Annotated in this window: 54 protein-coding genes and 3 pseudogenes; 31 read left to right on the top strand and 26 right to left on the bottom strand. The window is 58.7% G+C overall.

Features of this window, described 5'->3' with window-relative positions; genetic code table 11:
- The first annotated feature begins 138 nt into the window (after positions 1-138).
- The gene (locus tag AAF659_RS14695) at positions 139-393 is read left to right on the top strand and encodes a hypothetical protein (protein ID WP_349752534.1); all 255 of its coding nucleotides are present in this window, start codon (positions 139-141) and stop codon (positions 391-393) included.
- A gap of 43 nt (positions 394-436) precedes the next feature.
- Here the strand turns inward: AAF659_RS14695 and AAF659_RS14690 are convergent, their stop codons facing one another.
- The 5 genes from AAF659_RS14690 to AAF659_RS14670 form a co-directional block, all read right to left on the bottom strand.
- Positions 437-1837, bottom strand: coding sequence for a murein transglycosylase domain-containing protein (locus AAF659_RS14690; RefSeq protein ID WP_349752533.1), 1401 nt, complete (start codon positions 1835-1837; stop codon positions 437-439).
- Positions 1838-1909: 72 nt separating this feature from the next.
- Positions 1910-2350 carry an LPP20 family lipoprotein gene (locus tag AAF659_RS14685; protein ID WP_349752532.1) on the bottom strand — a complete coding sequence of 147 codons (441 nt, stop codon included), beginning with the start codon at positions 2348-2350 and terminating at the stop codon, positions 1910-1912.
- A 251-nt stretch (positions 2351-2601) separates the two neighbouring features.
- The gene (locus AAF659_RS14680) at positions 2602-3576 is read right to left on the bottom strand and encodes a hypothetical protein (protein ID WP_349752531.1); all 975 of its coding nucleotides are present in this window, start codon (positions 3574-3576) and stop codon (positions 2602-2604) included.
- A gap of 119 nt (positions 3577-3695) precedes the next feature.
- Positions 3696-4586, bottom strand: coding sequence for an LPP20 family lipoprotein (locus AAF659_RS14675; RefSeq protein ID WP_349752530.1), 891 nt, complete (start codon positions 4584-4586; stop codon positions 3696-3698).
- Between the two features lie 139 nt (positions 4587-4725).
- Positions 4726-5376 carry an ETEC_3214 domain-containing protein gene (locus AAF659_RS14670; protein ID WP_349752529.1) on the bottom strand — a complete coding sequence of 217 codons (651 nt, stop codon included), beginning with the start codon at positions 5374-5376 and terminating at the stop codon, positions 4726-4728.
- A 384-nt stretch (positions 5377-5760) separates the two neighbouring features.
- Between AAF659_RS14670 and AAF659_RS14665 the strand changes: the two genes are divergently transcribed.
- Positions 5761-5985: a hypothetical protein gene (locus AAF659_RS14665; RefSeq protein WP_349752528.1), complete on the top strand. Its 225-nt coding sequence runs from the start codon at positions 5761-5763 to the stop codon at positions 5983-5985.
- A gap of 14 nt (positions 5986-5999) precedes the next feature.
- Here the strand turns inward: AAF659_RS14665 and AAF659_RS14660 are convergent, their stop codons facing one another.
- Together AAF659_RS14660 and AAF659_RS14655 are read right to left on the bottom strand one after the other, a co-directional pair.
- Complete coding sequence (locus AAF659_RS14660; protein WP_349752527.1) at positions 6000-6494, bottom strand: hypothetical protein; 495 nt, start codon at positions 6492-6494, stop codon at positions 6000-6002.
- A 106-nt stretch (positions 6495-6600) separates the two neighbouring features.
- Entirely contained in the window at positions 6601-7596 is a 996-nt protein-coding gene (locus AAF659_RS14655) for a phage regulatory CII family protein (RefSeq protein WP_349752526.1), read from the bottom strand.
- Between the two features lie 231 nt (positions 7597-7827).
- On the opposite strand from AAF659_RS14655, the pseudogene AAF659_RS14650 reads away from it, so the two are divergent.
- A pseudogene (locus AAF659_RS14650) lies at positions 7828-8858 on the top strand (IS3 family transposase); the annotation flags it as partial.
- Between the two features lie 117 nt (positions 8859-8975).
- Here AAF659_RS14650 and AAF659_RS14645 read toward each other — a convergent pair.
- Positions 8976-10247, bottom strand: a pseudogene (locus AAF659_RS14645) (IS5 family transposase); the annotation flags it as partial.
- Between the two features lie 114 nt (positions 10248-10361).
- Between AAF659_RS14645 and AAF659_RS14640 the strand changes: the two are divergent.
- The 3 genes and pseudogenes from AAF659_RS14640 to AAF659_RS14630 form a co-directional block, all read left to right on the top strand.
- Positions 10362-10490: pseudogene (locus AAF659_RS14640) on the top strand (IS3 family transposase); the annotation flags it as partial.
- A 204-nt stretch (positions 10491-10694) separates the two neighbouring features.
- Positions 10695-12395: a hypothetical protein gene (locus AAF659_RS14635; protein ID WP_349752525.1), complete on the top strand. Its 1701-nt coding sequence runs from the start codon at positions 10695-10697 to the stop codon at positions 12393-12395.
- A 79-nt stretch (positions 12396-12474) separates the two neighbouring features.
- Positions 12475-13119, top strand: coding sequence for a uracil-DNA glycosylase family protein (locus AAF659_RS14630; protein ID WP_349752524.1), 645 nt, complete (start codon positions 12475-12477; stop codon positions 13117-13119).
- On the opposite strand, the gene AAF659_RS14625 is transcribed toward AAF659_RS14630, so the two are convergent.
- A complete protein-coding gene (locus AAF659_RS14625; protein WP_349752523.1) occupies positions 13108-13770 on the bottom strand; it encodes a hypothetical protein in 663 nt (220 codons plus the stop codon). The genes AAF659_RS14630 and AAF659_RS14625 overlap by 12 nt on opposite strands.
- A gap of 137 nt (positions 13771-13907) precedes the next feature.
- On the opposite strand from AAF659_RS14625, the gene AAF659_RS14620 reads away from it, so the two are divergent.
- From AAF659_RS14620 to proX, 3 genes are all read left to right on the top strand, one after another.
- On the top strand, positions 13908-15134 hold the full coding sequence (locus AAF659_RS14620; RefSeq protein ID WP_349752522.1) for a quaternary amine ABC transporter ATP-binding protein: 1227 nt from the start codon (positions 13908-13910) through the stop codon (positions 15132-15134).
- 10 nt (positions 15135-15144) lie between these two features.
- Positions 15145-16047: an ABC transporter permease gene (locus tag AAF659_RS14615; RefSeq protein ID WP_349752521.1), complete on the top strand. Its 903-nt coding sequence runs from the start codon at positions 15145-15147 to the stop codon at positions 16045-16047.
- Positions 16048-16142: 95 nt separating this feature from the next.
- Positions 16143-17171, top strand: coding sequence for a glycine betaine/L-proline ABC transporter substrate-binding protein ProX (gene proX, locus AAF659_RS14610; RefSeq protein ID WP_349752520.1), 1029 nt, complete (start codon positions 16143-16145; stop codon positions 17169-17171).
- Between the two features lie 4 nt (positions 17172-17175).
- On the opposite strand, the gene AAF659_RS14605 is transcribed toward proX, so the two are convergent.
- Positions 17176-17367, bottom strand: a complete 192-nt coding sequence (locus AAF659_RS14605) for a hypothetical protein (RefSeq protein WP_349752519.1) — start codon at positions 17365-17367, stop codon at positions 17176-17178.
- Between AAF659_RS14605 and AAF659_RS14600 the strand changes: the two genes are divergently transcribed.
- The 4 genes from AAF659_RS14600 (at position 17360) to AAF659_RS14585 (ending at position 20443) form a co-directional block, all read left to right on the top strand.
- Entirely contained in the window at positions 17360-17767 is a 408-nt protein-coding gene (locus tag AAF659_RS14600) for a hypothetical protein (protein ID WP_349752518.1), read from the top strand. The genes AAF659_RS14605 and AAF659_RS14600 overlap by 8 nt on opposite strands.
- A 123-nt stretch (positions 17768-17890) precedes the next feature.
- Complete coding sequence (locus AAF659_RS14595) at positions 17891-18721, top strand: DUF2846 domain-containing protein (RefSeq protein WP_349752517.1); 831 nt, start codon at positions 17891-17893, stop codon at positions 18719-18721.
- 26 nt (positions 18722-18747) lie between these two features.
- On the top strand, positions 18748-19356 hold the full coding sequence (locus tag AAF659_RS14590) for a gamma-glutamylcyclotransferase (RefSeq protein WP_349752516.1): 609 nt from the start codon (positions 18748-18750) through the stop codon (positions 19354-19356).
- Positions 19357-19417: 61 nt separating this feature from the next.
- Positions 19418-20443, top strand: coding sequence for a GGDEF domain-containing protein (locus AAF659_RS14585; RefSeq protein WP_349752515.1), 1026 nt, complete (start codon positions 19418-19420; stop codon positions 20441-20443).
- 5 nt (positions 20444-20448) lie between these two features.
- Here the strand turns inward: AAF659_RS14585 and AAF659_RS14580 are convergent, their stop codons facing one another.
- The 5 genes from AAF659_RS14580 to AAF659_RS14560 all read right to left on the bottom strand — a co-directional run bounded on the left by AAF659_RS14580 (position 20449) and on the right by AAF659_RS14560 (position 26633).
- A complete protein-coding gene (locus AAF659_RS14580) occupies positions 20449-22002 on the bottom strand; it encodes an MBL fold metallo-hydrolase (RefSeq protein ID WP_349752514.1) in 1554 nt (517 codons plus the stop codon).
- Between the two features lie 8 nt (positions 22003-22010).
- Positions 22011-22973, bottom strand: a complete 963-nt coding sequence (locus AAF659_RS14575) for an NAD(P)-dependent alcohol dehydrogenase (RefSeq protein ID WP_349752513.1) — start codon at positions 22971-22973, stop codon at positions 22011-22013.
- A gap of 126 nt (positions 22974-23099) precedes the next feature.
- Positions 23100-24704 carry an MFS transporter gene (locus AAF659_RS14570; RefSeq protein ID WP_349752512.1) on the bottom strand — a complete coding sequence of 535 codons (1605 nt, stop codon included), beginning with the start codon at positions 24702-24704 and terminating at the stop codon, positions 23100-23102.
- 65 nt (positions 24705-24769) lie between these two features.
- Complete coding sequence (locus AAF659_RS14565; protein ID WP_349752511.1) at positions 24770-26113, bottom strand: MFS transporter; 1344 nt, start codon at positions 26111-26113, stop codon at positions 24770-24772.
- A 148-nt stretch (positions 26114-26261) separates the two neighbouring features.
- Entirely contained in the window at positions 26262-26633 is a 372-nt protein-coding gene (locus AAF659_RS14560) for a SirB2 family protein (RefSeq protein ID WP_349752510.1), read from the bottom strand.
- A gap of 96 nt (positions 26634-26729) precedes the next feature.
- Here AAF659_RS14560 and AAF659_RS14555 point away from each other — a divergent pair, with 96 nt between their 5' ends.
- Genes AAF659_RS14555 through AAF659_RS14545 form a run of 3 tightly spaced genes read left to right on the top strand, consistent with a single transcriptional unit; the run spans position 26730 to position 28739 of the window.
- The gene (locus tag AAF659_RS14555; RefSeq protein WP_349752509.1) at positions 26730-27089 is read left to right on the top strand and encodes a YbaN family protein; all 360 of its coding nucleotides are present in this window, start codon (positions 26730-26732) and stop codon (positions 27087-27089) included.
- Positions 27082-28260: an NnrS family protein gene (locus AAF659_RS14550; protein WP_349752508.1), complete on the top strand. Its 1179-nt coding sequence runs from the start codon at positions 27082-27084 to the stop codon at positions 28258-28260. The genes AAF659_RS14555 and AAF659_RS14550 overlap by 8 nt, the downstream gene beginning before the upstream one ends.
- Positions 28260-28739 (top strand): RrF2 family transcriptional regulator, encoded by a 480-nt coding sequence (locus tag AAF659_RS14545; RefSeq protein WP_349752507.1) that lies wholly within the window; start codon positions 28260-28262, stop codon positions 28737-28739. Before AAF659_RS14550 ends, AAF659_RS14545 begins: the two co-directional genes overlap by 1 nt.
- An 18-nt stretch (positions 28740-28757) precedes the next feature.
- Here the strand turns inward: AAF659_RS14545 and AAF659_RS14540 are convergent, their stop codons facing one another.
- Complete coding sequence (locus tag AAF659_RS14540; RefSeq protein ID WP_349752506.1) at positions 28758-29492, bottom strand: Crp/Fnr family transcriptional regulator; 735 nt, start codon at positions 29490-29492, stop codon at positions 28758-28760.
- A 37-nt stretch (positions 29493-29529) separates the two neighbouring features.
- Positions 29530-30282 carry a Crp/Fnr family transcriptional regulator gene (locus AAF659_RS14535; RefSeq protein WP_349752505.1) on the bottom strand — a complete coding sequence of 251 codons (753 nt, stop codon included), beginning with the start codon at positions 30280-30282 and terminating at the stop codon, positions 29530-29532.
- A 301-nt stretch (positions 30283-30583) separates the two neighbouring features.
- Here AAF659_RS14535 and AAF659_RS14530 point away from each other — a divergent pair, with 301 nt between their 5' ends.
- The 5 genes from AAF659_RS14530 to AAF659_RS14510 are packed head-to-tail and all read left to right on the top strand — an operon-like array spanning position 30584 to position 35662.
- Positions 30584-31036 carry a c-type cytochrome gene (locus tag AAF659_RS14530; protein WP_349752504.1) on the top strand — a complete coding sequence of 151 codons (453 nt, stop codon included), beginning with the start codon at positions 30584-30586 and terminating at the stop codon, positions 31034-31036.
- Positions 31037-31081: 45 nt separating this feature from the next.
- Positions 31082-32437, top strand: coding sequence for a cbb3-type cytochrome c oxidase subunit I (locus AAF659_RS14525; protein WP_349752503.1), 1356 nt, complete (start codon positions 31082-31084; stop codon positions 32435-32437).
- On the top strand, positions 32434-33222 hold the full coding sequence (locus AAF659_RS14520) for a CbbQ/NirQ/NorQ/GpvN family protein (protein WP_349752502.1): 789 nt from the start codon (positions 32434-32436) through the stop codon (positions 33220-33222). Before AAF659_RS14525 ends, AAF659_RS14520 begins: the two co-directional genes overlap by 4 nt.
- Positions 33223-33233: 11 nt before the next feature.
- Positions 33234-35171 carry a nitric oxide reductase activation protein NorD gene (locus AAF659_RS14515; RefSeq protein ID WP_349752501.1) on the top strand — a complete coding sequence of 646 codons (1938 nt, stop codon included), beginning with the start codon at positions 33234-33236 and terminating at the stop codon, positions 35169-35171.
- Between the two features lie 2 nt (positions 35172-35173).
- Positions 35174-35662 (top strand): nitrous oxide reductase accessory protein NosL, encoded by a 489-nt coding sequence (locus AAF659_RS14510; RefSeq protein ID WP_349752500.1) that lies wholly within the window; start codon positions 35174-35176, stop codon positions 35660-35662.
- On the opposite strand, the gene metE is transcribed toward AAF659_RS14510, so the two are convergent.
- Entirely contained in the window at positions 35659-37944 is a 2286-nt protein-coding gene (gene metE, locus AAF659_RS14505) for a 5-methyltetrahydropteroyltriglutamate--homocysteine S-methyltransferase (protein ID WP_349752499.1), read from the bottom strand. The genes AAF659_RS14510 and metE overlap by 4 nt on opposite strands.
- Before the next feature lie 185 nt (positions 37945-38129).
- On the opposite strand from metE, the gene AAF659_RS14500 reads away from it, so the two are divergent.
- Both AAF659_RS14500 and AAF659_RS14495 read left to right on the top strand, forming a co-directional pair.
- Positions 38130-38546, top strand: a complete 417-nt coding sequence (locus tag AAF659_RS14500) for a cytochrome P450 (protein WP_349752537.1) — start codon at positions 38130-38132, stop codon at positions 38544-38546.
- Positions 38456-39226 (top strand): substrate-binding periplasmic protein, encoded by a 771-nt coding sequence (locus AAF659_RS14495; protein ID WP_349752498.1) that lies wholly within the window; start codon positions 38456-38458, stop codon positions 39224-39226. Before AAF659_RS14500 ends, AAF659_RS14495 begins: the two co-directional genes overlap by 91 nt.
- Here AAF659_RS14495 and trhP read toward each other — a convergent pair.
- Positions 39215-40516, bottom strand: coding sequence for a prephenate-dependent tRNA uridine(34) hydroxylase TrhP (trhP, locus tag AAF659_RS14490; RefSeq protein WP_349752536.1), 1302 nt, complete (start codon positions 40514-40516; stop codon positions 39215-39217). The two genes, AAF659_RS14495 and trhP, sit on opposite strands and share 12 nt — an antisense overlap.
- Positions 40517-40610: 94 nt before the next feature.
- Between trhP and AAF659_RS14485 the strand changes: the two genes are divergently transcribed.
- On the top strand, positions 40611-41015 hold the full coding sequence (locus AAF659_RS14485) for an HIT family protein (protein WP_349752497.1): 405 nt from the start codon (positions 40611-40613) through the stop codon (positions 41013-41015).
- Between the two features lie 3 nt (positions 41016-41018).
- On the opposite strand, the gene AAF659_RS14480 is transcribed toward AAF659_RS14485, so the two are convergent.
- Both AAF659_RS14480 and AAF659_RS14475 read right to left on the bottom strand, forming a co-directional pair.
- Complete coding sequence (locus tag AAF659_RS14480; protein WP_349752496.1) at positions 41019-41390, bottom strand: gamma-glutamylcyclotransferase family protein; 372 nt, start codon at positions 41388-41390, stop codon at positions 41019-41021.
- Positions 41391-41469: 79 nt separating this feature from the next.
- Positions 41470-43395 carry a sigma 54-interacting transcriptional regulator gene (locus AAF659_RS14475; protein ID WP_349752495.1) on the bottom strand — a complete coding sequence of 642 codons (1926 nt, stop codon included), beginning with the start codon at positions 43393-43395 and terminating at the stop codon, positions 41470-41472.
- Between the two features lie 299 nt (positions 43396-43694).
- Between AAF659_RS14475 and cynS the strand changes: the two genes are divergently transcribed.
- From cynS to AAF659_RS14455, 4 genes are all read left to right on the top strand, one after another.
- A complete protein-coding gene (cynS, locus tag AAF659_RS14470) occupies positions 43695-44135 on the top strand; it encodes a cyanase (RefSeq protein WP_502949223.1) in 441 nt (146 codons plus the stop codon).
- A gap of 85 nt (positions 44136-44220) precedes the next feature.
- Entirely contained in the window at positions 44221-45462 is a 1242-nt protein-coding gene (locus AAF659_RS14465; protein ID WP_349752493.1) for an alginate export family protein, read from the top strand.
- Positions 45463-45496: 34 nt separating this feature from the next.
- Positions 45497-46309, top strand: coding sequence for a formate/nitrite transporter family protein (locus AAF659_RS14460; protein ID WP_349752492.1), 813 nt, complete (start codon positions 45497-45499; stop codon positions 46307-46309).
- Between the two features lie 124 nt (positions 46310-46433).
- A complete protein-coding gene (locus AAF659_RS14455; protein ID WP_349752491.1) occupies positions 46434-46853 on the top strand; it encodes a DUF4399 domain-containing protein in 420 nt (139 codons plus the stop codon).
- Positions 46854-46895: 42 nt separating this feature from the next.
- On the opposite strand, the gene AAF659_RS14450 is transcribed toward AAF659_RS14455, so the two are convergent.
- Entirely contained in the window at positions 46896-47039 is a 144-nt protein-coding gene (locus AAF659_RS14450) for a DUF3096 domain-containing protein (protein ID WP_349752490.1), read from the bottom strand.
- Positions 47040-47138: 99 nt separating this feature from the next.
- On the opposite strand from AAF659_RS14450, the gene AAF659_RS14445 reads away from it, so the two are divergent.
- The 3 genes from AAF659_RS14445 to AAF659_RS14435 all read left to right on the top strand — a co-directional run bounded on the left by AAF659_RS14445 (position 47139) and on the right by AAF659_RS14435 (position 50629).
- On the top strand, positions 47139-48146 hold the full coding sequence (locus AAF659_RS14445; protein WP_502949222.1) for a lipid A deacylase LpxR family protein: 1008 nt from the start codon (positions 47139-47141) through the stop codon (positions 48144-48146).
- 30 nt (positions 48147-48176) lie between these two features.
- Complete coding sequence (locus tag AAF659_RS14440; RefSeq protein ID WP_349752489.1) at positions 48177-49820, top strand: FMN-binding glutamate synthase family protein; 1644 nt, start codon at positions 48177-48179, stop codon at positions 49818-49820.
- A 149-nt stretch (positions 49821-49969) separates the two neighbouring features.
- On the top strand, positions 49970-50629 hold the full coding sequence (locus tag AAF659_RS14435) for a type 1 glutamine amidotransferase domain-containing protein (protein ID WP_349752488.1): 660 nt from the start codon (positions 49970-49972) through the stop codon (positions 50627-50629).
- A gap of 51 nt (positions 50630-50680) precedes the next feature.
- Here AAF659_RS14435 and AAF659_RS14430 read toward each other — a convergent pair whose 3' ends face one another.
- Genes AAF659_RS14430 through AAF659_RS14415 form a run of 4 tightly spaced genes read right to left on the bottom strand, consistent with a single transcriptional unit; the run spans position 50681 to position 53378 of the window.
- Complete coding sequence (locus tag AAF659_RS14430) at positions 50681-51472, bottom strand: hypothetical protein (RefSeq protein ID WP_349752487.1); 792 nt, start codon at positions 51470-51472, stop codon at positions 50681-50683.
- Positions 51454-52359 carry a hypothetical protein gene (locus AAF659_RS14425; protein WP_349752486.1) on the bottom strand — a complete coding sequence of 302 codons (906 nt, stop codon included), beginning with the start codon at positions 52357-52359 and terminating at the stop codon, positions 51454-51456. The genes AAF659_RS14430 and AAF659_RS14425 overlap by 19 nt, the downstream gene beginning before the upstream one ends.
- Positions 52360-52383: 24 nt before the next feature.
- The gene (locus AAF659_RS14420) at positions 52384-52917 is read right to left on the bottom strand and encodes a hypothetical protein (RefSeq protein ID WP_349752485.1); all 534 of its coding nucleotides are present in this window, start codon (positions 52915-52917) and stop codon (positions 52384-52386) included.
- Positions 52918-52976: 59 nt separating this feature from the next.
- A complete protein-coding gene (locus tag AAF659_RS14415; protein ID WP_349752484.1) occupies positions 52977-53378 on the bottom strand; it encodes a hypothetical protein in 402 nt (133 codons plus the stop codon).
- Positions 53379-53706 lie beyond the last annotated feature (328 nt).

Here is a 53706-nt window from a genome sequence, read left to right as displayed (position 1 = left end):
CCGCGCCGCTGGTCCGGTGATATTCGAAAACTCAGCTTGCCGGAATCAGTGACTCTGAATCCGGAAACGGCGGTCAATTGTTAAAAAGCTGATGACTTAAAAGCGACATCTACGTTGACAGACACCGACGGGAGTAAAGTGGCACTGAAGACATCGCTCACCGAGCAGATGGGTGCTGAATCGGGCACGCTCGTAAACATCCTCAATGTCACCGGGAGTGGTGACACCTTTAAAGTAGCTGAAGGGACAATCGCCGATCCGGTGGTGGAGTCAGGAGCCGTGGTGGTCATCGACAAAGCAGATGCCGAAACTGTAGAAATCGGTAGCAGGGTCAAGGTTGACTACTCCTGCTCCATTGCAGGCTGCAGTTTCGACAGCTACTGGCCGTTGTAACCGACTGGCCAGTTACTGGGACACCCCTGGCTCATCACCACCCTCAGTTATCAGCTCCAGCGAAACGGCTTTTATATTTGGCCAACCTGTCGGTCACCTTGCGCAGATAGTGCACGGTCTCGTCATAGGGCAGGTGATTCATCAGGCGGTCATAGACCTCATCCGGGGCCATCGCGTTGGCCTCTTGGATAGCCGGCTTAAGTCTCATCCCGCCACCGCGAGTAAGCGCCTTCGCAACATTACCGGGTCCTGTGTTATAGGCGGATATCGCGCAGTAAAGGCGGCTCAGGGGATCCTCGACCGACTCGAAGTACCGGTAATAAAGAATGTTGAAATACGCAGCCCCAATCTCAATATTATTACCGCTGTTATAAAGATAGGAGGGGGACAGGACTCGTGCTTTTCCAAAGACCTTTTCTGTCGCATCCATGCCGGCACTCTTGGGCACAATCTGCATGAGCCCATAGGCGGGGATATGGGACTTCGCCATTGGGTTGAATGCTGACTCAGTCTCAATCAATGCCAGTATCAGTTCGGCTGAAAGGTCAAATTCAGCGTTTTTATCGTTGATGGCGTTAATGAACCCATGGACTCTACTCGGTAGTGTTTCCACCATCTTGCTGTTGATTACTCTGGTATGCCAGATGGCACCATCTTCAGTTACCGGCGTAGCTTCAGGACTCTCTGATTCCGCCACAGCACCCTTGCTGTCAGGCGCTACGCTCTTTGAAGGGGCCAATTCATCAGGCGTCTCCAAGGGGAACTCCCAGGACGCAACATCCTGGCCATGCTCCGCCTCCTCTACTCGCTTGGCCTTCTCCATGAAGTGCTCCCGCAACTTTTTGCGGACTCCCGGATTGCCGCTCTCACTTCCCAAAAGAAAGGTCTCAATCACAGGCTTTTTATCAACCTGGCCTGTCTCGAACGTAGATAGATTTTCTTTTCCGAATGCCTCAACCTTCTGAGCGACCTCATCCTGCTCAAAGGCCTGCTTTGTCGTCAGTTGCAAAAGTTCCGAGAGTTTCGCTTCGAAACCATTTCTATCCAGTCCCTTTGCCGAATCAGCCGGCCAGGAAATGCGGACCTTCTCGGCGTCGAAGTCGATAAGCGTGCGCAGCCGATAATCATCTTCGTACTTTACCCACTGCTTTTGAGATGAGACGAGTGGGTCATGCCAAACTTCTGTAATGCGTTTCCTGTAATCGTCGTGCGCATTGTCATGGGCTTTTTTATAAGCAGCAAACTCTTTACGGACCTTTTGCTTGTAACTTTGAAACCCTTGCTGCTGCCGTTGTTTGTATTCCTTAAAGCCACTTGCGCTCCCTTCAGATTCCTGTTGTTCGAACTCGCTGGTTGCGGATTCAAGTTCGTCAAAAGCTTCTTGCGCCTGAGAGGCAGAAGCTGACAGTAAGACGACGGAAAACAGAAAACTGGCATATTTCATCGGGGCGGCACTCCACGTGCGTGTACTGAATTCTATTGGAGCAAGCGCCGGCATTGCGCCGGCGTTACGAAATTACTCAGTAGTTTGCTCAAGCTCTTCCTGAGCCTGCTTGGCTCGGTATTCCTGGTACATCAGCGCTTCATTATCAGGTGTCAAGCGCCGGTTTGATGCCTCGATAATATTCTCGAAGACCTTACGGTTCTGCTCCGGTGCCAATACCACCATCACGCAGAGCCGATCGCCATCCTCTTCACTGCGCCCGGGGATATAATCCACACGTTTCGGAATCGCGCCCTGTAGCATCTGGTTTGTGACCTGTTTGGACACACTCTCAAAGGTCTGACCAGAGCCGCTCTCCTGCTCTCCGTTCTCGGTAAGGGACTGGTAGGTCTTATCCATTGCCTGAACATTGACCTGAATCTGCTGTGCGATGTTAGCGCGCGCCTGCGCAGTCGCCTTGTTCTTGAGAATGCCCATGCTGGCATTGTCCGGAACGCAGGCGGTGTCAGCCATTCCTCCTTCAGAGATCTTTTGCGCCGGCATCGTTACCCAGTCAGGCAGTGAAGAGTAACTTCCTGCTTTTTCTCCTGGCATCACGGAGGAACAGCCCGCTACTGTCAGAGACAAGCTGCATGCAAGGACGCCTATTCGAAATTTGCTCGTCATCATTTCACCTTCGATTCTATTCTAGGGATCTATCTTCAAACGTTATAGGGGAGGCGGAGCGCCTCACCCTATGAGGTGTTTGTGCTTTGCGTCTCTGATCATTGCCCAATTGCTTCGTCGAACTTACAGCCCATAAATGAGCAGCTGTAATCCAGTGAAACCTCATCGCCGATTTTGATCTTATCAGCGCTTGCCTTCTCTACGACGACGTTCGCGCCAGATTGAAGAACCGGCTTACCAATTTCACCCTCAACTACCTTATAACGGTCACCGTTTGGCTGTACCCTCGCGATCTCGACACCACCACCAGGCTTTGCCCCCAGATCGGACGTGAGAGACGTTTTGAGCACTACCTGCCCTTCATCCAACTCATAGAGTTTGGCGCCAGTGACATAGCCAACGGGAGCGAAGAAGCTTTTCAGCTGCCCCTTGATATCAACCATCGAATCTTTGGCTGCAGATCGCAAAAGGCCACCGTAGTTAATACCCCCGCAGTCACTGCTCCGTGTTTCTTCAGAAGTGCTGGCACTGTCTTCGCTATCCAGGGATTTCACTCGTTTGAGTTCAGGCAACGTGTAGACGTTGACTGTTGCCGACACACTCGCTGAATAGTCGCACTCCGCAGGGTGCTTGTCACCGTCGTCATCCACCCAGGCCTCATCGAAAGAGCTCCCGTAAGTTGCGTTACTCACTTTGGTGATAATGGCGTAATCCGCGACCGGTGCACCCTGGTAGCTCCCCTCACCGGCCATGATTGATCTCTTGATTTCCTCTTTCAGACCGCTGGCAAGATCCCGATCGACAACCTGACCGCCACCGTTCCTGATACTCCTGTCGAGTTGACTCTTGATGGTGTTATCAAGCTTCGCCTCTTTCACCGCTGCCAACCCACCGTCTTCAACGTCAAACAGAACCACTTTGTTGGCCTGCGCCCCCTTAGGCGAAGGGTTAGCAGCCGATTTCTCGAGTTCGTAGTCCGCGCCAAGCGTCGGAGGCGTTGTTTTCGGTACATTGGTACATCCGGATGCGAGCAATGCAACCGAGAGGGTGGTCAGCGTTATCAGCTTTTTCATGCTCAGTCCTCCTTAGTCACTGAAATGCCGTTTTTAACCGTCTACCGATTAAAACGTATTAGATTAAGGTTTTGTTATAAACGTGAACTTTCCATATAATTCATAACCGTCCAGCGATACTAATTTCCCTCCTTAAGTTTCAGCGCCTTCCAAATACCCTGTTCATTAATCTTTTCTGCAATAACTCGGTTCGCACTGACTCGTGCTGACGCGTAATCCGAGAGTGAACTCGCAGCCCCCTTGTACCTAGAGGTTGTTACCGACTCACCCTGTTCGTTCAGAAGGTTAAGCTTGACGTTAAGACTCACATGCTTTTCATCGAACATGTCAGCACGTTCGCTTTTACCAGAGATCCGAAGAACCCCGCTGTAGGCTTCACCCTGCCCCAGTCTGTCAGCGTGGATACCTTTATCCAGAAGCATGCGTGTAACATGGTCTCCAAGCTCAGCTGTCTCGGCGTCCGTTTGAATGCCGATCCTCAGGGTCTGTAAAAGGCGCTCGCGCTCAGCCAGAAGCCCGTTGTATCTCACTCTTTCCTCGCTGAGATTTACGTTCTGCCCTACCGAGGTAATCAGTGACGCCAGCGCGAGCGCCTCACGAATTTGTGGCTCCGAGCGATTCAATTGATACAGCCTTGTGAGCGAGGCTTGCTGCTCGCCTTCCAGGCTCGCCTCAAGTTCTTCGTTTAACGTCTCCAGCTCAGACTTCATGCTTCGTACCAGGTTTGGGCGGTTAACCTCCAACAGGACAAAGCGCCTCCCCCCACCTGCCGCGCTTTTCAGCACTTCATAATCCGAGAGCTCCAGTGCCTCAGTTGTCGTCTGGACTTTATTGCGGGTAAACGATGATTCCTCGCCGTCCTCCAGGACTTGTTCCGTTTCAAGCTCTGACTTAACACGCGTTTTCAGTTTCCCCGCAATAACGCCAAGGGCGTTGCCACGCGCATCCTCCATTGAGTTGCCCTCACCCACACCATGTATTGAACGGGCATCGTCGGAAGGAGGGTTCATTACCCATTCGGGAATCGAACGTTGCGGGGACACCGCGCAGCCAGCGAGAAATACTGTCAGAAATACGACTGCGACGGGCCGATTCCACAAACGGAAAGAGTCAGTCAATTCTTTACACATAAAGGGGACCCAAGCTGCGTTAGTACGTCGTCACGTAGTTATCAAATTCCGCTGACGTGAGAATGCTTTCGCGTATGACCGCCAGAGAGAGATCACCCCGTCCATAGAAGTTGATGATCGTGCCTTTCCGCAATACAGATTTTGATTCCCTCAATCTCGCATCCTTACCCGTCATCCGAGCGTCATAAAGGCTTCCCAGGGTTTGGCCTTCCGGCCCGGATCCAGCGCCATAGGAAAGCCACCCCACATACCCATTACTCAAAAGCGAGTCCAGCCCTGTATCCAGTTTTTCGATGTAAAGCTGCTGGGTTTTCGTCTGGTCGACCACGAATTCTCTGGAGATGCCAGGGAGCTCATCTAGTGTGACCTCCCCTAGGGAGTATTCCGCCCCAGCATCCTCAAAAACCTGAGGATGGAAGCTGTCATTCCGACTGAGAACGGTGTAGGCATGAACCTCCCCTTGGCTCACCATAAGCGTCAGCAAGTATTTGGGCGTGAAGTAGTAGCTGGCCGTGACCCCATCCGATAGCGAGCGACGGACTTCGGGCACCCCAAAGATTCCGTTGGCAAACTCAGTCGTTGAGCCTACTTTCAACTGGGAAAGATCGCGGTATTCGGGGAAGTGCGTGAAGGTTGAGACCGTCCTGTCAAAACCTTCCTGGAGCAGCATCACTGCCTCGGAAAAGTTGCCAAGGCCCATGATTGGAAGAGTTATCGCAGCACTCCAAGCTACAGCCCTATTCGCAAGAGACCGCTTCGGAGCTGTAGGGTCATGGCTACTACTTTCATCCGGCAATGCTTACCCTCCCTTACTGTGGTAAAGCCTGAGCTCCTGATGAGGACTTTCTACGCTAGATGCAGAGTAGACAAAATTAATGTTTACGCAAGAAACTGTTAATATTTAACAGTTTTGGACAGTTATCGCCGCACCAGCGTCTGCCCAACATGGATCCCGTTTCCGAAGCGCTCAACCGCCAGAACAACGTCGAGGAATACAGGCGTTAATCAGAGATCTCGACTAGACTGGACCGAGAATGGCAACTGGAGAAAAAGGATGGCTCAACCCCCGAAAGGCGGCTCTGATAACCGTGTTTCACTGAGGCTGCAGGAGACCGAACGGACCCTGATGGATTCAGCAAGCCGTATCCTTTCTGCCTACATCACTAGAGGTGACACCGGAGCGGAGGTTACTGATCAGGACATCCGATCTGCTGTCACCACAGCGATCAAAATGGCCCGATTCATGGATAACGCTGTGCATGCAGACGATGAAAAATAGGTTTGTTTTCTATTTCATCGTACCAGCGCCATAAGCTCTTCAATCAAACGTTGCTCTTCTTCGTAGATGCGATCAGGTGGAAATCCGCTCATCTGTGCACGATCATCCCGGACGGTGCATGCAGCGGCGATCTCCATACACGCTTTCATAAGTTGTTTATGGTCGTACAGGTTATGGCCGCAGGAGTCGGAATCGCTGCTGCTATCCGATATCCCTTCAAGGGCGGCATCGGTTAAGGACTGCAGCACCTCCTTCGACGGTTTGCGGTAGATGAACTCCTGCTCGAACCGCGCAAGCTCCGAATCACCGATCACTTCGAGACCAGCTGCCATCTCCGACAAGCGACTGCAGTGTGAACGAATGTGTTTGCAGATCATCGTCTGCTCAGTGAGCTGGTTGACCCCGTCTGCCCACATCACCTGAACGATGGGAAACGCAGGCGCAAGGTATACAAAACTATGCGGCAATCCGTGTTGATCAAGAATTGCCTTGAGACGTTGGTTCTGCATCTATCAGGCTCCTGTACTGCTGCCGTAATGGCAGGCTAAAGCGACGATTCAAAGGGTAGTAACGCAATTTTTAAGTACACATCAGAGTCGCGTACTGCAACGCGTGTCACGGTTCAGACATCGAGTGAATGACAGGAAGAGACATGATCAGTGTCACTTCAGCTTGATACTCCTCTTCCAGCTCCTGCCTGATATCTTTCAGCTCATCCACGGTAATGACCCCATCGTCCAGGGCGCCCCGGATCCTCGAAATGGTATCTGCCTGTCTCTGCTCAAGATCCGAGTAGGAGTCCATTAAATTCGAGTGCGTTGGCTGCCATGTAAGCGGCGGGAGCGGATAGGACTTGAACCCCAAAGACTCAAGTAACGCCTCCAGGAGCCGTCCGCCGGAGTCCTTTTCAAGCAGCTGAAGAAAATGCCTGAGCGAGAGTCTCCCGCTTTCTTCCGGGCTGCGCAATCGCTGAACCCGATTAGCGGGAAGTAGGGAATCATGGATGAGCTCGTTGCTGTGATGGACGGCGAACTCCGAGACAGCTTGTGTGCAATGGTAAAGCCGCATTGCTGCATTCTGTTGCCATATACGGCTTTCAACGTTTTTCAAGTTTGGCGTAATGGTCTGGAGTTTCAAGAGGATCGATATGCTCTCGCAAAAGTCCTCATACACTTCCCTCAGCAGACTTTCCCGCGCTGCAATCGAAGAAAAAGGCTGCTTTCTTTCCAACACTGAATAGACAAGCTCCTGAGTCTCCGTGATTTCCCGTTTTCTCAGGGAGAACGCGCCGAAAAGCGCCGACATGGAGACTGCTTCCGGATCAGGAACAGGTGCAACCAGCTGACTCCTCTGGCGCGCAACCACGTGAAGGGGGTGTTTCGCCCCTGTGACGTCAAGAAGGTGCCAGAATTCCTCAAGTCTCAAGTGGTGCGACCCGGTTGTGGGGGTCAGGTTGTTGAGAAATGTCCGCTCGTTGAGGTTGCGGATCCGCTGCTCTGCTGCGATGCGTCTGGCCACACCAACCGATTTCCCCTCAAACTGTTGTGCCGAGGCATGAGCGGCATTGCATAGTTGTCCATACCATTCCTCAACTGATCTCCAAGTCAGCACATCTGCACCCTTTCCTAGCTACTTGTCCAGCTCGCATCACCCAGCGACGGTAGCGTAGCAGCAGGCACCGCTTGATGCTCGCTTAATCTCAAGGCTATTGAACAGCCATCGACGCTTGCAGAACCCCGGTCACAGCCAAAACTGGCAGGCAACTCCCTGGAGAACTGATCCGCTCCACTGATTCTGGACACCGCGTTAAGCGAGTACAATCCGCTTATGAGGTGATCCAAGATGAGCAAGCAAAAGCGCAACCGCTATTCCGATGAGTTCAAGGCCGAAGCGCTGAAACTCGCCGAAAGAGCCAGCGTTGCCAGCGCCGCCCGCGAACTGGGTATCCATGAATCACAGATCTATGGCTGGCGTTCGGCAGCAAAGAAGAAAGCCAACGTCTCTGAGCGCGAGTCCGAGCTGGCTGCTGAAAACGCCCGTCTAAAGCGTCAAATGGCCGAGCGTGAAGAGGAGCTGGCCATATTAAAAAAGGCGGCGACCTACTTCGCCAAGAACCAAAAGTGAAGCGCTACAACTTCGTGCTTGAGCACAGTCGCCGGTTTCCCATAACCAGGATGGCGGCTGTGCTCGGGGTCTCGCGAAGTGGGTATTACACATGGCAGAAGACGCGCTTTCAGCCCAGCCAGCTGGAGCAGGCCCGGGAAAGGCTTGATCGCCGCGTAAAAGAGGCGTTCGGCCAGAGCAAGCAGCGAGATGGCGCCCGGCGCATCCAGGCCACGCTAGCAGCTGACGGACATCCTTATGATGTCAAAACAGTTGGCGCCAGTATGCGGCGCCAGACGTTGGTGCCCAAGGCCGCCCGCAAGTTCGTCGTCACTACAGACAGCGACCATAACTTGCCTGTGGCGCCCAACTTGCTGGAGCAGGACTTTGAGGCGACAGCCCCAAACCAGAAGTGGGCTGGCGACATCACGTACCTGATGAGCTCCGAGGGCTGGCTGTATCTGGCCGTCATTATTGACCTGCATTCACGCTCTGTCATCGGCTGGTCCATGAACACCAGGATGACCGCGGATCTGGCCTGCGACGCGCTGGAGATGGCGTTGTGGCGACGCAGTTTTCCTGAAGGAGTAATTTTTCTCAGCGACCGGGGAAGCCAATACTGTTCCCGCGCCTACCGGGATCGACTGCGAACGCACCAACCGCATCAGAGCATGAGCCGTACAGGCAATTGCTGGGATAACGCCTGCGTGGAAAGCTTCTTCCATTCAATGAAAGTCGAGGCGATTCACTACGAGCCAATAATGAGTCGCCCTTGCAAAACCCGCCTTTCAGGCAGCTCCCGGTGTGAGCTGTTGCTTTGATCCGGGAACACCATTCCCGGATTGATGGATTGCGGCTAGCAGATCCCGAACGAATTGAAGTCCAAAAAGCTGCGCCAACCGGCGCAGGATCTTCCTCAGGTTGAACCCGACCGCGCACAGGACCGCGTGGACCCGATCGCCTTCGCGCCCACGCAGGTGGCAGCGATCCAGCAGGCCTTCGTGTTTCATGTGGCCGATGATCGGTTCAACACTGTTGCGCCGGTGCTGGTAGCGGGCGTGGGCGGTGGCGTTGCCTTTCTTCTTGCCGGTGATGTGGACGTTGGAAAGTGGCGTGCTCTCACTGCCGCGATAGCCCCGGTCGACCAGGGTGTTCACTGGCAGCTGGCCGCAGTGTTTGTGCACCCGCTCCAGCCCCTGATGCAGCGTGTGGCCATCGTAGGGGTTGCCGCGCAACGCTTGGCAGTCGAGTACGAAGCCCTCCAGGGCGGTGGTGATCACGCTGACCTTGCTGCCGAACTCATAGGGGGTGCGGGCCTTGCCCTTGGCGATGCAGGCCACTTCCGGCTCGTGCAGGCTGTAGAGCTTGGGCCGGTGCTGGGGCTCGGCGTACTGGCGAAGCAGATAGAGTGCCTGATAGAGGCTGCCATCCAGCGCCTCGCTACGCTGGCCGTAAGGCTGCTGTCGGATCACGTCGTTGCATACCCGCCCAAGGTAACCGTGGAGCTTGCGAAGCCGTTTGTGCATACGCCGGAACTGGCGGGCATGGGCGTAGCGCCCAATCTGCATCACCAGGCCATCGAGCGAGCGCTCGTAGGTCTGGCGGAACTTCACGCCGTCCGCCTTGGATTGGGCCACCAGGCGCCGATGGGCGCGCACCATCAGCCGTGCCTCGCTGGGATGCTCAATGGCCTTGGGCATCACCGTGGTGTCGGCCACCGCCACCCGGAAACTCTCGGGGGAAACCGTCCCTGTGCCTTCGCTCAGATTAACCGTCATCTTCAAAAGCGCTCGCGCGCCATCTTCGCCAATACGACGACGGAACCGACCCATGGTGGACTCGTCCATCGGCGGCTCATGCTGGAACACCGACTCGCCGCAGAAATACTGCCAGTACGGGTTCTCCACCCACTGATCGAGCAGCTCGCGGTCGGACAACCCCTGCATGTGCTTGAGCATCTGCAGCCCAACGTGGAGGCGGATCGGATGCCCCGGGCGACCGTTGTCCGGACACCAATAGGGACCGAACTGTTGTTCGCACTGCTGCCAGTCGATGCGCTCGGCCATGCGCACCAGAGGGTGGCGCAGGTTGATCATGTCTTCGAGATAGAGCTCAAAAAGCCCTTTCTGGGGCTGCTGGCGATCGTCGGTGGGAATCATGGCGATGAAAACGACACAGTTTTGGGGCTGTGGGTGCATTTTCGGGGAGAAATTATACCGAAAAACGCTCCCAGAGTCCTGTTTTTGTTATCAAATTGGGTTTTGCAGGGCCGACTAATGAACCGCGAGCAGCTTCGCCAGCACGTGTTCGAATACATTGAAGTTGATTACAACCGCCGGCGACGGCACAGTGCTTTGGGCTACGTCAGTCCAATGGACTACGAGCTCAAAACCAGTGCTTAACCGAGTGTCCGTTTTCAGCGGGGCAGATCAAACACGCTCCTCGGCTCCAGTGACTGGATCAGTTTCTTCATCGAGAGAGTTTTCGCAAATTCACATGGGATGAAAACTGCTTCCTCTGCTACTTTTTAGAGCATATAGACCATCTTCGAGATAAGACTCAGTAACAACAAGTTAGGACGCTCTCTCAAAAGGTGTAAACGGCAAATGAATCCTTACCCGATGGATGCAAAAGACAAGTACCTCAATTCCCAGTGGCAGATTCTTCCCGATGATGATGCGGTAATCGAGGAGCAAAAGAAAGCCTATAAAGTAGAGGCGCACTTCACCTCAGGGTTGGTTACAGATGTTCGCGATGACGTGCAACACACCGGGATATCGCGGGAAATAAACGGCATTGAAAATCAGGCTGGCAACAGCTCAGAACTTAAGCATTACGGATTCAAGAGGACGACAAGCTTAACCCTTCAAAAGCCTGATGGAACGTCCGAAAATCTCGATTTGGAATGCCCTAATGAAAGTGAAATACTGACAAATATCGCCCCCCATGAAGCGATCACCATTGCCTATGTCAGTGAGCACTTTAAAAACCGTACAAATGGTGATCACGTGACAATGCTGCACAGACATGGTGCAGGGGAGACACGCAAAGAGATACCAAACCGAAAGCCTCAACTCTTTATTCCAAATCTTTTCGGATGGTCGATCGGTTTTGTTGGAATATTATTTCCAGTCCTCGCACTTCTTGCCCTTTTCTTCGCAGGCGCTGGAGAACCCCTTGGCGAGTCATTAAGGTTTGGCTACTCACAGCTTTTCGCCATTCTCGAGGCGCAGCTTTATCCTCGGTGTTCTGTTTACGACTGTATATCCGATGAGATCCTTTCCTTCGATTCCAGCTGGCTGACAATAACTACTGTAGCTTTTATTGGCGCGCTTAGCGGAATAGCAAGCCTGATCAGAAACTTCTTCAGGGTACGTTCTGAAAACAAAGCCCATAACCGCCTGCGGAGCCGTATGTTGTCTGAAATAAGCTCCAGGCGGAAGCAGTACCTGGAGCACCGTGAGCAAAGATCAGAGCCAGAACCAGACAAAACATGCGTAAGCGCGAACGACACACCGGAGAAAAAAGAGGAGCAACCGGAAACTGGAACAGATGACTATGATTTGCCAACCACTGCTCGCGACTCCGGGTTAATCTCTGTAGGTCAAGGCGCTGCCCCGAACTACAGTTTTCGTGTCAGATCACAAAACCTCCAGTATTTTCGAAAAATCAACCGCGTTGATCGAATGGACAGGAAAGTTTTAAGTAGTGACACCTCAAAAAAGGCTGTAACAAACCCAGGGGGAAAGCGAGATAAAGGACGTCATTATCGGCAAGCCACCGCTGATATCGCGACAACATCTGAAACCATCTATGGCATTAACTCTAATGGCGATTCGGTTGCAGTTCAGATTCCCGAAAAGCTGGAGATAGGAATGCTTGAAGAAGACGATCAGCTGGAGCTGGTTGATTTGGAACTTATCAAGGGGGGGCAATCTACCGGACCATATGCTGTCCAGGTGAAAAACGCCACGAGGAATTGGGAGTCACGAATTAATCCTATCTCGGAATACGTATTCGAAACCTACCCCCCAAAAGGCACAGGCGCTGGTATTACACTAATGCTTTTTGTTGTGTGCCTTGTGTGCGGTGGAGGACTTGCCTATCAGGCATTCGATCCAACAATGCGTGTGGAACCAGCACTGTGGACTATTTTCGGTTTGCCGATAGGTCTGGGAATTGGTGGTGCTTTGTTCGGTGCTTTCATAGAAGCTCCGATTAACAGGCAAGCATACAACGACAGCGTCGCCAAAGCGAAACAGATAGACGATAAAATCAATGAAATAGCAGCAAGTAGTCACGTATAAGCGATAACAGTTCGCCGTTCCATCGCCGCTGCCAAGCCCGCTTCTCAAACACCCCGGGGTGTGCGCTGAAATGGAGAACATGAGCGAGAAAGTCCAGTTTAACGAACTTATGGAGAGGGTTCAGGCCTGCCGGATTTGTCGTGAATGCCCGCGTTACGGCAATCCGCTCCCCCATCAACCAAGGCCCATCATGCAGGCAGGCACCGGCGCCCGGGTCTGCATCGCCAGCCAGGCGCCGGGCAACAAGGCCCACCAGAAGGGCCTGCCATTCTACGACCCATCAGGTGTGCGGCTCAGGGAATGGCTGGCGGTCTCCGAGGAACGTTTCTACGACCCGGAGCAGTTCGCGATCGTGCCCATGGGCTTCTGCTTCCCCGGTTATGACCGCAAGGGCGGCGACCTGCCCCCGCGGCGCGAATGCGCGGAGACCTGGCACGAGTCCGTGTTCGCGGCCCTGCCTAATCTCTCGCTGATCCTGGTGATCGGCCAGTACGCTCAGCGTTACCACCTGCCAAAGCGCCACCGGGAGAAAACACTGACCGCCACCGTGGCCAACTGGCGCACCATACTGACTGAGGGCAGCGAACCGGCGGTTCTGCCCATGCCCCACCCCTCGTGGCGCAACAATGCCTGGATCCGCAACAACCCCTGGTTTGAGGCGGAACTGCTGCCGGAGCTGCGCAGTCGCGTCGAGGCCCTGCTGGGCCCTGAATCAGACGCCTGAGGCCACTACCGGATAGCCGGGCTCGCCCCACTCAGCTTCCGGGTGCGCCATCAGAATATCAATGATGACGGGTACCAGCTGGCCCAGAATGTCAGCCCCGTCGCGCACCTGTTCGCGGTTAACGGAACTGTTCCAGGTGGAGCCACCGTGCATCATCTGGTTGCGCAAGGTGTAAAGCCGCGAGAACACCAGCCCCAGCACCCGTGCCGTGTCATCCGAGCCCAGTGCCCTTGAGGCGGCTACCTTGGCGCGCTCGAACAAACCCTGCCACTCACCCCTTGGCCGGCGCCCGTTCTGGCAGTCCCAGTAGGGCTGGAACACATACTGGTTGTTAAGCAGCATCTGGATGGCGTCAGGGAACGCCGTCCAGACGACCCCTGAGAGCCGCTTATCCCCATCCAGCGCCACGAGCTTCTCCAGGAACTCACGCAGGACTTTCTGTTCCGGCATGGGCTCCTCAAGCCGCATTTCCTGGGCGTAAGCGGCATTGAACGCGATCCACAGGAAAATGAAGCGCCCATCCCCGTCGTCGCACTGCTCGGCCCTCTGAAGCCAGCTCAGGGCCCGATGAACGCGCAGGTCCAGGGCGTCCGGAAGGTTGTCGCGAATGCCTCTGTGGCGGGCTTTGAGGGATTCAAAATCCTGAAACACGAGATCGCTCCTGTTTGACCTCTGCGGTCAATACGTATAGGTTCGTACATCATAGTTGGGCGGTTACGCATCAGTAATCCTTCCGCGCACCGCTTTCTTAATGTCTTTATCTAATCAGACCACGGGGTATTATTGCAGTGATACGGGCTGAAGGCGTCACCAAAGTATTCGGACCCAACCCGGAATCCGTGAAACCTCTGCTGGAACAGGGCAAATCCAAGGACGAAATCCAGACTGAGACCGGACACGTGGTGGGGGTCAACAACGCCAGCTTCGAGGTTGGCGCCGGCGAGGTCTTCTGCATCATGGGCCTTTCCGGTAGTGGCAAATCCACCCTCATCCGTTGCATCAACCGTCTCATCGAACCCACTTTCGGCAAAATCATCCTCAACGATCCCAAGCATGGCGATCTGGATATCGCGACCATGGACGATCAGACCCTGCGCCGAGTGCGCTCGGAACATCTGAGCATGGTCTTCCAGCATTTCGCCCTGTTTCCGCACCGGACGGTGCTTTCCAACGTGGTGTACGGGCTCGAAGTCCAGGGGCGTGAGAAAGCGGAACGCGAAGAACTGGGCCAGAAGTATCTGGAAATGGTCGGGCTGGGCGGCTGGGAAAACCACTACCCGGACGAACTTTCCGGCGGCATGCAGCAGCGCGTGGGCCTGGCCCGCGCGGTCGCCACCGAAGGCAACATCCTGCTGATGGACGAGCCCTTCTCGGCCCTGGACCCGCTGATCAAGGTTCAGATGCAGGATGAGCTGATGCGGATCCAGCAGGATCTTGGCCGCACCATCCTGTTCATCACCCACGACCTCGACGAGGCCATGCGCATCGGCGACCACATCGCCATCATGGACGCCGGTGAGATCGTGCAGGTGGGGAATCCGGAAGAGATCCTGGTCAATCCCAAGACCGAGTATGTTGCCAAGTTCGTCGAGCACGCCGACCCCACCGGTGTAATTACCGCCGAAACCGTCGCCCTTCCGTTCAGTGATCGCTATTTCAATGCCATACGCGAAGAGGATGGCAACCAGGTCTGGCATCGCAGTGGTTACACCGATGTCGAGTTCCATGTGGATGCAGATGGTCATGCCGTAAAAATGCGTTTTGAGGGCCATGACGTCAGCCTTCATGAACTGGAGGAGAAAATCACTGAAAGTGGCGGTGCGCCGGAACGCCGCACGGATGCCGCCGTCCATTGCACTGCGGACACCGTGCTCAAGCGCGTGCTCCGCGGGCGCGCCTACTCAGAGCTTCCAATTATGGTTCAGGACGCTCAGGGGTGCCTGAAGGGCATTATCGACGAACCCGAGTTGATCCACGGCATCCTCGAGAAACACGGTTACGCACAGGACGACTGAGGCCACCATCATGAATGATCTGATTCCAATGCTCGGCGGTTCCCTGGGTAACCCGTTTGAGTTTTTCGATATGCCCATTGACGACTGGGTGACCCAGTTCGTTGACTGGCTGGTCGCCACCTTCCGTGATTTCTTCCGGACCTGGGTCAGCCCGCCGGTCAAAGCTGTTATGGAATGGGTCCAGTGGGTGCTCATGTCCACTACGCCACTGGTGGTTCTGGCCGGCCTGTTCGTCATCGCCTGGCGCGCCGCCTCCTGGAAAGTGGGCGTGTTCGCCGTGATCGCTTTCACCTTCATTGGTTTCATGGGGGTCTGGGAAGAACTCATGACCACCCTCTCCCTGGTCATCACCTCGGTGATGTTCTGTCTCATCATTGGTGTGCCCATTGGCATACTGTGCTCGCGCAAGGACATGACCTACACCCTGGTGCGGCCGTTACTCGATATCATGCAGACCACGCCGCCTTTCGTTTATCTGGTGCCCGCGGTCATGCTGTTCAGCATCGGTAACGTGCCGGGGCTTGTAGCCACCATCATCTTTGCCATGCCACCGACCATCCGCCTGACCAACCTGGGTATCCGCCAGGTTCCCGGCCAGTATACAGAAGCGGCTACAGCCTTCGGCTCCACGCCACGCCAGATTCTTTGGAAGATACAGGTTCCGCTGGCCATGCCGACCATCATGGCGGGTCTTAACCAGACCATCATGCTGGCGCTGTCGATGGTTGTGATCGCGGCCATCATCGGGGCCGGCGGGCTCGGCCTTCTGGTGTTCCAGGGGCTGAACCGTCTCGACATCGGCCAGGCCTTTGTCGGCGGCCTTGGCATTGTGCTGCTGGCCATGGTGCTTGACCGGATCACTCAGGGACTGGGCGAAAAAGCGCCTGGCAGCCGGGCCAGCAAAGACGATTGATAACCATCTGTGAAGTGCGGGTGCCACCGGCATCCGTAGGACGACACAGCTCACGACGATGTGAGTTCAATAAGAGCAATACGGAGGAACGTATTATGAAACGTCTGAAATCCATTTCGCTGAAAGCGCTGGCGCTGGCCCTGGTGGGCTCTCTGGCGTTCAGCGCCCAGGCCGACGATCACAAGTCGATGCCCGGTGAGGGCGTGAGCGTCCAGCCGGCTGTCGCTACATGGACCTCCGCCATTCCAGTGAGCTGGGTCTATGCGGAGCTGCTGACCGAACTGGGCTATGACGTCCAGGATCCGATTTCCCTCCAGAACCCGGTGGCTTACCTGGCCATGAGCGAGGGCGATGTGGACTACTGGCCCAACGGCTGGTTCCCGCTGCACAACCCGCAGCTGCCAGACAACTGGGACGGGAATGGCACCGTCTTCGATCCACTCTGCAAGGGCTGTGGCATCCAGGGCTATCTGGTTAACAAGGAAGCCGTGGAGAAGTATGACATCGAAGGCATCATGGACATCGTGAACAACGAGAAAGTCCGCAACGCCTTTGACCACGACAACGACGGCAAGGCCGAACTCTACGGCTGCCCGCCCGGCTGGGGTTGCCACGAAGGCATCAACGCCATGATCGACAAGTTCGAGCTGGGTGACCGCATCGACCATGTGGATGCCGGCTATGCTGCTAATTTCACAGAAGCCATGTCACAGATCGAACAGGGCAACCCTACGCTTTACATGACCTGGGGTCCCAGCGCCTGGATCCTCAAGCTGGTACCGGGTGAGGATGTCATGTGGGTTAACGCACCCGGCATCGTTGAAAGCGAGAATGAAAAAGCATCCGGCATCACCGGCGCTGTAACCGATCCCATCCAGATGGGCTTTGTTGCGGCAGACATCCAAGTTGCCGGCAACAGCAAGTTCCTCGAAGAGAACCCGGCAGCCGCTGAGCTGTTCCGCCAGGCGGAAGTACCTCTGAAGTGGATCAGTCAGGTGGACGCTCAGATGAGCGAAAAGGACCTGGACGATGACGAGGTCCGGCCGCTGGCAGCTGAGTGGCTCGACGAGAACCGCGACATGGTTGATAAGTGGCTGAAAGCAGCCCGCGAAGCGGCCAAGTAAGTCGTTAAAGATCCAAACGGATCAGAACAGGGGGCTCTGCGGAGCCCCCTTTTTTGTGACCGCTCACCGGGCCGGTGTGCAGGCCAGCCGATAGGCGGCCGGTGATCACAGCCACCATGGCAGTGGTGTCACCGCTGCGTGCGTGCTCATCGTCATCCAGTGCGGCAATCATGATGATGGTCGCGTTGATGGCCACGCCCCCCAACCCCATTATCCCGACGATGATGATGAAACCGAACGCTTGTCCGGTCAGGGTCAGGGCCAAGGCCAAAGGCCTGAGCGCCACTGAAGAATACGATCCCGGCCCTGCGGAAGGAACTGAACGTCAGCGTCACAGTCTCATTGCGCTCCTCGGCTTCCCGAACCCCAATGGAGGCAACCCGGCCTTCCGGCTCGATGGCCAGCGTGCTGGCACGGCGCGGCTCGATCAGCCCAGTAAAGCGAGTAACCTGGGGGAAACTGTCGACGGCTTCGGGCGCACTGATGCTCACGGGAAGAAGCCGCTCATTATCAGCTTCTTTGGCCGGCACTGTACTGGCCCCGGCACGCAGGATGATCAGGGTGGCCGCGAGCGGCGGAAGCTTACCAGAACGTAACCCGGAGCACCCTACCTATCCGACCCGGAGTCCAAAGTCTTGCATCACCTCTCAGATCCATGCTCCCGGAAGGTGATATTTTTGTTCAACGCAATAGTGACATCACGAGTGACCACCATGGGAATGAACCGTCCTCTCCGCACCCTGATCCTTCTGGCCCTGTTAGTAGGCCTCGGAGGATGCGGCATTCACCAGTCCATCGGGCACGATGCCGGTGCCTTCGTGCGTGATGTGGATGGCGAGCACTTCCGCCCCGTACCCAAACATCGCTGGGACAGCGACGACCATGCCCTGCTGTATCTCTACCGACCACAGTCGGAGTGGGGAGATCAGGAGCTCATGGCGCCCAGCTTCTATGTGGACGGCCATCATTACGTAAATCTGCGTAGCGGTGGCTATACCTGGCTCGAAATCCTGCCCGGCACACGGGAGCTGGATATGCACCGGCCTTTCTTCGGCATCGAGGGGCTGGGCTCCCCCTTCTCTCATATCCTGGATGCGGAGCTTGCCATGGAAGCTGGCGAAATCTATTTTCTGCGCTATTCGGAGGTCAGCGAGACAAACTCACTTGATCCGGATCTGGCGGACGATCACCCCCTGAGTCGGGGCCCCGCGCGCCTTGTCAGCCAGGACACCGCGATGGAAGAGCTGCGCCAGACCCGGTTCATGCAGAGCGTGCTGCTGGCCACCAATCATGCCGGCACCTCCATCGTGAAGGACAACCGCAAGGCGGATTACCAACGCCGCCGCAAAGCACTGCGCGAGCAACGTGGCGAGGAGATCCAGCGCATGAAGCAGCAGGGGCATTACGAGCCTGCTCCCTGGTACTGGCCGTGGGGCGGAGGGCCCTCGCGGTCGCTGGAAACCGATCGCAAACTGCGCCAGCTTGAGCGCGAACGGAAGCAGCGGCTGGCCGGAGAGGAAGAAGACGGCCATTGGTGGTGGCCGTTGTAAAGGTGGTGGCGTAGTATTGTGGAATCATGAGCGCCAATACGATTTCCCTCAACCGCAAAACGGATCAACTCCCTGACGATGGGCGCCCGGTATGGCTCTTCGGTTATGGATCATTGATCTACAAGGCGGGCTTTGACTACATCGAAACCCGCCAGGCTGTCGTACAGGGCTGGAAACGCCGCTTCTGGCAGGGATCGCACGACCACCGTGGGACACCCGCAAACCCTGGACGTGTAGCAACTCTGATCGCGGACGCCGAAGCCCGCTGTACCGGCCTCGCCTATCAGGTCACCCCGGATGTCTTCGAGCAACTCGACGTACGCGAGAAAAATGGTTACCTGAGGCTGGTCCGGCGCCTGATGTTTGATGACGGCGCAGAAGTGGACGGACTCGTCTACATTGCCACCGAAGACAACGCTGCCTGGCTTGGACCGGCCCCGGAGGCCGCCATAGCACGCCACGTGGCTTCCTCCGAAGGGCCAAGTGGCCCCAACAGCGAGTATCTGCTTGAACTGGCAAACGCACTCCGGATCATGGACGTGGATGACCCGCATGTGTTTGCAATTGAACACCATCTCAGGGTGTTGCTTGAAGCGGATCATAAACCGAACTATATTGATCCGGGGATTTCCTGAGTCCAAATGAATCAACCCGGTGGCCTATAATGCAAATAACAAGTCGGTCAGGAGCCTAAGCGTGACCGAGCTTGGCTTCACCGCTGCGGTTAGACGGCTACGCACCGACTTCCAGCTCTCAGTCATTACCCTTCTGGGAGTGGCCGCCCTTTTTGGTATTGTACCCTTCGCGGTCTACCGGTTTCAGGAACTTAACTACCTCGCTGGTGTTGCCGATTCGCTGATTTCCGCCGGCATCATCGCCAGCGTCATCTATGCCTGGATGACCGGCGATACGGCTCGGACAGGTTTTGTTCTGGCAGTGTTCTGCTGCGTTGCGGGCGTGGTCATCGGTTCTATCCTGCCGCAGGTAGGCCATCTTTGGGGCTACCCCATACTGGTTGCAAGCTTTTTCCTGACCCGGCCGACCACCGCCATCTGCCTCAACACCGCCATGGTCGTGGCCATCATGATCTACGGAACCTCCCTGCCTTCAGGGGAGAGCCTGTGGGCCTTTTTCGCCACGGCTACGGTAGTCAGTGCCTGCTCTTTCATCTTTGCGATCCGGAACCAGCATCAACGCCGTGAAATGGCGATGCTGGCGCGCCGCGATCCACTCACGGGGGTGCGTAACCGCCGTTCCATGGATGATGCCCTGCAGCTGGCTGTCTCCACGGCGAGTCGCACCGGAACCCCCTACGCTCTGGTTATGCTGGACCTGGACCACTTCAAGGCCATTAATGACGAGCACGGTCACGCTCTTGGGGATGAGATTCTGGTTAATCTGACAAAGATGGTGGAGCGCAGCACCCGTCAGAGCGATCAGTTGTTCCGCTTCGGCGGCGAGGAATTTGTCCTGCTGATGCCAGCCGTGGATGCGCCCGGCATGAAAGCCGTAGTTCAGGGGCTGCGACAGAAGATCCGGTCGACCCTCACCAGTCCTGATGGCCCGGTAACCGCCTCTTTCGGTGCAGCACACCTTGAAGGCGACGAGAGCTGGGAAAACTGGCTGAAACGGGCGGATAACGCGCTCTATCAAGCCAAAGAGCGCGGCAGGGACTGCGTCGTGATTGCCGGTGATGACGAAAAGCCAGACTGCTGGGAGTAGCGATTTCAGCCTGAAGACTGGACGCGTTGGCCTTGCCGGGCCACACGTCCCTCCTCTATCAGCTTCTCCAGGTGGGCCTCTAGTGAGCGCGCTGCCACAGAGTGCATTGCAGCCGGTACATCATCATAGACCCTTGCCAGCAGCGCTTGCGGTTCAACACCATCCGGCGCACTAGCGAGACAGCGCAGCACCTTGTGCTCACGCAGGTGGCGATGCGTGATCAGATAATCGAACACCGCCCAGGGATCAGCCATCAACTGACCGTGCCCCGGCAGCAGATAATGCACCGGCTCCCCGAGCAACCGCCGCAGCGTTGTCAGATAATCCCCCAGATGCCCATCCGGCGGATCAATAACCACTGTCGAGGACTGCATGACCAAATCGCCGGCCAGCAAAAGCCCCTCTGGCTCCCACAGAAAGGCCAGATGATTGCCGGCATGCCCCGGCGTGTTCAAAACGCGCAGCCCCGGGGCCAGGTACTCACCATCCGCGGGTTCATGGTCCGGCTCCAGGTTGTGATCGTGATGCGCCAGATCCGCGCCAGGACGCAGGCACACGAGACGGGCACCTGTGCGTTCCTGCAGTTGGTGAGTGGCCGGCGTGTGGTCCAGATGCGTATGGGTTAGCAGAATTTGATCAATAGATCCGCCCGACTCGGACAGTATCGCTTCCACATGACTTTCATGATCCGGCCCCGGGTCCACCACCAGCACCTGCCCGCCAACACGGAGAAGGTAGGTGTTGGTGCCCGGCCCGGTCATCACGCCCGGATTGGGTGCGGTAAGACGGGTAATCACCGGCGTGATGGCAACCGCCCTGCCCGGCTCAATGCGACCGCTGGAATGCCCGTTAGCGCTGGGATCCAGAAACCGCGCCTCGTCATAGCCGGCCTCGCCAGCAGCCAGGCGACCGCCCTGTATTGGCCAGTCCGCATCCGGTGCCTCGTAAGGGGCCAGGTCGGCCAACGATGCAACCAGTTCGGCAACGCTGGCGCCCCCCTGGAGCTGCCTCAGGGTGCCGAGGGTCGGCGGCACCAGCAAGCGCTCGCCCCGGGCATGTTCCGCCAGCGCCTGTTCCGGCGTCAGCCACACTGAGTCTATGGTTTCAGTACCATCAGGCCAGGCCGTCTGGCCCGAAGGCACTGGGGCAAGGAAGAACCGGGTATCAAAACGCCGCGGCGGCCCTGGTGGTGTAACCCAGCGCCCCAGATAGACAAGCCCATCCGTTGCGGCGGTCAGTCCCATGCGTCGACAGTAATCCGACAGTGCCTCCTGTTCCGCATCCAGGCGCCACCGCTCGCTCCATTCCGGTACCGTATGCGTGGCCAGCTCGCCGTGCCCGCCCCGGACCACAAGCACCCCGGCCTCTTCAAAGCACTCGCGCAGGGCCGCGTTGCGGTCCACCGGTGCCTCATCCAGCGTGCCAACCGCCCCACCAGGAAACACATCGAACCCCGGCAGGAACACCGCATCACGGGTACGCCGCAGCAAAAGCACTTGCGGGCCGCACGCGCCATCGCGTGCCAGCACCAGGGTTGCAGCCTCACGGATCTCAGTCATAGCGTTGTTCAGCAGGTCGCCTCCATGACCACCTTGCCCCGGGTGTGACGGGTCTCAATATGGCGATGGGCGTCTTCGGCATGATAGAAGGGATAGATCTGGTCCACATGAACCCGGAGCTTGCCCTCATTCGCCCATTGGCGCAATACGGCCAGATCCGAGCGGTTCGAGTGCACGATCACCAGCCGGCTGCGTTTGTGGAGGCCAAGCCGCGCCAGGCCCTCCGCAGGCAGACTGCGGCTACTGGGTATGGTGCTCACATAGCGCCCGCCCCGGCTCAGGCTGTTGCTGAAATCACGGACGCTGTAGTTACCAAAGACATCAAATACCACATCGAAAGGCCCCGGGATAGCCGGCGCCGGTGTCTGGTGGTAGTCCACCGCCTCGTTCGCCCCCAGATCGGTCACAAACTTCAGGTTACGTTCACTGCAGACAGCGATCACATGACAGCCAAGGTTGCGAGCGATCTGGACCGCGAAATGACCCACACCACCGCTGGCTCCATTGATCAATACGCGCTGCCCCGGCTGAACGCCGGCGCAGTCACGCAGAGCCTGGAGAGCGGTCAGACCAGCCAGGGGAATAGCTGAGGCCTCGGTGAATGCCAGCCCCTCAGGACAAGCGATGACTTCATCCGCCTCCAACACCGCGTATTCAGCATGCACACCACCATGAAAGCGGTTGCTCATGCCGAAAACACGCTGCCCTACCTCCAGGCCCCGGACCTGATCGCCCACCCGGACCACTTCTCCGGCCATATCCAGACCGCTGACACGCGGAAGGGACTCTCTGTCGAGCACCCGTAGGAAAGAACGGAAAAACCCCTTGCGCAAGAGCACATCCTTGGGGTTCAGCGCACCAGCCCGGACTTTTACCTGCACCTGACCAGGGCCAACGACCGGTTCCGGCCAGTCATCGACCCATTCCAGTACATTGGGTTGGCCATAGGCCCGGTAGATGATGGCTTTCATAGGGGGGGGCTCCCTGACCAGCAACACGAACTTTGGATCAGTGTAGTCACCAGCCGGGGAGTTTTCCTCTTGGGTGACAGGCCCGTTTCGCGTTCCACGGGCCTGTCAGTCAGACACCCTTGCGCTTTAAGGGTTTCTGTATTCGGCCTTGGGCCCGAGGTAATACCACCAGTTCACGACCATGCACAGCGTGTAGAAGGCGGCAAAGGCGTAGAGCGCATTCTCCGGAGTGGCGGCCTTGATCTGTTCGCCGAACACCTTGGGGATAATGAAGGCGCCATAGGCTGCGACTGCCGACGTCCAACCCAGAACCGGTCCAGCCTGCTCGGTGTTGAAGACCTTGGCAATGGTGCGGAAAGTGGAACCGTTACCTATACCAGTGGCTGCGAACAGAAGCAGGAACAGCAGCAGGAAGGGAATAAAGAAATCCTGCGGCGTCTGGGACGCATAAGCCAGCTGCATGTAGTAGGCCACGCCCAGTGAGCTGCCAATCATCACCAGCGCGACAACACCGGTTACCAGCGCACCGCCGACTTTGTCCGCGATCCAGCCGCCAACAGGGCGGATGAGGGCGCCGATAAAGGGACCCATCCAGGCCCACATCAAGGCGGAAGGACCTGCCGGATTCGGCGTGTCATGGGTCATGGCACCATCCACCATGATGTGCTGATAGCCGAAGATAACCTTGATGGCAAGACCAAAACCGGCGGAGAAGCCGATGAAGCTGCCGAAGGTCATGGTGTAGATCAGACTCATCACCCAAGTGTGCTTGTTGGAGAAGATCTTGAACTGACGCTGTAGATTCGGCTTTATTTCACCCGGGATCAGCTTCAGAAGCATCACCGTGGCGAACAGGATACCCGCGATGACAGGCCACTTGACCCAATCCGGCGCACCCAGCCCAACCGGTTGCGGCAGAATGATGTAGAGGCCGATGGCGGCGGTAAAGAAGCCGATGAGCAGCATCCCCGTCATTTTGCCGAAAGCACTGAGGGGGCTCCCGATGTTCGGCGACACTCCTTCTGTGCGGATGTTGTCCATGCCAAACCAGCCGGCGAATGCCAGCGGAATCAGAAACAGCAACCAGACGTAGCCCGCATTGTGGATAAAGGTCTCGCTGCCCGCCGGGATCTTCCCGATCAGCGTTCCGGAACCGTTTTCCAGGATCATGGGAGCGCCACCGAAAACACCGATGGTCATGAACAGCGGCACCAGGATCTGCATGGTGGTGACACCCGCGTTACCCAGTCCGGCGTTAAGGCCCAGCGCCAGCCCCTGCTTACTCTTGGGGAAGAAAAAACTGATGTTGGACATCGAGGAGGCGAAATTACCGCCACCAATACCAGAGAGAAACGCCAGGAGCTGGAAAACCCAGAGGGGCGTTTCCTGACTCTGCAGCGCCAGTCCCGTTCCGAAGGCGGGAATCATCAGCAGGGCGGTAGTGAAGAAAATGGTATTACGCCCGCCCGCAATACGGATAAAGAAACTGCTTGGAATGCGCAGTGTGGCGCCAGTGAGACCGGCAATCGCGGTCAGCGTGAACAACTCCTCTTTAGGGATCGGGAAGCCCAGATTGTCCATCTGGACCGTAATAATGCCCCAGTAAAGCCAGACCGCAAATCCGCACAACAGACTCGGGATAGAAATCCAGAGATTGCGATTGGCGATTTTCTTACCCTTCGACTCCCAGAAGTCAGAGTCTTCGACATCCCACTTGTAGAGATCACCCATAATAAGGCTCCGGGTTGATGTGAATGGATTCAACAACGCGGGAGGCCGGACCTCCCGCATTCATTTCAGCTTTTCGCGGTATTTGCCTCGTTGCCGTAGTCGTGCTGGATCTCTGGCAGATCACGGGCGCTCTGCTCTTCGCCACGTTCCGGATGCCGGCGACGCTCCATACGCACGATGGCGCCGTGCATCCACAGCAACGAGACCAGCACCAGCAGGAAAAGCAACATGAAGCAGCTGGTCCAGACCCCGAGCAGATCGTTCAGGGCACCAAACATGATGGGCAGGAAGAAGCCGCCGAGGCCGCCGATCATGCCCACAAGGCCGCCCACGGAGCCCACATGATCGGGATAGTAGACCGGGATATGCTTATAGACCGCTGCCTTACCGAGTGACATGACAAAACCAAGCGCAATGGTCAGAACCACGAACAGAGTCAGCGGTATGCCAAAGGCGAACTCGATCGGGCCATCCATGCCGTCAATGATGTAGCGCGTCTGCGGATAGCTCAGTACGAAAAGGCAGAGCAGCGACACGCCATAGGTCCAGTACATGACCGCACGCGCCCCCATGCGGTCGGACATCCAGCCCCCGAGGGCCCGGAAAACCGAGGCTGGCAGCGCATAGAGGGCAGCCAGCATACCGGCCTGCTCAAGGCTCAGGTCATAGACATTGACGTAGTAGTTGGGCAGCCAGGAGGCGAGCGCAACAAAGGCACCAAACACGAAGAAGTAGTACAGCGAAAAACGCCAGACCTGGAGATTTTTCAGCGGCGCCAACTGTTGTTTAACCGGTGTTGGCTGCGCACCTTCCTCTTGACGGCGCTTGAGGCGCGGATCATTTTCGGTCATCAACCAGAACACAACGGCCATGACGGCGAGAACGACGGCGTATACCTGAGCAGTCATTTCCCAGCCAAGCGCCACTACGAGGAACGGCGCACCGAAGTTGGTAACAGCGGCACCGACGTTACCCGCCCCGAAGACGCCGAGAGCGGTTCCCTGGTGCGTTTTGTCATACCACTCGGAGGTGTAAGCAATCCCGACAATGAACGAGCCACCGGCCAGACCAATGCCCAGAGCTGCAACCAGGAAAAGAACGTAGCTGGTAACGGTCGAAAGAAGGAATACCGCCACGGAAGTGGCCAGCATCAGGATGCTGAAGACCAGCCGTCCACCGTAGCGCTCGGTCCACATCCCGAGAAAGATCCGGCTGATGGAACCGGTCAGCACTGGCGTCGCCACCAGAATCCCGAATTGCGTATCCGAAAGCCCCAGATCCTGCTTGATCTTGACCCCGATGACGGAAAAGATCGTCCAGACCGCAAAGCAGACGGTAAAGGCCAATGTAGAAAAAGCGAGCGCCTTATGGGCTCGCGGTGGGTCGTACTCGTGTTCGCTCAGCATCATTAACTCCTGTTCCAGTCCGCGGTCACACGGGACTTCTGTGACCTTCTGGTACAGAGTAACCAGCAAAGTGGCTTTTTACATACAGGTTTATTTCCAAATAATCAGGGGGTTACCCATAGAGGGGTAGACGCGGATAAGCGGGGGTAGATCAGAATGGCCTGAGGATGGCGAGGCTGAAGATCACACCGAGCTGAACCAGCGCCACAATTGCCGCGGTCAGCCTGACATTCGGTGCCCGCGCCTGATCCAGTGCCCACTTGCCAGCTATAATATAGCCCATTAGAAGAATCACTTTGCCGGTCAGCCAATGGTGCACAAAGGGCAGCCAGCCGGTGATCACCATAAGTCCGAGCGCCGCACTCAGCAGGACGGTGTCATTCAGATGCGGAATCCAGCGCAAGGGCGTGCCCCGCCACTGCGGCCTCCCCAGGGCATCCAGCCCCAGACGCAGGAGCATCAGAACCGCAGTGATATAGGCGGTCAGCATGTGCACGCCTTTAACGATGTGATAGAACTCCATGGTCGACTCTCTACACTAAGATTTATTTAAAATGTATCTTAACTGGGTTACACTGCGACTGTCATGCAGCATGGCAGCACAATGGCGGACGCGTTGATGCTCATCAAAGGTTTGTGGCGCCTGCTCGCCTCGGTGGCCATCCTCCTGGGTGCACTTGGCGTAGCCCTGCCTGGCCTGCCCACGGTGCCCTTCCTGCTGGTGGCCGCCTGGGCAGCAAGCCACGGCTGGCCGGAGCTGGAAAAGCGCCTGCTGACGCATCCGCACTACGGCCCTGCCATCAGGGCCTGGCGGCAACAGCGGGCCGTACCCAGAAGGGCTAAATGGGCCGCGTCGGTGCTGATCGCCACCAGCATGATCCTGCTGGTGCTTTCCCCGGCACCGGATCTTCTGCGCTGGCTGCTGCCACCGTTTCTGCTGTGCATCACGATTTGGCTCTGGAGTCGACCCGATGGCTGAACCACCTAACACCCCGCCCCGCCTGTCCCCTGTCATACTGTTCAGCTACCCCTTCCGTATCTTCTTCCTCTCGCTTGCCGTACAGGCCGTGGCCATTATCCCCCTCTGGGTCGGCACGGTAACAGGGCGTCTGGACCTGCCACTGGCGCTCCCGGCTTTGGCCTGGCACCAACACGAGATGATCTTTGCCTGGCTGCAAGCGGCCATTGCCGGCTTCCTGCTTACCGCTGTGTGTGTCTGGACGGGAACCAGCCGCACCCAGGGGTGGCCGCTGGCGGGGCTCTGGGGTGTCTGGCTGATGGGCCGTCTGCTGATCACCCTTGGCGAATCGCTGCCAGAGTGGCTGGTCATCGGCGTTAACCTGCTGTTTATACCACTGGTGATGCTGGACGCAGGCCTGCGCGTATGGCGGGCACGCCAGCCACGCCAGCTCCCGATCCTGCTCGTTCTTCTGGGCTTATGGGTGATGCAGACAGCGTTTCTGGTCAACGCTAGCGCAACTGCTCTCGACGGCGCGCTGATCATGGCCATAACACTGATGCTGATCATCGGCGGCCGCATCACGCCCAATTTCTCCCAGGGGTGGTTGCGCGCCCGCGGGCTGCCCACAGAGGGCATCACGGTGACTCCCTGGCTCGAAAAGAGCCTGCTGGCGGTAATGGCTTTGACCTTTCTGGCGGTGCTGACCCTGCCTGATCCGGTGACCGGTGCGCTGGCCATAGTGGCGGGTACGCTGGCGCTGGTACGCATCCTGCTGTGGCGCGGTTGGCGAGTAGCACGCGAACCACTGCTCTGGATCCTGCACCTGTCGCTGCTGTGGATCCCCGTGGGGCTCTGGCTGCTGGCCGCCAGTCGTCTTGGCGGGATGCCGGAGACGGTCTGGACCCACGCCATCGGACTGGGCGCCATGGGCGGTCTTATCCTGGGCGTGATCAGCCGCGTAGCACTGGGTCACACCGGCCGCATCATGACCCTTCCGGGCGGCATGGTCACCGCTTTCGTGATGATCCACGCGGGCGCCCTTCTGCGGGTTGCCACCGGCGCCGGCGGCCTGGTCTGGCAGACCGGTATCAGCGTAAGCGCCGTTCTGTGGACAATCGCCTTCGGTCTTTACCTGTTCCGTTACACGGGCATCCTGATGCGACCCCGGGTCGACGGGAAGGCGGGCTGATGCGACTGACACGCCACACCGACTACGCCGTACGGATGCTGATGTTCCTGGCGCTGCGCAATGGCCAGCTGGGCATCATCCGGGAGATTGCCGATGCCTACGACATTTCCCGCAACCACCTGATGAAGGTAGCCCATGAGCTGCAGCGCAACGGCTACCTCGAGACCCTGCGCGGCAAAGGCGGGGGGCTGCGACTCGCGGCGCCACCAGAACAGATCATGCTGGGCGATCTGATCCGGACCATGGAGCCGGATCTCAAGATGGCGGAATGTTTTGGATGCGACAATCAGTGCGTGATCACACCCAACTGCCAGCTGAAATTCGTATTGGATGAAGCGCTCGGGGCCTTTCTGCAGACACTGGACGCCTACAGTCTGGATGATGTTATCTCGCCACGAGCCCAGAAGCTGCGCCAGAACCTGGGCCTGACACTAGAGGGTGATCTTTCGCCAGCCCCCAACAACGGTTCTGAGGCCTGACAGCCGCGATGCCGCGGCTTAAAGCGCTCCCAGTGTCAGCGCCCCATGCTGCGGCCCCACCAGCTGCTGCAGGAAATCCAGATCCTGAAGTCCTATGGGGCTGCGTCCCGGAGCGAGAACGCCTTCTCGTCGGAAATCACTGAGCACGCGGGAGACGGTTTCCTCCCGCACCCCCAGCATCAACGCCACCTGCTTCTGGCGGCAAGGCAAGCGGACCTCACGGCTGCCCTGCTCCTCGTAGAGTTGCAACAGAAACGCCGCCACCCGCTGCTCAGCGGAGCTGGCGGTGAAGAAATCAACCTGATTGAAGGTGCGCTGCAAGCGTTCGCTGGTCTGCTCCAGCAAGCGGGCGGCGAAGGGCCCATTGGCCTCCGCCAGGACACGCAGCTGCTTTGAAGGTACACCGAAAACCCGGCTTGGCAGGGTGGTACGGTAACTCATGATATAGCCGCTGCCATTGAGAAAGGCGGCTGTCAGCGCCACCAGCCGTCCGGGGCCGTGGCTGCAGAAAAACTTCTCATCGCCACTCTCGGTGTAGCGCACTCCAGCGATTTCACCCATCTCCACTACAGCACAGTAACGGGCGGGGTCACCTTCGTTGAAAAGAATCTCGCCACCGCGTGCTTCCAACCGGACGGTAGTGCCGATCAGGCTGTCGAGTTCACGCCGTGACAGACACCGGAACGGGTCGTGCGCCAGCAGCCTTTCACGCAGGCTTCGCGCTTCATCGTTCTGGATCCGTGTCTCGTGCATTAAACCCGACTCACTCTATTCGCAGGGCAGGCCGCGCCTACCCCATGAGTTGCTGTAACCCCGGCCGATCCAGAATCGTGACCTGACGCTGGCTAACCTGAACCAATCCCCGGTCGCGCAACTCCCTGAGAACCCGTGAGAAAGTTTCCGGCTGCATGGCAAGCTGCGAGGCCAAAAGCCCTTTAGGCAGAGGCAGGTCCAGAACCAATCCGGTATTGCGCCGGTCTGTCTCCGGAATCAAGCTCAGCAGATACTGGACCAGCCGCTCCCGGGCATTCTGTGCCGTCAGGATGGTGCGATCCTCCACGGTCTGGGACATCGCGGCGGCCACATACCGCATCACGTTCATCATATAATCCGAGCGCCCGGCCACCATTTCCCTCAAAAGCGCGCCACTGAACGAGCGCACCCGGCTTGGCTCCAGGCACTGCGCGTACCAGGGGTAGCGCCCATCCGGTGAACACGCCGGAACCTCCCCAAGGACGTCATCGCCGCCCGCGCTACCGAGCACACGCTCACTGCCCTGATCGGTAACCCGGAAAAGTTTGACCGAACCGGAAAGCACAATGAAAAAACGTTCGGCATCATCACCCTCCCGGCACAGCATCTCGCCTGTTTCCAGCGTATGCAGGCGGCTGCGCTGGCACAGGCTGGCCAGATCCTCATCGCTCAGATCCTGGAAAAAAGGATGACGATGGATCGAGCAATGCGCCAGTCGAGGGCATAGCAGGGGCTCAGCAAGCCGCGCCTGGGTTACATCGGCCAGTTTGATTGCGTCGCAGGATGTCACGGCAGCCTCCTCGGTTTGACGGGTGTTCGCAGTGGAGATGTTCTGCCTTGACATATTACAAACTCTCGATCCTTCAGACTGCGCCTCTTTGGTGGTAGGTCTGGTGGTAGCCATAAAGATTTATTATTTTTGAATCTTACAAGAGGAAGATTTTAAAGGCAAGGGAGGTCGCTTAAGGGGTCATTCCCCCACACACGCACCACAGCGAAACTCACATTTATTGATTTACTTCATTTACATCTTCGTTAAAGTGTTCGGATAATATCGACCGTGCCATCAAATACACCGGGAGGACACAGCCATGTCCGAGGGACTGACCCGCAACGCCGCGCGCAATATCTTCTATGGGGGCTCGACGATCTTCTTTCTGATCTTCGCGGGCCTGACCATCCATACGCATTTCTATATGGCGAACACCTCAACCAGCAGTGAGACGCTTGATGAGGGGGTCGTTGCCGGCAAGGAGGTATGGGAGGAGAACTCCTGCATCAACTGCCACACCATTATGGGGGAAGGCGCTTATTTCGGGCCGGAGCTGTCCAACGTCTGGCACCGTTACGGTGGGCGGGACAATCCCCAGGCCGCCAGGGCTGGTATCAAGGGCTGGATGAAGGCACAGCCGACTGGTGCTCCCGGCCGCCGCCAGATGCCGCAGTTCAACCTCAGCGAGCAGGAATTGGATCATCTGGTGGATTTCTTCAAGTGGGTGGATGGCATCGACACCCATGACTGGCCACCGCACAAGTCCGGTTAACCATGCCCGCAATCCACTCCGTCCGTTCATCCAGGGAGAGAACCGATGAAGTATGAAACCCAGAAAGTGGCCCTGCCGTTCTTCGCGGTGGCCATGGCGCTGTTCGCGCTGCAGATCTGCTTCGGGCTGATGGCGGCTACCGTCTATGTCATGCCCGAATTCCTTTCCGAGGCCATGCCTTTCCACATCATGCGTATGAGCCACACCAACCTGTTGCTGGTCTGGCTGCTGATCGGCTTTTTCGGTGCCACCTACTACCTGCTGCCTGAGGAAGCCGAAACTGAGCTTCACTCACCCAAGATGGCCTACCTACAGCTGGCCATCTTCGCCGGTGCCGGGGCGGCGGCATTGATCGGCTACCAGTTCGAAATCCATGGTGGCCGCCACTATCTTGAGCAGCCGGTTTACGTGAAGGTTCTGCTCACCATCTCGTTCCTGATGTTCCTTTACAACAACACGCGGACCATCCTTAAGGGTCGCCGGACCTCAGTCTCCACAGTCCTGATGCTGGGGCTCTGGCTGGCCGCCATCTTCTGGCTGTTCTCGTTCTATACGCCGGACAACCTGGCCCAGGACAAGCTCTGGTGGTGGTGGATCGTGCACGTCTGGGTTGAGGGCGTCTGGGAGCTGATCATGGCCTCCATCCTTGCCTACCTGCTGATCAAGATGACCGGCGTGGACCGCGAAATCATCGAAAAGTGGCTCTACGTGATCGTCGGGCTGGTGCTGTTCTCCGGCCTGCTGGGCACCGGCCACCACTATTATTGGCTGGGTACACCGGGCTACTGGCAGCCCATTGGCAATATCTTCTCCTCCATGGAAGTCATTCCCTTCTTCGCCATGGTGATGTTCGCATTCTACATGTTCTGGAAGGGAACGCGGGATCACCCGAACAAGGCAGCCATGCTCTGGACGCTGGGCTGTGCGGTTGTGTCCTTCTTCGGTGCCGGGGTCTGGGGCTTCATGCACACCCTGTCGTGGGTCAACTACTACACCCATGGCACCCAGATCACAGCGGCACACGGGCACCTGGCTTTCTTCGGCGCCTACGCCATGCTCAACATGGCCATCATGACCTACGCCATGCCGCAGCTGCGCCGGCTCCAGCCCTACAACCAGATCATGAACATGTGGTCGTTCTGGATCATGGTCGGCGGCATGTGCTTCATGACCTTCACCCTTACCTTCGCCGGGGTCATCCAGACCCACATGCAGCGGGTACTGGGTAAGGACTTCATGACCGTACAGAGCCAACTGGATATCTTCTACATCATGCGACTCGGCTCGGGTGCCGTTGTGGCGGTTGGTGTTGTGCTGTTCCTGCTGGCGATCTTCGGGCCCGCCCGTGAACAGCTGCCCGCCCACGTGAAGGCCAAAGGCGGTAACGGGAGCCGTCAATGAGCGCGGCTGGAGCGCCCTATTACGAGCCCGTTGGTCACGAGTGCGAGCTATTCGAGTATGCGTTCCACCGCAAACTCCCTCTGCTGCTCAAAGGGCCAACCGGCTGCGGTAAAACGCGCTTCGTCAGCCACATGGCAACGCGCCTGGGCCTGCCCCTGCAGACCGTGGCCTGCCATGACGATCTGACAGCATCCGACCTGACCGGGCGTTATCTGCTGCAGGGCGGTGAAACCGTCTGGACCGACGGGCCGCTCACCCGGGCGGTCCGCCATGGTGGGCTGTGCTATCTGGATGAGGTGGTGGAGGCGCGCAAGGATGTGACCGTGGTCATGCACCCGCTCACCGACGATCGGCGGGTGCTGCCTCTGGACCGCACAGGCGAGATTCTTGAGGCACCGGATGACTTCATGATGGTGGCCTCCTACAACCCCGGTTACCAGCATGTGCTCAAATCGCTAAAACCCAGCACCCGCCAGCGCTTCGTGGCACTGGAGCTGGACTTCCCACCACCGGAGCAGGAACTGGCCATTGTAATGCACGAAACAGGCCTGGCACGGGAACGTGCGACGGCCCTGGTCAATCTTGCGGTACGGTTGCGTGAGCTGAAAGGTCAGGATCTGGAGGAGTCGGTCTCCACCCGCCTGCTGGTATACTGCGCCCGGTTGATGGAAGCCGGCATGCCGGTACTCCATGCCTGTCGGGCCACGCTGGTGGAGCCACTGAGCGATGATGCCGATGTACGTGAAGGGTTGATGGAAACCATTCGAGCCACTTTCGGGGGCTGAGGAGACGCCGATTGGCATCCTTCTTTGAAGTTGAGGAACTCGCCGGCGAGCTCTGGCACCGCTGGGCATCGCGCGCTGCGAGTTACCCTCGCTACCCGGAGGTGGCTGTCACCCTTGAGGAACTCCAAGGCAGCCTGGGTGTATTCTTCCGGGCCATGGGCGGCCCCGGCGCCATCCCGGTAAGCGCTGTTGAACCCCGGGCCTCAGGCCACCGCCTGACTTTCCGGCAGAAACTGGGCTTTGACCGGGAAAGTCTGGACATGGCGTTCCTGGACGATGACCAGCTGCTGCTGCCGCCACGCATGGACTATTTTCCAAGCCGGGCGCTCAACCGGGGGGCCTATCACTGGCTGACCGCCCTGCTCACCCTGCTGCCGGAACCGGCGCCCGATCAGCCCACACTGGCGGCCGACATTGCCTGGCTGCGGGCGGTACATCAGGCCGAAAGCATCCTGGAACGGGACTTCCCTGGACTGGCGGCGACCGGCCAGGCATGCCGGCAGCACCTGCTGGCGGTACGCCCCGACCAGCGGCTGCCAGTCTGGGAGGACGCGCTGGATCACGCCATTCGGGTGCTTTTGGGCGAGCCGCGGGATCCCGCCACCCGGGAACGGGAACAGGTTCTAACATGGATCTTTGAGCAGCACGATACTGCCCTTTCGGAGAGCACGCCGGCAGGCTACCGGCCACCGCTGCCGGTGCCCTTCTGGGGACAGCGCCGTCCAGGTCTCCATGCAGACACCCCGAAAGAGCCGGAGGACGGCGAAGACCCGCGCCAGGGCGCCACGCCCGAGGCCGAAGGCGGCAAGCGCCAGGCCACGCGCCGCCGCCAGGACCAGAGCGAACGCGACGACCCGCTGGCGCTGAACATCTTCGAGAAAATGCTGTCCTGGACGGAGATGGTGAACGTCAACCGCCCGATCGAGGACGAAAACGAGGACGACGCCCGCAAGGCCGCGGAGCAGATCGAGGAGATCACTCTGAGCCCCCACCGGGAAAAGACTGCCTCGCGCCTCAAGGTAGAGCTCGACCTGTCACCGGATGCTCCGGACGTTGGCGCCCTCAGCGGGCCCGTCACCTACCCGGAATGGCATTACCGCAAAAACCGGTATCTCAGTGACCAGTGCCGGGTTTACCCGTCAGTCCAGTCCCAGCAGGGCGAGGACTGGACGCCGGATGAAGGCACCCGCCGGCGTATACGCCGTGTTCAGCGCCAGTTCGAGGCCTTGCAGCCTCAGCGCCAGTGGCTGCGGGAACAGCCGGACGGTGAGGAGTTCGACATGGATGCACTCATCCGCAACCGCTGCGACATCCAGGCCACCGGCAACGGCTCCGAACGCATCCATCAAGCCCTGCTGACCCAGACCCGGGATCTGGCCGTCAACCTGCTGGTGGACACCTCGCTTTCCACCGAGTCCTGGCTGGAAGACCGCCGTGTGCTCGACGTGGAGAAGGAGGCACTGCTGGTACTCTGCCATGGCCTGGCTGCCTGTGGTGATGATTTCAGCATTCATGGGTTCACCTCGCGCCGCCGCCACAATGTCGAAGTGAATACCATCAAAGGCTTCAATGAGCGTGCGGATGAAACCGTACGCCGCCGCATCCAGGCCCTCAAACCCGGCCATTACACTCGCATGGGCACGGCCATAAGGCACGTGAGTCAGGAGCTGGCTCAGCGCGGCAACCGTAATCGCCTGCTGCTGGTGCTCACGGATGGCAAGCCCAATGACACGGACTATTACGAGGGCCGTTATGCCCTGGAGGACACCCGCAAGGCGGTACTGGAAGCCCGCCAGCAGGATGTGCGCACCTTCGGCATCACCATTGACCATGAGGCACGCCAGTACTTTCCCTGGGTCTTCGGACGCGGGGCCTACCACATCGTGCAGCGCCCGGAACAGCTGAGCGCGGCGCTGCCCGGCATCTACCAGCAGATCACAGGAGTCTGACCATGCACCGAACGCAATCCCCTCTGGCCCTGCTGATCCTGAGCGCCACCCTCGCAGGCTGCGGCGAGGCCCCGGTGCCTGAAGGCTGTGGCCCCGAGGCCAGTGCCGCCACCAAGACCGCCATGAACGGCACGCCCATGCGCGAATGCGCCGGTCCCCAGGCCCAGGCGTGCCTGGCGGACAGTGGCAAGAAGCGCTACTTCTGCAGCACGGCCGATCTGCTCGAATGGCAGAAGGGGCTGGAGGACAACCAGGGGAAGATCGTCAGCTTCACCCGGGATCTTTCGGATGTGGACTGGAACCCCAAAGACAACGGTGACTGGGTCACCATGCACACGGCATGGTTCGTGGTCAGCCATGAGCGCGACAACGGGCAGGGCCAGACCCCGCCCGTGGGTTTCTCCGACCTGGGGGATGCGGAGATCTTCGCCAGCAAACACGGCGGCCGGATCACCAGTCCCGATGGACTAGCACCTGTAGCAAGCGACTAGGCTTTCTCCACTGCCCGGCGCAGGCGCCTGGCCGCTTTCACCATCGCCTCCAGCGCGGGCAGCACCTCGTCCCAGTTGCGGGTCTTGAGGCCACAATCCGGGTTCACCCAGAGCCGTTCCGGCGGAATGCGCTTCGCGGCCTCCTTCAGCAGGTCGACCATGCGGTCCTCGGACGGAATATTGGGCGAGTGGATGTCGTAGACGCCCGGCCCGATCTCATTCGGGTACTCAAAAGCGTCAAAGGCATCCAGCAGCTCCATGTCCGAGCGCGAGGTCTCGATGGTGATCACGTCCACATCCATGCGGGCAATGGCCGGCATGATGTCGTTGAACTCCGAGTAGCACATATGGGTGTGGATCTGGGTTTCATCCGCCACCCCGTTGGCCGCGACCCGGAAGGCGCTGATCGCCCAGTCCAGGTACCGTTCCCACTCGGAACGCCGCAGGGGCAGGCCCTCGCGCAGCGCTGCTTCATCGATCTGGATGATGCCGATACCCGCCGCCTCCAGGTCCTGGACCTCTTTCCGAACAGCTAACGCGAGCTGGTTGGCGGTATCCGCGCCGGACTGGTCATCCCGCACAAAGGACCAGTTGAGCAGCGTCACCGGGCCGGTCAGCATGCCCTTAACCGGCTTGTCAGTCAGCGACTGGGCGTAGCGGATCCACTCCACCGTCATGGGCGAGGGCCGGTCCACATCCCCGTAGATGATCGGCGGCTTCACGCAGCGTGAGCCGTAGGACTGCACCCAGCCGTGGCGGGTGAAGGCGAAGCCGTCCATCAGTTCGCCGAAATATTCCACCATGTCGTTGCGTTCGGCCTCGCCGTGGACCAGCACGTCCAGTTCCAGATTCTCCTGTTCACGGATGCAGTCCCGGATGGCCTCCTTCATGCCCTCCTGGTAGGCCTGTTCCGAAAGCCGGCCCTGGCGATAATCCAGGCGGGTGCGGCGGATGGCCCGTGTCTGGGGAAAGGAGCCGATGGTGGCGGTCGAGAATTGCGGCAGCTGCAGATGGCGTTGCTGCGCCTGCGCACGCTCCGGATACGGCGACTGACGGTCCCCCATGCGCGCATCGATTCCGGCCACCGCCTCGCGTACCGCCGGATTACGTACCCGCTGTGAGCGCCGACGGCTTTCCAGGCATTCCCGATTGGCGGCCAGCTCCGCTGTGATGGCATTGCGCCCCTTGTTGAGGCCATTCTCCAGAACTCCGAGCTCGTCCAGCTTCTGCACCGCGAAGGCCAGCCAGCTGCGCAGCTCGTCATCCAGGTCCGGCTCCAGGTCCAGATCCATGGGCACATGCAGCAGCGAGCAGGCGGGCGCGATCCAGAGGCGGTCGCTGAGCGCGGCGTGTATCGGTTCCAGCCAGTCCATCAGGGCCTGCAGATCCGCTTTCCAGACGTTGCGGCCATCCACCACGCCCAGGGACAGCACACGGTCATCAGGCAGTGCGGCCATTACGGGCTCCACGTCATCGGCACCACGCATGGCATCCAGATGCAGGCCGGCCACCGGCAGAGCACAGGCCAGATCACGATTGTCACCAAGGTGCCCGAAATAGGTGGTCAGAAGCAGCCGCACCGGGGCTTTGGCCAGCCCGTGATAGGCGGTCTCAAGTGCATTGCGCCACTCCGGCGGCAGATCCATGACCAGAATGGGCTCGTCGATCTGCACCCAGTCGGCGCCCGCCTCGACCAGCTCTGAAAGGATGGCCTGATAGGCCTCGACCAGCGCCGGCAGGTGGTCCAGCCGCTCGCTGTCATCCTTGCTTTTGCCCAGCCAGAGGTAAGTGACCGGACCCACCAGAACGGGCTTGGGATTGTGGCCCTGTTGATGGGCCTCTTGCAGCTGCGCGACCAGGGCACTGGCATCCGGCCTGAAACGGCTTTCAAGGGTGAATTCGGGCACGATGTAGTGGTAATTGGTGTCAAACCACTTGGTCATCTCGCCGGCATCCACCACGCTCTCGCCCTGGTCCACTGCGGACCGACCACGGGCAAGGCGGAAGTACTGGTCGGTGGCGCTGCCACCAAGCTCGCTGACCCGGGGCGGAATGTGGCCAAGCATGACGCTGGTGTCCAGCACATGGTCGTACCAGGACAAATCCCCCACCGGCACCTGGTGCAGGCTGGCCTGGAGCTGCCAGTGGCGGTGGCGCAGATCGGCATTGCGCTGGGTCAGCTCGGATTCACTGATCTCGCCGGCCCAGAAGCCCTCGAGCGCTGCCTTGAGGTCCCGCTTTGTGCCAATCCTTGGAAAGCCGAGGTTATGGGTTGTCACCATGATCCTGTTCTCCTGTGTTCCAGCATATTGACCTTATGGTGACAGGCGCAATTCATCAATAAAATTGATGTTTTATATCTTATTTGTGAATATTACTCATGTTTTTGGGTTGCCGAGCGTCTCGTCAAACTGGCCCCGGGATTCCTTGAAACGGGCTACCGGGAAAATGATGGGGACACCGGCCACTGCCGCTTCCAGCATCTGGAGATGGGCATCCCAGCGCAGAGGTCTGCGCGGCCCACCCGGAGGAACTGGACGGCACCATTGACGAGCTTCTCCGCCGCGATGCACCGCTCATGTCCAACCGCCGCGTCGCCACTTGCCCAGTGACACTCGGAGACCGCCGGATTGAGGCGGGCGAGCGCCTGACGATCCTGTGGGCCTCCGCCAACCGGGATGAGGCTGTCTTTGGTGACCCGGACGCAATCGCAGCCGCCTTCTGCTTGCGGGCCTATCCATCGCAGATGTACATTCATTCTAATGCCTTCAATGGACTGTTGATGGGATCCCCATGCGTCCGCTCACCCTTGTTGCTCTTACGGTCTTTCTGTTTGCCGCACCGGCCCAGGGCGCGGAAGACGGTAATGTGGTCACTCTGGTAGCGGACGAATGGTGCCCCTTCAACTGTGCCCCGGATGCCGATTCCCCCGGGATCCTGGTGGAAATCGCCCGCCAGGCGCTGTCACTGGAAGGTTATCGCGTGGATTACCAGAGTATGCCCTGGCGCCGCGCAATCCGTGACGTGCGTAAGGGAACATTCCACGGAATCATTGGTACCGGCCCCGCAGAAACTCCCAATTTCCACTTTCCCGATCAGCCCCTGGCCCTAGCCCACCACAGCCTGTTCACGCTGCCGGACAGCGACTGGCGCTACACAGGCCTGGACTCGCTCCCAGCCGTCCGCCTCGGCGTGATTCATGAATATTCCTATGGCGGGCTGTTCAACGATTATATCGAGCCCAACGAAGACAACGCAGAGCGCCTTATGGTGCTCAGTGGCAATGAGGTTCTGCCACGGCTGATCCAACTTCTGAAAATGGAGCGGATTGATGCGCTGGCGGCGGAAGAAAAAGTCCTCAATTATCACTACGAGCGCGATGGCCGCACCACCCCCCTTCGCAATGCCGGACTGGCGTACCAGGAGGAGCTGTACATCGCTTTTTCGCCGGCAAAACCGAACGGCAGAGAGTTGGCCGAGGCATTGAGCCGGGGCATGAGGACACTGCGTGAAAAGGGGATGATCGCGGCGATACTGACCGATTACAGCGTCTTAAACCAATGAGCGGGTGAGCAGGGCCGTTTTAGGTACAAAGCCGGCGATTGGTGTGGGAATCCAGACCTGATGACCACTGCCCGGCGCTGCCGCCACGGGCTCGCGATTGCGTTCAGAGAGCAACGTTTGCGGCTGGAACCAATGATTGCCGGAGGGCGTCATCAGTTCCAGCCAGTCGCCACGCTCAAAGCGGTTCTTGACGTCAATACACAGCCAGCCTTGTGCTTCAGAGAGCACTTCACCCACCCATTGGCGGCTCCCCAGCAACGATGTGCCGCTCTCGTAACGCTGGTACTCGGCCGGCGGATGCCGGCGCAGGAACCCTTCAGTATAACCCCGGTTGGAAAGCGCTTCCAGCTCATCCATCAGCGTCTGATCAAACGCCTTACCCGCCATGGCATTATCAATGGCACGCCGGTAAACCTGCACTGTGCGGGCCACGTAATAGGGACTCTTGGTACGCCCCTCGATCTTGAGCGAATCCACGCCCATCCGGCACAGCCGCTCTACGTGCTGCACGGCTCGTAGATCCTTCGAGTTCATGATGTAGGTGCCATGCTCATCCTCATGCATGGGCACACTTTCACCCGGGCGACCCGCCTCCTCCACCAGCAGGCTGCGCTCATTCTCCTCCTGGTGCACCGGAATGAGGTCACCGCTACTGTCGTGAGTGGATGGTTTCGGGGTATAGGACCAGCGGCAGGCATTGGTGCATGCCCCCTGGTTGGCGTCACGATGATTCATGTAGCCGGAAAGCAGGCACCGGCCAGAGTAGGCCATGCACAGTGCCCCGTGCACAAACACCTCCAGCTCCATCCCTGGAACCTTCTCACGCACTCCTTCAATTTCATCCAGAGACAACTCCCGGGAGAGAATAACCCGCTCCAATCCTTGCCGGCGCCAGAATTCGAGGGTAGCCCAGTTCACCGCATTGGCCTGCACTGACAGATGGATGGGCATCTCCGGCCAGCTTTCCCGCACCAGCATGATCAGGCCCGGGTCGGACATGATGAGTGCATCCGGACCGGCCGCGATCAGCGGCTCCAGATCCCGCATCGCGGAACGGATTTTGTCATTATGGGGCGCAATGTTCAGGACCAGATAGAAACGCCGACCATGGGCGTGCGTGCGCTGGATAGCCTCCGCCAGCGCCTTCGCATCGCGAAAGCTGTTGTTGCGCACACGCAGCGAGTACCGGGGCGGGCCGGCATACACGGCATCCGCGCCATAGGCGATCGCCATTTCGAGATGACGCCAGTTTCCCACCGGCGCCAACAATTCAGGGGCAAGTTCTGGCATGGATGCAGGATAGGACACGGGGACGCAACCGCTCCTTGATTTCCGTCAGCCCTCAGCCCTTTCCTTGCACCGTTGTCCATTTTACGCTTGTAGCATGAGCGATTTCAGCCTGCACCCACAGCTAGAGGCCGACTGCCACTGGGTTGGCCGCCTGGAGAACTGCCAGATCCTGCTCCATCACAATGCCGGCGTTCCCTGGTACATCGTGGTTCCTGAAACGGAGGCGGGAGAACTGCACGAGATGGGCATGACCGAGCGTGGCGACCTGGACTGGGTGACGGACGCGATGGCCCGTTTCATCAAGCACCATCACGGCAGTGATCGCATCAACCTGGGGGCCATCGGGAACCGTGTGCCCCAGCTGCATATTCACGTGATCGGTCGCAGCGAAGGCGATCCCTGCTGGCCGGAGGCGGTCTGGGGCCATCTCCCCGAGGGGCCCGCCTGGAGTGAGACGGCGGTTGAGGCCATCCGCCAGCAGGCTCCGGTCGAGGCCTAACCCCTACCAGGCCCCGCGCGTGATGCGGCGGAACCCGCGAACGCTGCCATTGTAGAAATAGACCCAGGCCGCACCAAAGCGGGTATCCCGCAGCTGGCGGGTGTACTCGCCCCGCTCCGGCGCCCGGGCATTGTAGCCCTCCAGGGCATCAACCCGCTCGAACGTCCGCTCATCCACTTCATACACCTCCACCACAATCCCCTGGGAAGGCTGATCAACGGCACCGGGGCACGGTCCCAGATCGTGAAGAACAATACTGTTCAGGTGATCCGTGCCCAGAAAACGCGCGCGCATCAGCAGGCGATGATTGCCATAGCCGCGCTTGAGGGTGCCATAGACCGCGATGCGAAACCCTGTGCTCTCGTCGTCGCTCATTCCCCGCTTCCGATAGCAACAGTGCTTCCACTCCAGCGCCCGATCAAGACCCGATAAAGACACTCAAGCAGTCTCTGTGTCATACAGCCACCTCGCCCCGGCTTCTATACTGGCGCGGGTCAATACCATGGCGCTTGAGCCTGGAGGCGAGAGTCGTGGGTTTGACCTCCAGCAGTTCGGCCGCGCCCCCCTGCCCGAAGACCTTGCCCCCGCACTTGCGAAGCGCACTCATCATGTTATCACGCTCCTGCTGCCGCTTCTCGCCCTCGGTCAGTGGTCGCTGCGTTGTTCCGGGGGTTTCCGTACCCGCAACAACCGGGCCCGGACTGGCGGCCTCCCGGTCCGCTGGCAGATCAAAACTCAGCTTCCCGCCACGAGTGACAATCACCTGGCGTTCGATCACATTCTCCAGCTCACGCACGTTGCCCGGCCAGCTGTAGCGCTGGAGCGCTTCCACATTGGCGTGGCTGAGCTCCAACTGCTCGCGATGGAACTTGCGGCACGCGTTGCGCAGGAACAGCTGGGCCAGCGGCGGAATATCCTCCGGGCGGTCGCGCAGCGGCACGGATTCTATAGGGAACACGTTCAGCCGGAAATACAGATCCTCACGGAACCGTCCCGCCTCCACCTCGGCTCTGAGGTCACGGTTGGTCGCCGCGATAACCCGCACATCCACGCTGCGGGTGCGTGTTTCACCGATACGCTCAAAGGTCTGCTCCTGCAGGACGCGCAGCAGTTTGCCCTGCAGTGACAGCGGAATCTCACCAACCTCGTCCAGAAAAAGGGTGCCGCCGTCGGCAAGCTCGAAACGACCGCCCCGGTCGTTGACCGCTCCGGTAAAGGCCCCCTTGGCGTGGCCGAAGAACTCACTCTCGAAAAGCTCCGCCGGGATGGCCGCGCAGTTCACCCGGATCATGGGCCTTTCGGAGCGCGCGCTGACGTTGTGGATGGCCCTGGCAATCAATTCCTTGCCGGTGCCGGACTCCCCCGTAACCAACACATTGGCGCCAGTGGGTGCGACCAGATCGATGCGCTGGATCATGGCTGCCACCGCCTCGCTGCGCCCCACAATCTCATGCGCGTTGTGCTCGGCGCTGATCTCCTCCTGGAGATAGGCGTTTTCCATCTCCAGGCGGTGCTTGAGCATTTCCACCTCCTCCAGCGCCTCCTTTAGACTGTCCTCGGTGCGGCGGCGTTCGGTGATGTCACGGAACACCACCACGGCGCCTACGAGCTGGCCGTTGTCCACGATGGGCGTGCTGGTGTATTCCACCGGGAAGCCGGAGCCGTCCTGTCGCCAGAAGAAATCGTCGTTAACCCGGTGGACGGCGCCATCCCGGAAGGCCCGGTAGATGGGGCAGCACTCACGCTGGTGGGGGGTGCCGTCCGAGTGGCTGTGATGGATAGCCGTGTGCATAACACGGCCGAGCAGTTCATCCCGGTGCCAGCCCAGCATGCGCTCTGCGGCGGAGTTGATGAAGGTGGTCCGGCCCTCGGCGTCCACACCGTAGATGCCCTCACCTACCGCCTCCAGGATCAGCTGGTTCTCGCGCTCGATTTCCCGGAACAGGGTCTCCACACGCTTCCAGTGCAGAAGGCCACCCCGATGGTAGCTGTTGATCTCGTGCCGTTCCCGGCGCTCGCGCAGCAGGGCCAGATCGCGCAGCAGGATCAGCACCCGGGGTTCCGGGCCCTGCGTCATGACGGAAAGGGACATCTCGAGCTCAATAACCCGCTCATCGCGGGCCACCAGGCTCAGATCACGGCTCCAGGCCTCACCATGGGTCATGGCCTCGTCGGTGAGGCTGACCAGCTGGGGGATCTGGCCGCCGAAAAGCGTGGTGACGCGCAGAGACACCAGCTCTTCCACCGACCTTCCCAGCATCCGCGCCAGATGACTGTTGGCAGCCTCAACCGTATCGCGCACCGGATCCACCAGCAGGCCGGGCTCCGGCAGCGCCTCAATCCACTCCAGATGCGTCTGCGGTGTGATGACAGCGTTCATGGGGCCTCCGTTGACGGTTTCCCTTGCCCCAATCAAACACCATGCCGGATTACGACTTTCCGTAGTCCAAAACTACGAATTCGCGTGAATCACGAAATAACGTAATCCTTCCTGCGCCATCTTTAAAAACTTAAATAACTGAAAATAAAGCACATTAAGATCCTGAATCAGATTGGCACGATCACTGCGATAGTGGCCATGAACCCTCGGCACAGGCGCTGCCGGGCGATCCTGATGGTGCCCTTTTCCGGGGCATACCAGACGCATCTGCACAACAGTGAAACAGGAGCAGCACCATGATGAACCACGAAACCATGACCGCGACCATCCTCACGGCCAAGAACGAGAAAGGCTACACCTGGGAGCAGCTGGCCGAGTCCATTGGCATGTCGCCCGTGTGGACCGCCTCCTGCTGCTACGGCATGAACACCATGCTGGAGGATCAGGCCAAAAGCCTCTGCAAGACGCTTGCGCTTGGCGATGAGGTGGCACAGTTGCTGCAGACTTGCCCCAACAAGCAGTGGGGCAACGCGGTCCCAACTGATCCGCTGATCTACCGCCTGTATGAGGCAAGCATGATCTACGGTCAGAGCGTCAAAGACATCGTCCACGAGAAATTCGGTGACGGCATCATGAGCGCCATCGATTACAAGATGTTCGTGGATCGCGTCGAAGACCCTAAAGGCGACCGCGTTGTGATCACGCTCGACGGCAAGTTCCTCCCCTACAAGCGGTGGTAAGTGATGGTGGCGCGGTAACCACCGGAACAGGTTCCGGAGCTGACCGGCTCCGGATCAGTATCCATTCGCTAATCGAGGGCTAACTATGCTGCACACCGACCTATCCATCAACAGACATGGTCATTATCCGATCCCGGCCCTGGGGCTGGCCCTGACACTGGTGACACCGCCAGCACTGGCCGCGGATCCGGTCACGGAGGCGCTCAGCAACGGCGAAGCCAATCTGGACACACGCTATCGCTATGAGCTCGTGGACCAGAGCGGCTTCGACGAAGACGCGGGCGCCTCCACGCTGAGAACCCGCCTGGGCTACCGGACCGGCGAGGTCGGCGGCTTCATGGGGTTTCTTGAGGCTGAGCATGTGACACGGCTCGGTGGCGAGACCTATAACAGCACCATTAATGGCGTCTCGGACCGGCCTGTTGTTGCCGATCCGGCGGAGACCGAAATCAACCAGGCCTGGGTACGCTATGAGGGGCTGGCGGATACGCGGATGACCTATGGTCGCCAGCGCTTCTTTCTGGACAACCACCGGTTCATCGGCACCGTGGGCTGGCGCCAGAATGAGCAGACTTTTGACGGTTTCACCGCCGTCAATGAGTCCCTCCCGGATACCACCCTGACCGGGGGCTACCTGTATAACGCCAACCGCATCTTCTCCGATGCCAGCGCCAACGGGAATGCCCCCATGGACACAGGGGTGCTCAACGCGCGCTACGACGGCCTCGCCGCCGGCTCGCTCACGGCCTACACCTATCTGTTGTCCTACGAGAACGCACCTGGCGACTCAACGCGCAGCCATGGCCTGCGGTTCAGTGGTGAAAGCGGGCTCACCGACGATCTGACGGCCCTCTATACGCTGGAAGTCGCCCGCCAGTCCGATTACGACGACAATCCGGACAGCTTTGATACGGACTACTACCGCATCGAGGCCGGTGCGCGCTCCAGTGGCGTGACCGCGAAAGTCGGGCAGGAGCTGCTCGGCTCGGATGAAGGCAACGTCGCGTTCCAGACACCGTTGGCCACGCTCCACGCCATGAACGGCTGGGCCGATCAGTTCCTCGCCACTCCGGATCCCGGACTGCGGGACACCTACGTGTCGGTGGCCACGGCCATCAACGGTGTTTCGCTCAAGGCGGTCCACCATCGGTTCGAGAGCGATGAAGGCAGTGACGACTATGGCTCGGAAACCGGGCTGGTCGCTACCTGGTCCCCGAACAGCACCTACACAGTCGGCGCCAAGGCTGCGTTCCATCAGAGCGAGGAGGGCAACAGGCAGACCGCCGACACCGACAAAGCCTGGCTCTGGATTGATGCCAGTTTCTGACGACCGAACCTTAACTTTCTGAAGGAGAAATACGATGTCCTATCTTCAACCCAACGAGTTCGTCACCAAGCTGGTGGACGCGGGCGAAGCCAAGGTCCACATGGGCACCCGGGACACCCTCATCCGGGCCTTTATGGCGGGGGCAACGCTGGCGCTGGCGGTGATTTTCACCATCACCATCGCGGTACAGACCGGCTCGTTCCTGGTGGGCGCCCTGCTGTTCCCGGTGGGCTTCTGCATGCTCTATCTCATGGGCTACGACCTGCTTACGGGGGTATTCACGCTCGTGCCCATGGCCCTGTTGGACAAGCGACCCGGTGTCACCTTCCCACGCATGCTCAAGAACTGGGGTCTTGTAGCACTCGGTAACCTAGGCGGCGCGCTCTTCATCGCGGTTTTCGGCTACCTCAACTTCTCCATGGGTGGCTCCGAAGCCATCAATGAAGTCGGCCAGAAGATCATGGCCGTTGGCGAAAGCCGGACCGTGGGTTACCAGGAAGCCGGTATTGCCGGCTGGATCGTCCTGTTCCTCCGCGGGATGTTCTGTAACTGGATGGTGTCGATGGGCGTTGTCGGGGCCAGCATCTCAACCCATGTTTCCGGCAAGATCATGGCCATGTGGATGCCCATCATCATCTTCTTCTATCTGGGCTTCGAGCACTCCGTCGTGAACATGTTCCTTTTTCCGATCGGTCTGATGATGGGCGGTGAATTCACTCTCTATCAGTACATCATGTGGAACGAGATTCCCACCGTTCTGGGCAACCTCGTGGGCGGCCTGACGCTGGTGGGCCTGGTGCTTTACACCACACACGTCCGCACCCAGCCGAAGAAGAGCTTTTCCTGATCGGGGCGAAACCCTGCACTGAATGACCATCCGGTAATAACCCTCCCAGCCGGGACGTGGTGGCTTGCCGCCACCCGTCCCGGCTTTTTATGCTGGTATTCCCACCCACACAGGGAGTTACAGCATGAAAGCACTGACCCGAACACTGACCGGCCTCACACTGGCACTGGGCACAACCGCCGCGATGGCCAGCGAGGCGCCGGAAGATGCTTCCGCCTACTTCATTTCCCCACAGGACGGTGAGACAGTCAGCTCCCCCGTAACGGTGCGCTTCGGCATTGAGGGCATGGGTGTGGCGCCCGCCGGGGTCGACCGGGAGAACACCGGCCACCACCACCTGCTGGTGGATGTGGAAGAGATGCCCGCAATGGATGAGCCCATTCCTTCCGACGACCAGCACCGGCACTTCGGCGGTGGCCAGACCCAGACCACACTGGATCTTGAGTCCGGCGAACACGAGCTGACGCTGCTGCTCGGAGATGAAACGCATACACCCCACACGCCTCCGGTAAAATCCGAAACCATCACCATCACCGTTGAATGAAAGGTCTTTGACTTGACCGCTCGGCCTGGTGAGGCAATCAATTCAGAAACCGTGTCCCACCAGGCCGAGAACCCCCATGGTGATCAGATAGCCTGCCACAATGTAATTAAGCAGCTTGGGAAAAATTAGAATACCGATACCTGCACCCAGAGAGATCAATGGGGCAAGATCAATGTGAAACGTCACAACACCTCCTTTAACAAACCTTTGCGGCAATCACTGAGTCCAACGGGAACATGGCCTGCCTAGAATAGGCCTTCAGTTAACAACCCGTATACAGTTAGCATGCGCACAGTAACCAAGCGACCACCGTTCAGGATTACCCTTTTTCTTCTTGCTTCCCTGCTGAGCGGGCCGATTACGGCCGGTACACTCAGTCTTTCGTGGGATAATGATCTGATGACCGGCCAGGACAGGGGCTACACCAATGGCCTCAGGCTTTCCTATCTGGGAAAGGCGGCTGAAAAAAAACGCAACTGCACCACGTGTTCAAGCGCCCACGCCCGGGAGTTGCTTACGCCCCTCCCTGGCATTGGCGCCACAGGGAATAACCACGCCCTGGCCTGGTCGCTGCGCCAGCTGATGATCACCCCCCAGGATATTGAGGCCCGTCAACCCCAGTACAATGATATCCCCTACACCGGCTATCTTTCCGGCGGCGCCACTCTCTGGAGCTGGAACGACCGCAGCATCACCGGTTATGGCGTGATGGCGGGCGTGGTCGGACCGGATTCACTGGCAGAAGAAGCACAGAAATGGGTTCATGGTGTCACGGGGAGTACTGACCCCAAAGGCTGGGATAACCAGCTCGGAACAGACTGGGTTGGCGGGATTCAGGCTCAACATGCCCGCCAGCTTTTCAGCTCTGGTACGACGGACGACCTTCAACACGATGTCAACTGGCTGGCGGGCGCTCGAGCCAGCAATTTCGTCTCCAACGTCCAATTCGGGATGGGCTGGCGCTTTGGCACCAATCTGCCGGATAATTTCATCTCGGACTACGCGAGTCTGTCCTCGTCAATGGGCATGCCAGGCATTCTGGATGCGCCAGGACCTGGTTGGTCGGTATTTGTCGGTGCCCTTGGCGAATGGGTTCCCTATTCCTACCTTGAGGAGCGCTCCGGTCGCTACCAGTACGATCAGGCACCCGTGGTCGGCCACGCGGGTATTGGCGCCAGCTGGCACACGCAGGATGTCCATTTTTCGGTCTCGCTGCGAACCACAACATCGCAGGATGCGACCAACAAGGACCCTCTGTCTTTTGGTATTGTCTCACTCGTCTGGCGTCTCTGACGTCATCAAACAATAAAGGGTGACGACCACATGACAACTCAAACCTGGATCCCAGTGCGCTACGGCGCCTACGTGACCTGCATCCTGGCAAGCTGCATCGCGCTAGCACTCACCACCCTGTCCGTTTGGTGGCTGGCCATCGCGCTTCCCGCGCTCGCTCTTAGCGCACTGGGAACCTGGGATCTGCTTCAGCCAAGGCATACCGTCAGTCGAAACTATCCGGTTCTGGCGCACTTCCGCTACTTCCTTGAGTCCATTGGCCCCGAGATCCGCCAGTATTTCATCTTCTCGGACACCGAAGGACGCCCTTTCAGCAGGGAACAGCGTCGCATCGTCTACCAGCGTGCCAAGAACACTCTGGACAAGCGCCCCTTCGGCAGTCTTCTGGACATGGATCATCCGGGCTACGAATGGATCAACCACTCGCTGACCCCCGTCGATCACTCGCACACGGACTTCCGCATCACGATTGGCAGCCGCTGCGCCCAGCCCTACAGCACCAGCATCTTCAATATATCCGCCATGAGCTTCGGCTCGCTGTCCGCCAACGCCATCCGGGCGCTGAACCATGGTGCCGCCCGCGGTGGTTTCTACCACGATACGGGGGAAGGCTCGATCTCCCGCTATCATCTGGAAGGCGGTGGCGACCTGGTATGGGAAATCGGCTCGGGCTATTTCGGGTGCCGGGACGAACAGGGGCGTTTCAGTGAGACACGGTTCGTTGAGAACGCCACGCGGGACGCAGTGAAGATGATTGAGGTGAAACTCTCCCAGGGCGCCAAGCCAGGCCATGGCGGCATACTGCCCGGTGCCAAGGTGACCCAGGAAATCGCCGAGGCCCGCGGGGTAACCGCCGGCGAAGATGTGGTTTCGCCTCCCAGCCACTCGGCCTTCAACACGCCCATCGAACTGCTCGAATTCCTGGATCGGCTGCGGGAACTGTCGGGTGGCAAACCGGTAGGCTTCAAGCTGGCGATTGGCCATCCCTGGGAATGGTTCGCCATAGTGAAAGCCATGCTGGAGACCGGACGGCATCCGGATTTCATCATGGTCGATGGTGGCGAGGGTGGCACCGGCGCGGCACCGCTGGAGTTCATCAACCGGTTGGGCATGCCGATGCTGGACGCCCTTCTAATGGTCCACAACACGCTTGTGGGAACCAACCTGCGGGATGCGATTGCGGTGGGTTCCGCTGGCAAGATCACTTCCGGCTTCCATCTGGCCAAGACTCTGGCGCTGGGCGCGGACTGGTGCAATGCCGGCCGTGGCTACATGTTCGCGCTTGGCTGCATTCAGGCGCTGAACTGCCACACCGGCCGCTGCCCCAGCGGCGTAGCCACCCAGGACCCCCAGCGAGGCAGCAAGCTGGACGTGCCGCTCAAGAGCGAGCGCGTGTTTCACTATCACCGGAATACGGTGCAGGCCCTGGGGAACCTCATCGGAGCTGCTGGTCTTCAGGATGCCTCGGAACTGGGCCCGGACCACATCATTCAGCAGAGTTCACAGACCGAGTTCCGAACCTACCGCGACATCTACCCCTTTCTTGAACCGGGCGCTCTGTTGCAAGGCATAACGGGGTACGAACTTTTTGACCATTACTGGGAAGAAGCCAGTGCCCGCGAGTTTGGTGTGCCCAGTTCCGTAATCAGGTTCAGCCGGAATCCGGTGCGCTGAGGGCAATCCGTAAGTGACGAACCGATTCCGGACAGCACAACACAAGAAATGAAATAAGAAAATATCTAAAATAACAGAAATAAATTCGATGAATCACTGATAAGGCGGCACAGTAGGGGTCAATTCAAAGCGATAAGGGAGAAACCACCATGAGTCGCATTCTTTTTGTTCTGACCAATCACGACCGCATGCTCAACGGCGACCCGACCGGCGTCTGGCTGGAAGAGTTTGCGGTTCCCTACCAAATGTTGCGCGAGAAAGGTCACGAGGTGACTGTATCCTCGGTTGCCGGTGGCCAGGTTCCGGTCGACCCGAACAGTGCCGTGGATGACGACCAGGCCCGGGCCTGGCAGGACGCCATCGACCAACTGGCATCCACCCCCGCTTTCGAGACCCTGGACACGGACAACTATGACGCGGTCTACATGCCCGGCGGACACGGCACGGTATTCGACATGCCCTATAACCGCAAGCTGCATGAACTGCTATTCTCGTTCGAGAACTCGGATCGCATAATCGCCAGTGTCTGCCACGCGCCGGCTGTCTTTGGCGGGATGCGCCGCGACGACGCCACCCCCTTTATTCAGGGCCGGCGTGTAGCGGGCTTTACCGATAGCGAGGAAAAAGCGGTCGGTGGCGAAGAGAAAGTGCCGTTTCTGCTGGAAAGCCGGTTGAAGGAACTTGGGGCGAAGCATGAGGCTACTGACGACTGGAATCCGCTGGCCATTCAGGACGGCAAGCTGATCACCGGCCAGAATCCGCAATCATCGGCGGCCGTGGCCGAGAAACTGATTGCGGCGCTGCAATAGCACGCTGAGAGGCTAATCGTTAGCCGTAAAATAAAAGGGTGGCGTCGTTATTCAGCGGCGCCAGCTCACGACTGACAGCCCCACCAGAGAGCTTTCATCCATTTCCATGACGGCGCAGGGACCAGTCCAGTCCCCCAACCGGTACCCGGCTTCCAGCCAGGCCCAGCTATAGAGACTGCCAACAACACCAAGACGCCCCAGTCGTGCCTCCGGGAATTCCCAGCGCACTTCCGGGCGTGCCCAAGAGCCCAGTTCGGCGAGGAAAGGCAGCAGCCGTTCCAGGTAGCCATCCCCTCCGGTGCCCGGGCACAGAAGCGCTTCCGGCTGGGTGACGGTTTCACGGCCCAGATTCAGCAGGGCGCCTACATCAGTCTTGCCGTCCAGGCGACCGTCCATACGGGCCAGCCCAAAGGACATGCCCCGCTCCGATGGCGCCCATTCCAGGGCCATCACCCCTTCGATACCTTCGCTACCCTCTGCCGGCGTATGAGCCGCAATCAGGCGCCCCGGCGTGGCAAGCCGATTGAGCTGACTCAGTGCCAATGCTGCCGCACCGCGCCCGAAACCCGGTTCCGCGATATCACCCAGACGCGTTTCCCACCAATCCCGGTTGGCACGCTGGGCCTCGGGCAGGAGCACCCAGTTCGGCTTACATGCACTCAGCAATGGCCCGATCTGGGACCAGAGGCGTTCCCGATTGGAGGCCTGCGTCTTCGGCCCAATCAGGCACTGGCCCTGTTCATCCGGCATAAGGGGTGATTCCGTCAGCCCGGGTGCCAGGAGGTCGGCCGCCGGCCAGGCGCCAAGCTGTCCCTCAATCGACGTCAGTTCCCAGCGCACCATCGGCCTCCCTGCAACGAGTTCGCTGCGCCCTCAACCGCATCAGCACACCAGTGCCAGAGCCGACCCCGGAACCCCAGCGGCACGGACTGAAAGAGCTGCTGCCAGGGCGCTTCCGAAACGTCCTCGCCCCAACACTGCCGGCCCTGGTGACGCTTCTGTTGATCCCCGCTGAGCCACCGGACTTCCCGAAGGGCCACCTCTTTCAATTCTTCATCGTGCCGGAAGCTCGCTAGCCAGGGCAGGAAGCGGCTCTGGCAGCTCATGCCCATCAGCTGGATCAGTTCCTCATCCGTCAAATAAGGTGCCAGACCATTAACCAGCGCCGAGGCACCATCCGAATCGGACGCCACCAGCAGACGTGGCAGCCAGTCTTCCCAGAGAGCCCCGTCACCCGCTTCCCAGAGCGCGATTGCGGTTTCCTTTACAGACACTGCCCCCGACTGGGCCCCGGCCCAGAGCGACCAGGGCTCCGGCAATTCCTTAATCTTTCCCCGACGATACAGGGCCCGAGCCGCCCAGACCTGAGCGAACCAGGCCGAGGGAAAATCCTCAGGACAGGGCAGATGAGAATAATGAGCAGCCAGCCACCAGGCAGCACCCCTGTCCCCTTCTTGGGCGATCAGCAGCTGCTGGACTCTGGCGAGCTCGCCAGGCCAGATGCGATCCCGCGCTTCCAGCAACAGGGCATTCTGTTCAGGATCCGTTTCCAGCGCTTCCAGCAACGCCTCGTCCGCGCCTTCGCGCTGGGACAGGGGTGATTCGAGCGCCCCGCGGTCCATGGCGGAAAGAAGCCTGCGATCCTGTTTTCTGAGCTGGCCGAGATCCGCATCATCGCTGATGATCAGCTCAGCCCTCTGACTCAGGTAAAGCGCTAGTTCGTCGTCCATAGCTGGCTGGTTCGTCCTTAGTGCTCAGGGTTGCTCACCAGGCTTTAGATAGCAAAGCAGGTCCTGTTCATCGATAGGGCCTGTCACTGTTTCCTTCAGAACAGAATCAGGGGTTTTCCAGTAGTCACCCAGAGTCCGCCAAATGTTGGAAGCGTGTTTTGCCGCAGCTGCACGGTTTTTTATGAACTTCTCCTCATACTCGGCTGGGATATAGCTCCACCATTTCTCACCCATAACATCCATGTCTTTGCCAATTCCGCTGAAATCTGCAGCAGCTGACTCCAAATAACTGGTATCGCCTCGCTTAGCGCGCTCCAACGCATCCTGAAGATAGTCCTGCATCTCCCTGAAATTGGCGACTGCACGACTCTCCCAGGTCTCCGGCCATTCAGAGCGATCCCACAGGTGCCAGTTTTCACTGGGGGGATGGTTGTAGAAATACTCAATCCCCTCTTCCATGGCTTCCAAGGTACGGCAATGGTAGTCCTTAAATTCCTCCATGTACTCGATACTGGAGAATTTGCGAAGAAGAAGGTTTTTCTTAAGCTGTGAGTCCATCGCTTAAGGCTCCGGCCAGTTAGTCAATTTTGGAGCACTCGGGTTCGTATCTCCCGGTGTTATAAAAAGTTGAGTTCCCCACCTTTGAGATAAAACTTTTTACCATCGTGTTTTCTATAACGCTGCCCCGAAACTTTCCCTTCCCATGCTTTCAACCCTTCTTTACCAACAACGTGTTTCACATAGTAGCCATTGTCATTCCAATCATCCTTGACGGCGTAGTCGCTACGCCACGCAGCTTTGCTTTCCGGAATTTCATACGCCCAAAACCCTCCATCATTCCCCGCGCGTTCATCAACAATCCGATAGATCTCTGTTCCGGGCGAAAGCTCTACAGGCTTGGCGTCTGTGAACGTATCGTAGGTCGTATTTCCCTTGTACGTGAGAGTTGGCCAGCCCTCCTCCACTAGAACATCATGGTTTGGGGGCGGCTCCTCCATGCCGGCAAATTCTGCAGGCATCTGGCCTTCTTTCGCTCCGAGAGGTTTCCCATCGGATTGAATCGTACGGGGATCCGCTTTAGGGCCATCGGGATGTTTACGCCGGTGGATGCGATCCCCTGCTTTGGGAACCGTATAGTCAGGATCAGGCGTGTACGGAAGGTCCTGGGTTCGTTGCTCCTCAGTGTCGTTATCCTCATTTCCAATAGCAGTTGAAGACTTGCCCTATGCGTCAAGGTAGTTGTCGCCTGATGATTTCAGAGGACAACCATGCCCCATTATTCACCGGAACGTAAGGAAGCCATCCTGCAGAAGATGGCGCCACCGCGCAGCTTGACTGTGGCCGAGT

The sequence above is a fragment of the Salicola sp. Rm-C-2C1-2 genome, from assembly GCF_040196175.1.
GTDB lineage: Bacteria > Pseudomonadota > Gammaproteobacteria > Pseudomonadales > Oleiphilaceae > Halospina.
This window is presented reverse-complemented; position numbering and strand designations above follow the sequence as displayed.

Excerpts from the sequence above, each read along its gene's own strand:
- AAF659_RS14690 (WP_349752533.1), bottom strand. The coding sequence starts at position 1,837 with ATGAAATATGCCAGTTTTCTGTTTTCCGTCGTCTTACTGTCAGCTTCT.
- AAF659_RS14685 (WP_349752532.1), bottom strand. The coding sequence starts at position 2,350 with ATGGCTGACACCGCCTGCGTTCCGGACAATGCCAGCATGGGCATTCTC.
- AAF659_RS14680 (WP_349752531.1), bottom strand. The coding sequence starts at position 3,576 with ATGAAAAAGCTGATAACGCTGACCACCCTCTCGGTTGCATTGCTCGCA.
- AAF659_RS14675 (WP_349752530.1), bottom strand. The coding sequence starts at position 4,586 with ATGAACCCTCCTTCCGACGATGCCCGTTCAATACATGGTGTGGGTGAG.
- AAF659_RS14670 (WP_349752529.1), bottom strand. The coding sequence starts at position 5,376 with ATGCTGCTCCAGGAAGGTTTTGACAGGACGGTCTCAACCTTCACGCAC.
- AAF659_RS14665 (WP_349752528.1), top strand. The coding sequence starts at position 5,761 with ATGGCTCAACCCCCGAAAGGCGGCTCTGATAACCGTGTTTCACTGAGG.
- AAF659_RS14660 (WP_349752527.1), bottom strand. The coding sequence starts at position 6,494 with ATGCAGAACCAACGTCTCAAGGCAATTCTTGATCAACACGGATTGCCG.
- AAF659_RS14635 (WP_349752525.1), top strand. The coding sequence starts at position 10,695 with ATGAATCCTTACCCGATGGATGCAAAAGACAAGTACCTCAATTCCCAG.
- AAF659_RS14630 (WP_349752524.1), top strand. The coding sequence starts at position 12,475 with ATGAGCGAGAAAGTCCAGTTTAACGAACTTATGGAGAGGGTTCAGGCC.
- AAF659_RS14615 (WP_349752521.1), top strand. The coding sequence starts at position 15,145 with ATGAATGATCTGATTCCAATGCTCGGCGGTTCCCTGGGTAACCCGTTT.
- proX (WP_349752520.1), top strand. The coding sequence starts at position 16,143 with ATGAAACGTCTGAAATCCATTTCGCTGAAAGCGCTGGCGCTGGCCCTG.
- AAF659_RS14600 (WP_349752518.1), top strand. The coding sequence starts at position 17,360 with ATGGCCACGCCCCCCAACCCCATTATCCCGACGATGATGATGAAACCG.
- AAF659_RS14595 (WP_349752517.1), top strand. The coding sequence starts at position 17,891 with ATGAACCGTCCTCTCCGCACCCTGATCCTTCTGGCCCTGTTAGTAGGC.
- AAF659_RS14590 (WP_349752516.1), top strand. The coding sequence starts at position 18,748 with ATGAGCGCCAATACGATTTCCCTCAACCGCAAAACGGATCAACTCCCT.
- AAF659_RS14580 (WP_349752514.1), bottom strand. The coding sequence starts at position 22,002 with ATGACTGAGATCCGTGAGGCTGCAACCCTGGTGCTGGCACGCGATGGC.
- AAF659_RS14575 (WP_349752513.1), bottom strand. The coding sequence starts at position 22,973 with ATGAAAGCCATCATCTACCGGGCCTATGGCCAACCCAATGTACTGGAA.
- AAF659_RS14570 (WP_349752512.1), bottom strand. The coding sequence starts at position 24,704 with ATGGGTGATCTCTACAAGTGGGATGTCGAAGACTCTGACTTCTGGGAG.
- AAF659_RS14565 (WP_349752511.1), bottom strand. The coding sequence starts at position 26,113 with ATGATGCTGAGCGAACACGAGTACGACCCACCGCGAGCCCATAAGGCG.
- AAF659_RS14560 (WP_349752510.1), bottom strand. The coding sequence starts at position 26,633 with ATGGAGTTCTATCACATCGTTAAAGGCGTGCACATGCTGACCGCCTAT.
- AAF659_RS14555 (WP_349752509.1), top strand. The coding sequence starts at position 26,730 with ATGCTCATCAAAGGTTTGTGGCGCCTGCTCGCCTCGGTGGCCATCCTC.
- AAF659_RS14550 (WP_349752508.1), top strand. The coding sequence starts at position 27,082 with ATGGCTGAACCACCTAACACCCCGCCCCGCCTGTCCCCTGTCATACTG.
- AAF659_RS14545 (WP_349752507.1), top strand. The coding sequence starts at position 28,260 with ATGCGACTGACACGCCACACCGACTACGCCGTACGGATGCTGATGTTC.
- AAF659_RS14540 (WP_349752506.1), bottom strand. The coding sequence starts at position 29,492 with ATGCACGAGACACGGATCCAGAACGATGAAGCGCGAAGCCTGCGTGAA.
- AAF659_RS14530 (WP_349752504.1), top strand. The coding sequence starts at position 30,584 with ATGTCCGAGGGACTGACCCGCAACGCCGCGCGCAATATCTTCTATGGG.
- AAF659_RS14525 (WP_349752503.1), top strand. The coding sequence starts at position 31,082 with ATGAAGTATGAAACCCAGAAAGTGGCCCTGCCGTTCTTCGCGGTGGCC.
- AAF659_RS14520 (WP_349752502.1), top strand. The coding sequence starts at position 32,434 with ATGAGCGCGGCTGGAGCGCCCTATTACGAGCCCGTTGGTCACGAGTGC.
- AAF659_RS14510 (WP_349752500.1), top strand. The coding sequence starts at position 35,174 with ATGCACCGAACGCAATCCCCTCTGGCCCTGCTGATCCTGAGCGCCACC.
- metE (WP_349752499.1), bottom strand. The coding sequence starts at position 37,944 with ATGGTGACAACCCATAACCTCGGCTTTCCAAGGATTGGCACAAAGCGG.
- AAF659_RS14495 (WP_349752498.1), top strand. The coding sequence starts at position 38,456 with ATGCGTCCGCTCACCCTTGTTGCTCTTACGGTCTTTCTGTTTGCCGCA.
- trhP (WP_349752536.1), bottom strand. The coding sequence starts at position 40,516 with ATGCCAGAACTTGCCCCTGAATTGTTGGCGCCGGTGGGAAACTGGCGT.
- AAF659_RS14485 (WP_349752497.1), top strand. The coding sequence starts at position 40,611 with ATGAGCGATTTCAGCCTGCACCCACAGCTAGAGGCCGACTGCCACTGG.
- AAF659_RS14480 (WP_349752496.1), bottom strand. The coding sequence starts at position 41,390 with ATGAGCGACGACGAGAGCACAGGGTTTCGCATCGCGGTCTATGGCACC.
- AAF659_RS14475 (WP_349752495.1), bottom strand. The coding sequence starts at position 43,395 with ATGAACGCTGTCATCACACCGCAGACGCATCTGGAGTGGATTGAGGCG.
- cynS (WP_502949223.1), top strand. The coding sequence starts at position 43,695 with ATGAACCACGAAACCATGACCGCGACCATCCTCACGGCCAAGAACGAG.
- AAF659_RS14465 (WP_349752493.1), top strand. The coding sequence starts at position 44,221 with ATGCTGCACACCGACCTATCCATCAACAGACATGGTCATTATCCGATC.
- AAF659_RS14460 (WP_349752492.1), top strand. The coding sequence starts at position 45,497 with ATGTCCTATCTTCAACCCAACGAGTTCGTCACCAAGCTGGTGGACGCG.
- AAF659_RS14455 (WP_349752491.1), top strand. The coding sequence starts at position 46,434 with ATGAAAGCACTGACCCGAACACTGACCGGCCTCACACTGGCACTGGGC.
- AAF659_RS14445 (WP_502949222.1), top strand. The coding sequence starts at position 47,139 with ATGCGCACAGTAACCAAGCGACCACCGTTCAGGATTACCCTTTTTCTT.
- AAF659_RS14440 (WP_349752489.1), top strand. The coding sequence starts at position 48,177 with ATGACAACTCAAACCTGGATCCCAGTGCGCTACGGCGCCTACGTGACC.
- AAF659_RS14435 (WP_349752488.1), top strand. The coding sequence starts at position 49,970 with ATGAGTCGCATTCTTTTTGTTCTGACCAATCACGACCGCATGCTCAAC.
- AAF659_RS14430 (WP_349752487.1), bottom strand. The coding sequence starts at position 51,472 with ATGGTGCGCTGGGAACTGACGTCGATTGAGGGACAGCTTGGCGCCTGG.
- AAF659_RS14425 (WP_349752486.1), bottom strand. The coding sequence starts at position 52,359 with ATGGACGACGAACTAGCGCTTTACCTGAGTCAGAGGGCTGAGCTGATC.
- AAF659_RS14420 (WP_349752485.1), bottom strand. The coding sequence starts at position 52,917 with ATGGACTCACAGCTTAAGAAAAACCTTCTTCTTCGCAAATTCTCCAGT.
- AAF659_RS14415 (WP_349752484.1), bottom strand. The coding sequence starts at position 53,378 with ATGCCTGCAGAATTTGCCGGCATGGAGGAGCCGCCCCCAAACCATGAT.